Below are 41,117 nucleotides of genomic sequence, written 5' to 3'. Positions count from 1 at the left end.
GTGCTCCCCCGCCCTAGCCCTTGATGTGCAGCACGCAGATCAGCGTGAACAGCCGCCGGGCGGTGGCGAAATCGGTCTCGACCTTGCCCTCCAGCCTTTCGAGCAGCAGTTCGGCGGCATCATTGTGAATGCCGCGCCGGGCCATATCGATCGTCTCGATCTCGGCCGGGGTCGCCTTGCGGATCGCCTGATAATAGCTGTCGCAGATCGCGAAATATTCGCGGATCGGGCGGCGGAAGCGGGCCATGCCGATCAGCAGGGTTTCCAGCAACTGACCACCGGTATCGCTGATATCCATACCGAGCCGTCCGTCGGTGACCGACAGGTGCAGGTGATACGGCCCGCTGCTCCCGCGTTCGGCGCTACGAACCGGCTTGAAGGTGTTTTCCTCGATCAGGTCATAGATCGCCACCCGGCGTTCCTGCTCGACATCGGCATTGCGCCACAGGATCGTCGCTTCATCGAGCGTGACCTGCGCAATGCGCTGCGCCCCCGCAGCGCCGGGCGCGGGAGACAGGGGCAGGGAATCGGGCGGCGGTGCAGCCATATCCCTGCCTTCGCAGATGGAAGGGGCGCACTTCAAGCACTTCGATAGGCTTGGGGACACACTCTCCCCACTATCCACAGCGTGCGAAATAAATATTGGCGCGGTTCGCCCTTGCGCGAGGGGGCCGCTGCGGCGCATCAGGCACCGATGGCCGAACCCGAAAAAGTCACCCCGATCAAGCTGCAAGCCCCAGAAGGCGACACGGTCGCGCGCAAGCTGCCGTACAATCTTGAGGCTGAAGCGGCGTTTCTCGGCGCGGTGCTGATCGACAACAGGGTGCTGGAAGAATTGCAGGTGCCGATTCGCGCCGACCACTTCTTCGAAGGCCTGCACCAGCGGATCTACAACCGCGTGCTGGCGCTGCTGGAACGCAATGCCACGGCCTCGCCCGTCACGCTGCGCCCCTATTTCGAGGCGGACGAGGCGCTGAAGGAGCTGGGAGGCACCAGCTATCTGGCGCAGCTGACCGCCAGCGGCGCAGGCCTCCTCGCGCCGCGTGAGCTTGCCCAGCAGATCTATGACCTCGCCCTGCTGCGCGAGCTTGTCAGCGTCGGGCGCGGGCTGGTGGAAGGCGCGCTCGATACCTCGCAGGACACCTCACCGCTTGACCGGATCGCGCAGGCCGAAGCGGCGCTGTTCGACGTGGCCGAAGGGGCGGCAACGGGACGTGAGGCCTCGACCTTCCGTGAAGCGGCGATGCACGCGATCAAGCTCGCCGAAGCAGCGATGAATTCGGGCGGCGGACTGTCGGGCAAGACCACGGGTCTTGCGACAATCGACCAGAAGACCTCGGGGCTGCACAATTCCGACCTTATCATCCTCGCCGGGCGTCCCGGCATGGGCAAGACCTCGCTCGCCACCAACATCGCCTTCAACTGCGCGGAAAAGCACTTGGAATGGCAGCGCGACGGGGGCGAATTCAACTACGGCGCGCCGGTCGCGTTCTTCAGCCTCGAGATGAGCGCCGACCAGCTGGCAACGCGTATCTTGGCCGAACAGGCCGAGATTTCCTCGGAAGCGCTGCGCAGCGGTAAATTGAGCCGCGAGGATTTCCAGAAGCTGTCCTATGCCAGCCAGCGCCTTGCCGAACTGCCGCTCTATATCGACGATACGCCAGCGCTGACGATCTCGGCCCTGCGCACCCGCGCACGGCGGATGAAGCGGCGGCACGACATCGGCCTGATCATCGTCGACTACCTGCAACTGCTGCAAGGTTCGGGCCGCGCGAACGACAACCGGGTCAATGAAATCTCGGAAATCAGCCGGGGCCTGAAAACCCTCGCCAAGGAATTGCAGGTTCCGGTGATCGCCCTGTCGCAGTTGTCCCGTGCGGTCGAACAGCGCGAGGACAAGCGCCCGATGCTGTCCGACCTGCGCGAATCCGGCTCGATCGAGCAGGACGCCGACATGGTGTGGTTCATCTTCCGCGGCGATTATTACCACCTGCTGGTCAAGCCCGACACGCCGGACGCAAGCTCCACCCCCGATGTGCAGGAGAAATACCGCGCGTGGGAGGAGAAGTTCGAAGGACTGGTGGGCCGCGCGACGCTGATCGTGGCGAAGCAACGCCACGGCTCAACCGGCAATGTCCCGCTCCACTTCCAGAGCGACATCACCAAGTTCACCTCACCGAATTACAAGGACTATTCGGACTGGGGGCAGGAATAGGTCAGGCGGTCAGCGCAGGCTCCGCCTCTCGGCAGCCCGCTACTCGCCGCGCCATTTGAGCAGCAGCCACGGCACGCGGTCGGGCGCGAATTGGGTGCGGCTCTTGCGGTCGAAATAGGGCGGCATATGATCGCCGACGAGCAGGATGTCGGTCGGCGGGAAATCGGCCGCAGTGATCTCCTTGACCATCGCCGCGTCGATCGCATCCCAGATCGCGATCTGGCGGCAGATCATCGGATAGTCGCGCTCTAGAGCGGGTGACAGCCGAGCGCAGTTGTCGGTGCCCAGATTGTTCTTTTCGGGCACAGGAAGATGCGAATTGACCGTGAGCCAGTAGATGAACTGCGGCTTGTCAGCGGCTTTCAGATGCGCCGCCAGCTGGCGCGGCACATGGCGGTCGCAAGCCCCTGCGAAGACACCGCCGCAACGCTCGGACCCGTTCTTGATAAGGTGGTTCCGGAAGAACGTCTGCTCGAAGCCGATGTTGGGATACCAGGCGCTTCGGTCGAAGAAGTGTCCTCCAAAGCTGTGATAGGCCGTTGTCTCGTAGCCCTGCTGCGCCAGCCGAGCGGGTAGACAGCCCTCATCACGGCGCGAGACCAGCTCGTCATATTCGCCCCACCGCCCGCACAATTCTCGGATTTCGCCCATGGTGGTCGAGCCGAAATAGGTTGTGGTCCCAGTGCTCATCTCAAACCGCGCACGGACCGCAGGGTCTCTGTAGCGGCCGAAGATCAGCCGCTGCATCTCGGGATTGTCGACCGTGGCCCCCAGCGATTCGACCATGACAATCATCAGATGACGCTTCGGTGCGCCCGCCGCCGGCACGAAGTCGGCGTTCGAGACGGCCGAAGAGAAAGGGGCATCGTCGCTGTTGACCCGCTTATAGTGCCCCCGCGCGCCGTAGCACATGAAGGCGTCGAAGGCGGCGACGAGCGAAATGGCAATGGCCGCAATCAGAATCGCGCGGCGGTCAGAGAAGGCCGCCGGCCGTCGCATGGCGAAACCCGCGATCGCGACGAGTGCAATCAGGCCGAGACCCAGCAGGACATATTCGTAGGAATTGAACGCATTCAATTCGCCCATGAACACGATCGATCGGCTGAGCGTGAAGATCGAGAGGTTGAACATGGAACCGGTCACGACCAGGACCGAGTAGGACAGGCCGACGATGAAGGTTATGCAGCGGACCAGCAGCGAGTGGTTGCGCACCAGCAGACCAAGCCCGCCAAACACGAAGATTGCGACAACCCGCGGCGGCGCACCGACGTAATAGAGGAGGCTGAAGCCGATATTGGCCAGCACCACCCACACCAGCAGCCAGTTGGCCAGCGCTGTCTTTTCCTGCGCGTCGAGCGCGAGCCAGCGAGAACTAATCGACAGGGCTTGATTCACGATGATTGCGCTCCTCTTGACCGGTCGGTGGCGCCGCCTTTGCGCACGCTCGCTCCCGGCACGCAGCGACAGGCCAACCGGTGAAGTAGGCAACCGCTGCATGAAAGATGGATAGACGATTAAGGTTAGCAGACAGTTACCCGCCCGCTTCATCCGCCTAGTCTGCATTGACGCAGGCGTTACGGCCCTGCCTGCTTGGCGCTACCCCGCGCTCACCTTGCTGATGCGGTAATCGGCAAGGCTCATCCAGTACGCGAACCGCCAGCGCATTCGGTTGATGAAGGTGCTTTCCCGTTCATAGCGTTCGCGCGTCATCGGTGCGCTGGAGGCTTCCATGTGGTCGATCAGTTCGCGCAGCTTGGCGGCCAGCCCGGCATCCTCGATCCGCACCATCAGCTCGACATTGATGCGGAACGACCGCTTGTCGAGATTGGCGCTGCCGACATAGCTCGCATCATCCACCACCATCAGCTTCATATGCAGCTTGCAGGGCTGGAACTCGGCAATCCTGGCTCCAGCGCGCAGCAGCTTGCCATAGAGCAGCCGCGCCATATCGACCGCGGCCGAGATGTCGGACTTGCCCGCCATGATCATCCGCACCTCACCGCGCCGCGCGACCTGTGCCATCTGGCGGCGGTAACTGCGCGGCGGGGAAAAATAGGCCGAGACCGTGTCGAGCCGCTTGGCCTTGACCAGATCCTGCCGCAAACACCATGCCCAATGACCGCGCCGCACCAGCGGCCCGCCGACCAGCAGCCGCACAGTCCCGTCCGTCCCCTCGGCACCGCCGTCCCAGTCCTTGACGATATCACGCAGGCGGCGGAGCTGGCTGGTGCGCCCCTTGGCCTCGTTCGCGACCCATTCCTGGAGCAGGTCGAACCAGCGCATGAACTGCTCCACCACCGCGCCCTCGATCAGCACCGACAGATCACACCAGCCATTATCGGCAGGGATCGCGAAGTAGTGATCGGAGACATTGGCCCCGCCCGTCATCACCCGCGCGCTATCGGCAATCACGAACTTCTGGTGGTTGCGCACCAGATAGCGCTTGCCCCACTTGGGCGAGAAGATCGCGAAGGTGCCGCCGGCCTCTTCCAGCGGGGCGAAGAATTCGGCGCCCGCGTCATTGCCGAAATCATCCACGATCAGGTCGACGGTCACCCCGCGCTGCGCGGCGGCGACCAGCGCATCACGCACCATCGTGCCGGAGGTATCGCTGTCGAACAGGTAGTAGAACAGCTTGAGACTGTCCTGTGCGCCATCGATCAACGCCACCAGCGCCTTCAGCCGGTCTTGCCCATGGGGATAGAAGGTGAATTCGTGCCCGGCGGCGGTGATGTTGAAGGGATCCAGATCGCAATAATCGGGCGCCTGCTGGCCGGATTGGGAGGAATCGGCGGCGGGAGCGGGAGCGGTGGCCATACCGCCTTGTAGCGCGCGGCGAACACAAAGCCACTGCCCGTTGCGACAAAGCGCACCAGCGCAGGGCGTTCGGCGCAATCGCCGCGCGGGATCACAGGGTCCTTGGGGGAAAGTGACTCGCGCCTTGTTCAGACGCAGCTCATAATTGCGTCACGATATCAGCAGAATATGCGGGCCGCTTCGTATCTTGGCTGGTTCCTGACTGCGGCCCTCGCGGCACCTCAGGTGATGGCGCAGGAGGCCGTGCAATCTGCCGAACCGACGCCGGTGGACGAAATCGTGGTCGAGCGCGAGCGGATCATTGATGTTCGCGCGGCAAGCGCACTTGTGCGTGCGGTTTCGGGACGCGCGCAGTCGCGCGAGCCGCTCCCCCGTTTCAACGTCCCGCTGTGCCTCTCGCTCGCGATCGACGATCCCGAGCGCGGCGTGCTGATCGGACGGCGTATCATTGCCAATGCCCGCGCCGCCGGGCTGACCATCGCCAAGCGCGGCTGCCGCCCCAATGCTCTGGTGGTCATCCGGGAGGACGCGCGCCAGTGGATCATCGACTATCGCCGCAGCGGTCGCCAGTTCATCGGGCGGATGAAGCGCCATCAGGTCGACCGGGTGCTGCGTTCGCGCGATCCGGCCTATGCCTTTCAGGATGTCGAGGTGATCGTCGCCAGCCCGCGCGGGCGGGTGGACCGGAACACACGCAAGAACATCCGCAGTGCGGCGGTAATGATGGACCTGGCGGCGAGCGCGCAGTTCTCGCCGGTGCAGGTCGCCGATTACATCACCCTGCGGCTGCTCGCCCCGACGCGCGAGATCGATGAGGTCGCCGGGCGCGCGCCGCGTTCGATCCTGACGCTGTTTCGTGCCAGCGCAGATCCCCAGCCAGAAATGTCGCGCTTTGACCGCACCTATCTGACAACGCTCTACCGCCTGCGCTTCAATGCGACCGCCATGGAAGTGGCGATGACCACCGCGCGCCTGCTGGCAGAAGATGGGGAGCGCTGAGGGATACCCCCCTTTTCCTTGACTTCGTGCCCCCGCGTGCCTAGCTGCGCGCTTCTCTTTCCGTCCCGATTCTGACAAAAGGCTGCCCATGGCACGCGTTACCGTTGAAGATTGCGTCGACAAGGTTCCCAACCGGTTCGACCTCGTCCTGCTTGCTGCACAGCGTGCGCGCGAGATTTCGGGCGGTAGCGAACTGACCATTGATCGTGACCGCGACAAGAACCCGGTCGTGGCCTTGCGCGAAATCGCCGAGGAAACCGTTGGCCCGCGCGCGCTGCATGAATCGCTCGTCACCAGCCTCCAGAAGATCCTGCCCGATGACGAGGACGAGGCCGATGAGATCGGTTCGCTCAGCCAGTCGGCCGAAGCGCTGCGGATCACCGCATCGGCACCGGCGCGCACCTCCTCGCTCGGTGGCGATTACGACGGGTAAGCGGTTCGTTTCAGAATAAGCGCCCAATTCGAGGGGCGGTCCAGACCGGGGTTCACCGGGCAGGGCCGCCCCTCGGTCGTTTTGGCCTCTGCTTGACCACTTCTTGACCCGGCCTTGCCCGCGCTTGCCTTCGGGTCTCGCGGCGCTATCCCATGTGACTGTAACGGAACGGTCATATCACGGGGCGGCAAGGCGCATGGCATCGATTGCGGTCTACAGCGTCAAGGGCGGGGTCGGGAAGACGACGCTGGCGGTCAACCTTGCGTGGTGCTCGGCAAGCATCTCGCGCCGCAAAACATTGCTGTGGGATTTGGACGCCGCCAATGGCTCGGGCTTTCTGCTCGGCGTCGACCCGAAGAAAAAACGCAGCGCAGACAGTATGTTTGCCGACAGCGGCGATCCGGGCAAGCTGATCCAGCCGACGGCTTTTCCCGGTCTTGACCTGCTCCCCGCAGACGAGAGCATCCGCGCGATTGACCGCACGCTTGACCGGATGGGCAAGAAGAAGCGGCTGGCCAAGCTGACCGCGGCGCTGAGCAAGGACTATGACCGGATCATCTTCGATTGTCCGCCCGTGCTCAACGAGTTGAGCGCCCAGATCATCCGGGCGGCCGACCTCATCATCGTTCCGCTTCCGCCCTCGCCCCTGTCGGCGCGCGCATTCGAAGTCGTGGTCGAGGAAGTGCGCGGCGCGGGCAAGGGGCACCCGCCGATCCTGCCGGTGCTTGCCATGCTCGACCTGCGCCGGGGCCTGCACAAGGAGGCGCGTGACGCCAACCCGAACTGGCCCGCCATCCCGCTCGCCAGCGCGGTCGAACAATGCGCGGTGGAGCGCAAGCCGGTCGGTGCCTTCGCCCCGCGCTCTCCGGCGGCGCGCGCCATTGCCCAGCTCTGGACCGCGATCGAACGCAAGCTGGCCGAGAAATAGCCGCTTTCGCAGGTGCGGAAAAAGAGCCTATACTAGGTGTGTTTGCAGACACAGGGGCGCGCGGCATGAGCGGATTGGGCGAGGGAATCGGCGCGGCGATCGAAGGCGGCCTGCTGGCGCGTGCGGTCGAACCTCGCGCCGGTGAGGTCGGCAGCCATTCGTCGGCCGGTTCGGTCACCTGCGCCAATTGCGGCACTTCCTATCACGGCCATTTCTGCCCCGAATGCGGGCAGAAGGCGCACATCCATCGCAGCCTTGCCGCCATCGGGCATGACATCATGCACGGCGTCCTGCACCTCGATGGCAAGCTGTGGGAGACGCTGCCACTTCTGACCTTCAAGCCGGGGGAGCTCACCCGCCGCTACATCGCGGGCGAGCGCGCCAAGTTCGTCAGCCCGATGGCGATGTTCCTGTTCACAGTCTTCGCCATGTTCGCCGTATTCCAGATGGTCGGAATCGGAGCGCCGACCGATATTGCGAACGACCTGTTCGGATCGGACGGCGACAACCCGGTTCAGACCGAGGTGCGCAGCCAGATGGAAGCGCTGGAAAAGGAGCGCTCGACGCTACCCGCCAAAAGCCCCCGCCGCGCGGAGATCGACAATGAACTCAAGGGGCTCAATCTGGTCTTTGCCAAGGCAGGAAGCCCGAGCGACGCGGCGGAAAAGGTGGTCAGCGTCAACACCGGCATTCCATGGTTTGACAAGGTTCTGCTTGAAAAATGGAAGAAGAACCCCGGCCTTATGCTCTACAAGCTCCAGGCCAATGGGTACAAATTCAGCTGGCTGCTGATCCCGCTCTCGGTGCCGTTCCTGTGGATCATGTTCGCCTGGCGGCGGCAGTTCAAGGCCTATGACCACGCGGTGTTCGTCACCTATTCGCTGAGCTTCATGTCGCTGCTGTTCATCGTCATGTCGATCCTCAGCACCATTCCCAACGGCGGCGGCTGGGCGGCGCTGCTGTTCCTGATCGCCGTGCCGCTGCATCTCTACAAGCAGCTGCGCCAAGCCTATGGCCTCAGCCGGTTTTCGACCCTGTGGCGGCTCAGCGTGCTGCTGCTGTTCTCGATGCAGATCGTGCTGACTCTGTTCGTGATCATTCTGGGCCTGCTGGGCGCGTTCTGATCCCGCCACAGGGACGCGCGATCAAGGGCAAGGAAAGCGCTGCTGCACAAGCTGCGAGAACGCTTCTCTGACGGTGGTGCGCGCAGCAACTTCCGGGGCGTAGCCCGCCAGATGCGCAAACAGGACATCGCTTTCGATCTCGGCTTCAGGCGGCAAGCAGGCTTCAACCGACTGCCCAGCCGCGCGCTGATCCGCAAGGGTCTGGCGATAGGCTTTGCCAACGGCCGAGATCGCGCCGAACAATTCGCCAGCCTCGGGGGACAGCGTCCATTCGGGGCCGCCGGTGCGCAGTTGATCGACCCGGGCGAGAAAGGCCGCCACGGTCATGTCGGGCGAGGGCGTGATTGTGGGAGCGGACATGGGCTGCGCTGCGCCTGCCCCTGACATCGCCCACGCGCTGCCAACCAACGCCACAGCCATCACGCGCCGCATCCGATTGCCCCTTTGATCTTGAGTCTGAGCCGTGGCGCGAAGGTGCCGCTGGCCGGCTTAACCCACGCTGACAGCAACAAAAAAGGCGCCGGAATTGCTCCCGGCGCCTTTGTTGTTCGTTGCGGAGGATCAGGCGCCCTGCGGTGCCTCGTCCGGCTTGCCGCCGAAGCGCTTGCCCGCCTTGGGGATCGCCGAGCCGCGCACCTGCGCCGGAACGCTGAGTCCGCGCGGGGTGTCGGGACGGTCGATCTTGCCGTTTTCGAGCAGCGAGTTGATCTCCTCGCCATTCAGCGTCTCGTATTCGAGCAGCGCCTGAGCGAGGAGGTGCAGCTGATCCTCATGCGTCTTGAGGATGTCGGTGGCGCGGGCATGAGCCCCTTCGACCAGGCTCTTGATCTCGTTATCGATCAACTCGTTGGTCTGGCCCGAACGGAATGTCCGCTGCGAGGCCCCGTAACCCAGATAGCCCTCGGACTGTTCCTCGTACTGGAGCGGACCGAGCTTGTCCGACATGCCCCACTGGGTCACCATGCTGCGCGCCAGTTTGGTCGCATACTGGATGTCCGACGAAGCGCCGGAGCTGACCTTGTCATGGCCGAAGATGATCTCTTCTGCCACGCGGCCACCCATCGAAACCGAGAGGTTCGCGTGCATCTTGTCCCGGTGGTAGGAATAGCTGTCCCGCTCCGGCAGGCGCATCACCATGCCCAGCGCGCGGCCGCGCGGAATGATGGTGGCCTTGTGGATCGGATCAGACGCGGGCTCATGCACCGAGACGATCGCGTGACCGGCTTCGTGATAGGCGGTCATCCGCTTTTCATCATCGGTCATGACCATGCTGCGACGCTCGGCGCCCATCATGACCTTGTCCTTGGCGTCCTCGAACTCCTGCATCGCCACCAGCCGCTTGTTACGGCGTGCGGCCAGCAGGGCGGCTTCGTTGACGAGGTTGGCCAGATCGGCGCCCGAGAAGCCCGGCGTGCCGCGCGCAATCACACGCGAATTGACGTCGGGAGCCAGCGGCACCTTCTTCATGTGCACCGCGAGGATCTTCTCGCGGCCATCGATATCGGGGATCGGCACGACAACCTGACGATCGAAGCGGCCCGGACGCAGCAGCGCCGGATCGAGCACGTCGGGACGGTTGGTCGCGGCGATGATGATGATGCCTTCGTTGGCTTCAAACCCGTCCATTTCGACCAGCAGCTGGTTCAGCGTCTGCTCGCGCTCGTCATTCGAGTTGCCGAGGCCATTGCCGCGCGAACGGCCCACGGCGTCGATTTCGTCGATGAAGACGATGCAGGGCGCATTCTTCTTGGCCTGTTCGAACATGTCACGCACGCGGCTAGCGCCGACGCCGACGAACATCTCAACAAAGTCCGAACCCGAGATGGTGAAGAACGGCACGCCTGCCTCACCCGCAATGGCACGGGCGAGCAAGGTCTTGCCGGTACCGGGCGAGCCGACCAGCAGCGCGCCCTTGGGGATCTGGCCGCCGAGCTTGGAGAAACGCTGCGGATCGCGCAGGAACTCGACGATTTCCTGCAATTCCTCACGCGCTTCATCAATGCCGGCGACATCATCGAAGGTCACTTTGCCCGAACGTTCGGTCAGCAGCTTGGCCTTGGACTTGCCGAAGCCCATCGCGCCGCCGCCGCCGCCTTTCTGCACCTGACGCAGTGCGAAGAACGCGATGCCGAGGATCAGCAGGAACGGGAGGGAATTGAGCAGGATGAACAGAAGGACGTTCTGCCCTTCACGCTGCGTGCCGGTGAAGCGCACGCCGTTGTCTTCCATCAGCTTGGTGATTTCGACATCATTGGGCACCGGAACGGTGCTGAACGGCTCGCCATTCTTGAGCGTTCCGGTGATGAGCTCGGCGCCCATCTGCACGTCCTGCACTTCGCCTTCGGCGACAGCGGCGCGGAAGTCGGAATAGCGGATCGCGGCGCCCGTGGTCTGGCCCGCGTTGCTGAACATGGTCACCACCAGCAGCAGGGCCAGAAAGATTCCGCCCCAAATCATCAGCTGCTTGACCCAAGGGTTGGGGCCGTCGCCTTGCGGCTGGGGATCGTTTTGCTGACTCATTGCAAGGGATTCCTTTCGTCAGCCTGCAATGTAGGATGCGCACGGTGAATGGCAAGATAATGCGCAAGCTGGCGCATGATGCTAATTTTCGAACAGCGTGATGCGAATTATCGATCCGTCGCGCGCGGGCCATAGGCGGCGAGGAACACCTCAACTGCGCCAGCGATACGATGATCACGCGCTTCCGGGGAGACAAAGGCACCGAAGCGACGTTCGAGATCGCCCATGCCCTTGCACATCGACACGAATTGCTCGGCCGCCAGCAAGGGGTCGGGGATCACCAACTCGCCTGCGGTCACTGCCCGGCTGAGATAGGCCGCAAAGCCATGCTTCATCCGCCACGGCCCGGCTTCGAGAAACGCCGCGCCGATGGCGGGCTCCACTTCGGTTTCGGCGGCGATGCGGCGTTCGAACTGGATCATTTCCGGGCGGGACAGGAAGGCGTAAATTGCCTGGCCGATCGCTGTGAGCCGCTCCCGGATCGTGCCTTGGACGGTGCCCTCAAGCGAGAAATGCCCGCGCATCTTTTCGCATTCGCATTCGACCGCTGCGGTGAACAGCGCGCGCTTGTCGCCGAACTGATTGTAGATCGTCACCTTGGACACGCCTGCATCAGCGGCGACCTGCTCGATCGCGGTCGCAGCGTAGCCGTGCTCAAAGAAATGCTGCGCCGCAGTTTCGACAATCGCCATGCGCTTGGCGGCATCAAGAGGACGACCGGGCTTGCGCGCCGGCTTGCAACCGGATAAGTTTTTTTTAGAAACTGATGAACCGCAGCTTGACAAAATGAACGGCCCCGTTCAGTTAAACGTTACCGTTCAGTATCTGGGCCTTACCGCCCGGGATTGCAACCCTCCCTTGTCGCAGAGGTTCCCCGCACGTGCTCTGGATCGCCATCAGGATGCTCACCGGGGACGCCCAGAAGTTCTATGGGCTGTTGTTCGGTATCGGTTTTTCCACTCTCCTCATCACCCAGCAGATGACGATCTTCGTCAATCTGGTCGAGCGTGGGGCCAGCGGTGTTTACAACGCGCCGGAGGCCGAAGTGTGGGTGATGGACCCGGTCAGCCGCACCACCGATGTCAGCTACGCCATGCCCGGCACCGCGCTGGACCGGGTGCGCTCGGTCGAGGGGGTGGAATGGGCCGTGCCGCATCTGCGCGCGGTCGCCAATGTGCGCACGGCGGACGGCGATCTCGAAGGCGTGGCAGTGATCGGGGTCGACGATTCGACGCTGATCGGCCTGCCCGAACGCATGGCCAAAGGCGACAAGTCGGTGATGTTCGCGCCGGACAGCGTGGTGATCGATGACACCGGAACCACCCGCTTCTTCCCGCCCGAACAGAACCCGATTGGTGAGCGACTCGAACTCAATGACCAGCGCGCCGTCATTCGCGGCATCGCGGATTCGATCCCGAGCTTCACCAGCACCGTGGTGCTCTACACCCGCTATTCCAACGCGCTGAACTTCGTCCCCGGCACCCGCAACCGGCTGAGCTTCGTGCTCGTCGGCGTGAGCGAAGGGCAGACACCCGAACAGGTCGCCGCGCGGATCGAGGCCGAGACCGGGTTGAAGGCCGAGACTCGCGAGGAATTCTCGCAGGCCGGCGTCAACTTCATCATCGAGAACACCGGCATCCCGACCAATTTCGGCATCACCGTGTTCCTCGGCTTCGTTGTCGGCGTGGCGATTGTCGGCCTGACGTTCAGCCTGTTCCTGCGCGACAACATCAAACAGTTCGGCGCACTGAAAGCGATCGGCGTCACCAACTCCAAGATCGTCCAGATGGTCGCAGCGCAGGCCGGGATGGTCGGCATCATCGGTTATGCGCTGGGCGTGGTCGGCACGGTCGCTTTCATCAAGGGGTTCAGCGCCAATCCGTTCTTCAAGGGCTTCTACATCCCCTGGCAGATCCCGCTGATCAGCTTTGCCGCGGTGGTGGTGATCCTCGCCATCACCGGTCTGATCGCGATCCGCAGCGTTCTCAATACCGAACCGGCGTCGGTGTTCAGGTGAGCGGGGAAACGATCATGGACACGACAACAATCGGCGGCTGCGCGCCCGAAGCGGCAATCTGCGCGCGCGGCATCTCCCGCGATTTCGAGGCCGGGCAGACCACCATCCGCGTACTGCACGACATCAACACCGACATCCGCCCGGGCGAGATGACCTATGTCGTGGGCGAAAGCGGCTCGGGCAAGACGACGCTGATCTCGATCATGTGTGGCATCCTGTGGCCGACCGAGGGCGAGGTGAAAGTGTTCGGCACCGACATCTACAAGCTGTCGGACACCGATCTGGTCAAGTTCCGGCTCAACAACATCGGCTTCATTTTCCAGCAGTACAACCTGATCCCGTCGATCGACGTTGCCAGCAACGCCGCCGTCCCGCTGATCGCGCAAGGGATGCCGCGCGAGGAAGCGCGTGAACGGGCCAAGGTGCTGCTCGACAAGCTCAATATCGGCAATCAGGCGGACAAGCTGCCGCGCCAACTTTCGGGCGGGCAGCAGCAGCGCGTCGCCATCGCCCGCGCGCTGGTGCACGAACCGCGACTGGTGGTCTGTGACGAGCCGACCGCCGCGCTTGATGCCTCGTCAGGCCGGCGGGTGATGGACCTGCTGCGCGAAGTCGCGGTTGCGCCGGACCGGGCCTGCATCATCGTGACCCACGACAACCGCATCTTCGATCTCGCTGACCGCATCATCGTGCTGGAAGACGGGCGCATCACCCATGACGGCAAGGAAATGCCTGATGGCCATTGATGTCGCCCACAACACCCTCTCCCTCTCCCTCCTGAATCCGCCGAGGACGCCATGTTCCGCAATCTAAGCTTTGCCCGCCAGATCCTGCCGATTGCCGCGCTGATCGGTGTCGCCATCGGCGCCTGGCTGATCTTCGTCGGCCTGCCTGACCGCTCCACGTCCGAGCCGGTCGAACAGCCCCCCAAGGCGGTCGGCAAGCTGGCTGACCAGCCGCGCGTGGCGGGCGCCGGGATTGTCGAGCCGTCGAGCGAAGTGATCGACATCGGCTCGGCCTTGTCGGGCCTTGTCACCGATGTCCGCGTGCGTCCGGGTGACCGGGTGGCCAAGGGCGAGGTGCTGTTCACGGTCGATGCCCGCGCCGCGCGAGCAAGTCTCGATCAGGCCGCTGCCGCGATCAACGAAGCGCGCGCTTCGATCGCCGAAGCCAGCGCCGCGCAGAAAACCGCCCGCGAACAGCTGGCGCTTTATCGCAACCTCTCCGATCCGGCTGCGGTCAGCCGCGCCGAAGTGATCCGCGCCGAGGGTGAGGAAGCCGCCGCGACCAGCCGCCTCGGCCTTGCCCGTGCGCGCCTTGCCGCCTCGCAATCCGCTGCTGCCGCTGCCCGCACCGAGATCGAGCGGCTCGTGGTCCGCGCACCGATTGCGGGCGAGATCCTCGCGGTCAACATCCGCCCCGGCGAATTCGTCGCCACGCAGGGCGGCGGCAACAGCCAGCCCTTCATCCAGATGGGCGAGACCAATCCGCTCCACGTCCGCGTCGACATCGACGAGAACGAAGTGGCGCGTGTCGCTCTGGGCGAACCGGCGGTCGTCTCCCCGCGCGGTGCAGCGGAGCTGCATGTCAACGCCACCTTCGTGCGGGCCGAACCGCAAGTGGTGCCCAAGCGCTCGCTCACCAACTCGGCGGCGGAACGGGTCGATGTCCGGGTGCTTCAGCTGATCTATGCGCTGCCGCCGTCGGATGCTTTCCGGGTCGGTCAGCAGATCGACGCCTTCATCCCCGCCAAGTCTGGGTCTGCTTCGGGCCAGCCTGCCAAGCAGGGGAACTGAGGCGATGCGCCGCCTGCCCTCCGCCCTCACCGCAGCCCTGCTGCCGTTGACGCTGGCCGCCTGCATCGCCAACCCCGCGCCGGAAATCGCCACCCCGGCGCCCGATCTTCCGCCTGCCTTCTTCTACCAGCCCGACAGCGCGGCCGGAGCGGAGCTTGCCGCGCTGATGCCCCAGGGCGATCCAGCGTGGCGGACGCTCTCCGAGGCGGCCATTGCCGAAGGGCCGAGCCTCGCCGAAGCGCTCGCCCGGATCGACAGCGCCCGCGCCGGCGCACGCCGCGCCGGGGCCGACCGGCTGCCCAACATCACCGCCGATGGCGATGTCACCCGCAACCGCATCAACCCGGCGCAGTTCGGGCAGGCGGGCCAGCAGGGCTTCATCCCGCGCGAACAATCCTCCTATGGCGCGAATATCGTCGCCAGCTGGGACCCTGACCTGTTCGGCCAATTGAAAGCGCAGGAACGCGCCGCCATTGCCCGGATCGACGCGGCCAGCGCGCAGGCGCAAGGCGTGCGACTGGCGCTGCTGGCAGAGATCGCGGCCAGCGTCACCGATTGGCGCGTGCTCGATGCCCGCGCCGCCGCGATTGAAGCTGACGGCACGGCCGCACGCCAGCTCGCCAGCCTTGCCAAGGTGCGAGAAGATGCCGGGATTGCCCCGGGGTTCGACCGCGTCCGGGCCGAAGCGACCGCAAGTTCCTCCGCCGTGCGCCTCGCCGCACTGGATAGCGAACGCGCGCGCCTGATCGGGCGGCTGGTGACCTTGACCGGGCAGGACGGCGCCAGTGTCCGCGCCGCGCTCGCCGCCCCCGCACCCGTGCTGGCCCCCGCACCCGCACCTGCCGGATTACCGTCCGACCTGCTCGCCAACCGGCCCGACGTTGCCGCTGCCGCCGCCAACCTTGCCGCAAGCGACGCTGATCTCGCCGCCGCCGCCCGCGCGCGCTTCCCGCGCATCACACTGTCCGGCGTGATCGGGCTGCTCGCCTTCGATCCTGAGGATTTCTTCGACAGCGATTCGATCATCGGGACGCTGACCGCCGGGATCGCCGGCCCGCTGCTCGATTTCGGACGTGTTGGTGCCGGGATCGATGCCGCCGCTGCGGACAAGCGCGCCGCGTTCGCCGCCTATCGCGGGGCGGTGTTCACCGCGCTGGGCGATGCCGAGGCCGCTTACGGCGTGGTCACTGCTGCCGATAACGAAGCGCGGCTTTCGGTCGCCGAACGCGATCAGCTGACCCGCGCGGCGAGCCTCGCTGAAACCCGCTACCGCGCGGGCCTCGCCAGCTTCCTCGAAGTGCTCGAAGCCCGCCGCGCCGCCGATGCCAGCGGCGAACGCGCCGCTGCTGCGCTGGGCCGGGCGCAGCGCGCGCGGATCGCGCTGTGGCAGGCGTTGGGCGGCGAACCGGCCAGCGCCAGCTAGGCCGCGAACCAGTACACTCCGTAACCGAGCGCTACCACGGCGACCGCACCGCCGATCAGCAACACAAGTCCGTCGCGCACCATCATTGCCAGCGACAGGATCGCAATGGCGAGGAAGGGCGCGGCGGCGGCAAAGGGCACCAGCTCCAACACTGGCAGGGCAAGGCACAGCACCACGATAAGTCCTGCCACCACGCGGCGTGCGGGGCCGCTGGCAAGTGACTTCAAGCGACCTTTGGCAATCCGGTCGAGTACTTGGGCAATGGTGTCGAGCGTGTCGGCACCCTTGGTCAGCCGGTCCGAACCGACCCCCCGCCGGGTAATGAATCCCGGCAACCAGACATGCTTGCGTCCCCACGCCATCTGCGCTGCAATCAGGGCGATGCACAAGGCGATGATGGTCGGCACGCTCGGGATTGCGCCCACCGGGGACACTCCGATGAGCGCGAGGATCAGCATCAGCGGTGCAAACGAGCGGTCGCCGAACTCTTCCAGCAGATCGTCGATCGAAACCTCGTCCTCAGCCTCGGCAATGCGCTCGATCCCGTCGACCACATCGCCGACACTGTCGGCCTGCTTGCTCTTGCCCATGCGTCACTCCTTGGCGGGGTAACGCATCCGCACCTGCGATTGTTCAGCCCTTGCGTTTGATGAGTGCCGACCTGTCGCAGCGGCACACCACTTCATCGCGCTGGTTCCACATTTCGTGGGTCCAGGTGACGATCCCCGCATCGGGGCGGGATTTGCTTTCGCGCAGCTCCTTCACCTCGCTAACCGCGCGCAGGGTATCGCCGATGAACACCGGCTTGGGGGTGACGACCTTGTCGAAGCCGAGATTGGCAACCAGCGTGCCGAGCGTCGTATCACCCACCGACAGCCCGACCAGCAGGCTGAAGGTGAAGGTCGAATTGACCAAAATCTGCCCATAGCCGCTCGCCTTGGCCGCCTCGACGTCCAGATGCAGCGGCTGGGGGTTGTGGGTCATGGTCGAGAACAGCAGGTTGTCGGTCTCGGTCACGGTACGGCGGATTTCATGCTCGATCCGCTCACCCACCACCCATTCGTCGAAGAACTTGCCGGCCATCAGCCCTGCTCCGTCCAGCGCGCGACCACATCGGCTCCATCATCCGCGCTCGACCGCACAGCGCCCGGCGTGCGGCTGAAGCGCGGGGCGGGCGCGGTGTGCCACATCCCGTCATGCTCCACATAGGCGCCGCGCGCCTGCATGTGCGGGTGTTCACGCGCCTCATCAATGCCGAGCACCGGGGCAAAGCAGGCATCGGTGCCTTCGAGCAAGGCGCACCATTCGGCCTGCGTCTTGGTCAGGAACAGCGCCGCCAGCTTCCCGGCGTAATCGTCCCAATTGGTCGGGATCATCTGGCCCTGCGCCAGTTCTGCGGGCGCGCCGGTGCGCTGGAGCATCTCGGCATAGAACTGCGGCTCGATCGACCCCAGCGAGATTTCCTTCCCGTCCGCGCAGCGGAAGCAGCGGTAGAAATGCGCCGCGCCGCCGAGCATTCCCTGGCCGCGCTGCGTGCTGAGGTGCGGCAGGTGGCGCACGCCGAAGAAGAAGCTCATCAGGCTCGTCGCTCCGTCGACAATCGCGGCGTCGACCACCTGCCCCTTGCCCGATTTTTCGCGTTCATAGAGCGCGGCCATGATCCCGAAGGCGCAATACATCGACCCGCCGCCGAAATCGCCGACCAGGTTCTGCGGCGGCGTGGCAGGCTCACCCGCCTTGCCGACAGCCGACAAGGCGCCGGTGATGGCGATGTAATTGATGTCATGCCCCGCGGCCTGCGCGAGCGGGCCTTCCTGTCCCCAGCCGGTCATCCGCGCATAGACAAGGCGCGGGTTGGCTTCGAGCAGCACGTCCGGCCCCAGCCCCAGCCGCTCCATCACGCCGGGGCGGAAGCCTTCGATCAGCACGTCGGCGCTGGCCGCAGCGGCGCGCACGGCTGCTTTGCCCTCATCGCTTTTCAGATCAACCGCCAGCCGATGCCGCGCGCGCTCCACCAACGGATTGCTGACGCCCGCCCCCGGCCGGTCGATCCGCACCACTTCGGCGCCGAGATCCGCCAGCAGCATCGCCACATGCGGGCCGGGGCCGATTCCGCTGAATTCAAGAACGCGAAGGCCCGCAAGCGGCCCGGACGGATGGCTCATATGTCTCTCCCTTTCGGCCAGCCTTAAGCGCGCCGCAAAGCCAAGAGCAAGTCTCCACATTGCCAGCCGCAGCCCAAGGCGCTCCATCGCGGCGCAAAGGCAAAATTGCTTGTGGCAGGCCGCGCAGTCTTTACCTGCACCTCCATGCGCAGTCTGACCCATCTCGAACGGCTTGAGGCCGAGAGCATCCATATCTTCCGCGAAGTCGTGGCCGAGGCGGAGAACCCGGTTATGCTCTATTCGGTGGGCAAGGATTCGTCCGTGATGCTGCATCTGGCGCGCAAGGCCTTCTACCCCGCGCCGCCGCCCTTCCCGATGCTGCACGTGGCGAGCGGGTGGGATTTCGGCGATCTGCTCGCCCACCGCGACAAGACGGTGCGCGAATATGGGCTGAAGCTGATCATCGCCAAGAACGACGACGCCGAAGCGCAGGGCATCAACCCCTTCGACACCGGCAGCGCGCTTTATTCGCAGGCCCAGCTGACCGATCCCCTCAAGCGCGCGCTGACCGAACACGGCTTCGACGCGGCCTTCGGCGGTGGGCGGCGCGACGAGGAAAAGGCCCGCGCCAAGGAGCGCATCTTCAGCTTCCGCAGCGCCGCGCACCGCTGGGACCCGAAGAACCAGCGCCCGGAGCTGTGGAACCTCTACAACGCCAAGAAGACCAAGGGCGAAAGCATCCGCGTCTTCCCGATCTCGAACTGGACCGAGCTCGACATCTGGCAATATATCGCGCTGGAAAACATCGACATCGTGCCGCTCTATTTCAGCAAGCCGCGCCCCACAGTGCAGCGTGACGGGATGATCCTTGTCGTCGATGATGACCGCTTCCGGCTGGAGCCGGGCGAGGAGCCCGTCACCCGTTCGGTGCGCTTCCGCACGCTGGGCTGCTACCCGCTGACCGGCGCGACGGAGAGCGACGCGACGGAAATGAACGACATCATCCAGGAAATGCTGCTCGCCACCGGATCGGAACGGCAGGGTCGCGCGATCGACAAGGGGCAGTCGGCTTCGATGGAAGACAAGAAGCAGGAGGGGTATTTTTGATGAACGACCAGTCCTCCTTCCAGACCGACGCCCTCATCGCCGAGGATATCGACGCCTATCTCGAACAGCACCAGCACAAGAGCCTGCTGCGGTTCATCACCTGCGGCAGCGTGGATGATGGCAAGTCGACCCTGATCGGGCGGCTGCTGTACGATTCCAAGATGATCTTCGAAGACCAGCTCGCCGCGCTGGAAAGCGACAGCATCAAGCACGGCACGCAAGGGCAGGAGATCGACTTTGCGCTGCTGGTCGATGGCCTTGCTGCCGAGCGCGAGCAGGGCATCACGATCGACGTTGCCTACCGCTTCTTCACGACCGAAAAGCGCAAGTTCATTGTCGCCGACACGCCGGGGCACGAACAATATACCCGCAACATGGTGACCGGCGCCTCGACCGCCGATCTGGCCGTGATCCTGATCGATGCGCGGAAGGGCGTGCTGCAACAGACGCGGCGGCACTCCTATCTCGTCCACCTGCTCGGCATCCGCCATGTGGTGCTGGCTGTGAACAAGATGGATCTGGTCGGCTATGATCAGGCGACGTTCGACGCGATCCTTGCCGACTACCGCGTTTTTGCCACCAGCATCGGCATCACCGCCTTCACGGCGATCCCGATCTCGGGCTTCAAGGGCGACAATATCACCGCGCTGTCCGCCAACACCCCGTGGTATTCCGGCCCCGCTCTGATCGAGCACCTGGAAACGGTGGAGGTCGATGCCGCCGCCGCGCAAACCCAGCCGTTCCGCATGCCGGTGCAGTGGGTCAATCGCCCCAATCTCGACTTCCGTGGCTTCGCGGGTCAGATCGCCAGCGGCGTTGTGCGCCCCGGTGATGCGGTGCGGATCGTGCCTTCGGGCAAGACCAGCACGGTCAAGACGATCAGGACCTTCGACGGTGATCTGGACGAAGCCGTCGCGGGCCAGTCCGTCACCCTCACCCTCGCCGACGAGGTTGATTGCTCGCGCGGCGACCTCATCGCCGCAGCGGGCGATCCGCCGCAGGCCTCCGACCAGTTCTGCGCCACCTTCGTGTGGATGGACGAGGAAGCGCTGAAGCCGGGACGCGGCTATTGGCTCAAGCTCGGAACGCAGATGGTCACCGCCACGGTCCAGCCGCCCAAATACGAGATCGACGTCAACAGCCTCGAACATCTGGCTGCCAAGACGCTCTCCCTCAATGCCATCGGGGTCGCCGAATTCGCCACCGACCGTCCGATCGCCTTCGAGCCCTATACGCAGAACCGTCAGCTTGGCGGGTTCATCCTGATCGACAAGTTCACCAATGCGACCGTCGCCGCCGGGATGATCGAATTCAACCTGCGCCGGGCCGATAATGTCCATTGGCAGCCGGTCGCGATCACCCGCGACGATCACGCGGGCATGAAGAACCAGAAGCCCAAGGTGCTGTGGTTCACCGGCCTTTCGGGCAGCGGCAAATCGACCATCGCCAACGAGGTCGAAAAACAGCTGTTCGTGATGAACCGCCACACCTTCCTGCTCGATGGCGACAATGTCCGCCACGGCCTCAACCGCGACCTCGGCTTTACCGAGGCCGACCGGATCGAGAATATCCGCCGGGTGGGCGAGGTCGCCAAACTGATGGCGGATGCGGGACTGATCGTGCTCACCGCCTTCATCTCGCCCTTCCGCGCCGAGCGGCAGTTGGTGCGCGAGATGCTGCCGGATGGCGAGTTCATCGAGATCTTCGTCGATACCCCGCTCAGCGTGGCCGAGGCGCGCGATGTGAAGGGCCTCTATAAGAAGGCGCGCTCCGGCCAGCTCAAGAACTTCACCGGGATCGACAGCCCCTATGAACCGCCCGAGGCGCCGGAAATCCGGGTCAACACGGTCGACATGACGCCCGAGGAAGCCGCGCGCTACATCATCCAGCAGATCCTCCCGCTCAAATGACGTTGGCCGATCTTGATGATGCCGCGCTGGCGGCACGGCTCGCCTACGCAGCGGGGCAACTGGCAATCGACGTGCGCGCGGGATCGGGTCTGACCGGCAAGGCGCTGGGCGATGCGGGTGATGCTGCTGCCAACCGCCTGCTGTGCGACGCGATCCGCACCGCGCGGCCCGACGATGGCCTGCTCTCCGAGGAGGAAAAGGACGATACCCGGCGCTGTTCGCAAAGCCGGGTGTGGATTGTCGATCCGGTCGATGGCACCCGCGAATATGGCGAGGCGCGGGCCGATTGGGCGGTGCATGTCGCGCTGGCGGTGGACGGGGTGGCCCGCATCGGCGCTGTCGCACTGCCTGACCTTGATGGCGGCGTGGTGCTGCGCTCCGACCAGCCGCAAACCCTCCCGCCGATGGCCGACCGCCCGCGCTTCCTCGTCAGCCGCAGCCGCCCCGCGCCCGAGGCCGAGGCCGTGGCTGAAGCGCTCGGCGGCACGTTGGTGCCAATGGGCAGCGCCGGGGCCAAGGCGATGGCGGTGGTAAGGGGCGAGGCGGAGGTCTATCTCCACTCCGGCGGCCAGCACGAATGGGACAGCTGCGCACCCGTTGCCGTGGCGCTGGCGCACGGACTCCACTGCTCGCGCATCGACGGCAGCCCGCTCGTCTACAACCAGCCGCTAACCTATATGCCCGACCTTCTGATCTGCCGCGCCGAATGGGCCGAACGGGTGCTCGCCGAAGTGGCGCGCATCGCTGGGAACCAGTGACAGAGCCCCAAGCAGGACGTCGCATGGTGAAAATCGCAGCAAGCCTAACGCGATTTTAAGGGCTTTGCGGGCAATGTTCCGGCTGAAAACCGGGACACGACCTCGCATGAATGCTCCTTTCGATGCCACCGCCGCGCTCGGGCGCAAGGCCCTCGCCCATCCCGCACCGGATCATCAGGTTGCGGTGATCGGCCTTGGCTATATCGGCCTGCCCACCGCAGCAGTGCTCGCCAGCTACGGCTGGAGCGTGTGCGGCGTCGATGTTTCGCAGAAGGTGGTCGACACCGTGAATGCGGGCGGCGTGCACATTGAGGAGCGCGATCTCGACAAGCTGGTGCATGACGCGATCACCGCGCAGACGCTGGTCGCTTCCACCGAAGTTCCGACGGCCAGTTTCTACATGATCGCCGTGCCGACCCCGCTGGGGCCGGACAATGCGCCCGACATCTCCTATGTCGAAGCCGCCGCCCGCGCGATTGCGCCCCGGATTTTGCCGGGAGCCTGTGTGATCGTCGAAAGCACCTCGCCGGTCGGTACGACCGAGCGCGTCGCCGCGATTATCAGCGAGCTGCGCCCCGACCTCGTGGTGCCGCGCGATGGCGGCGAAGACGAGGCGGACATTGCGCTGGCCTATTGCCCCGAGCGCGTGCTGCCCGGTCGCATCGTCAATGAGCTGGTGCATAATGACCGCGTGATCGGCGGCGTCACCCCGGCCTGCGCTGAACGCGCGGCGGTGCTCTACACCAGCTTCGTGAAGGGCGATTGCCTCACCACCACCGCGCGCGTGGCCGAGACGGTCAAGCTGGTCGAAAACAGCTTCCGCGACGTGAATATCGCCTTTGCCAACGAACTCTCGATGATCGCCGATGTGATCGGGGTCGATGTGTGGGAGGTGATCCGCCTCGCCAACCGCCACCCGCGCGTCAACATCCTGCAACCGGGCCCCGGCGTGGGCGGGCATTGCATCGCGGTCGACCCGTGGTTCCTGGTCGCCGGCGCGCCTGAGGCTGCACGGCTGGTGCGCACCGCGCGCGAGGTCAATGACCACAAGGCGGTCCACACTGAAAGCAAGATCCGCGCGCTGCTCGACGCCGCGCCAGAAGGCAAGGTCGCGCTGCTCGGGCTCGCCTTCAAGCCCGACATCGACGACTTCCGCGAAAGCCCCGCCCTCGAAATCGCGGAAAGCCTTTCCCACACGCATGGGAACCGCATATTGGTGGTCGAGCCCTTCACCGACGAATTGCCACCCGCGTTCGGCGGATCGGGCGCAAGCCTTGTGACACTTGACGCAGCACTGCGGCAGGCGGAGATAGTGGTGGTGCTGGTCGATCACACCGCGTTCAAACACCTCTCACCGACCGATCTGGCGGGCAAGCTGGTGTTCGATACCCGCGGCATGCTGCGGCGGTGAGCGGCTTGGCGAGTGAGGCGCGCGGGAAACCCCGCATTCTCGTCACCTTCGGCACCCGGCCTGAAGCGATCAAGATGTTCCCGGTGGTCGCCGCCATGCGTGAAACCGGGCGGTTCGATGTGCGGGTTGTCGTGACCGCGCAGCACCGCGAGCTGCTCGATTCTGTGCTGGCGCTGGCCGATCTGGTGCCTGACGTCGATCTCGATCTGATGGAGCCGAACCAGTCGCTTGATGCGCTCAGTGCGCGGCTCATTGCCCGGTTTGGTGCAGTCTTGGACGCGTGGTTGCCTGATCGTGTGCTGGTGCATGGCGACACGTTGACGACAATGATGGCCTCGCTGGCGTGCTATTTCCGGCGCATTCCGGTCGGCCATGTCGAGGCCGGATTGCGCAGCGGCGACATCTATTCGCCCTGGCCCGAAGAGGTGAATCGCAAGGTGACAGGCGTGATCGCCGACCTCCATTTCGCCCCGACCGCAACGGCAGCCGAGGCGTTACGCCTTGAAAACGTCAGTGAAAACAGCATCCATGTGACCGGCAACACCGTGATCGACGCGCTGCTCTACGCGCAAGCAAAGATCGCTGCCGACCCCGCTCTGGCGCCCGCGATCGCCCCGCTCAAGGCGCGGTTTGCGGGCAAGCGGATCATCGCCGTCACCGCCCACCGGCGCGAGAATTTCGGGGCCGGGATGGCACAGATTGCGCAAGCTTTACAGATGCTTGCAGCACGAAAAGATGTGGCGATCATCTATCCGCTGCACCCCAATCCCAACGTCGGCGGCGTGATGCAACCGGCGCTGGCGGGGCTCGACAATATCGCGCTCATCAACCCGCTGGATTACCTTGATTTTGTGGCGATGATGGCAGCAAGCGACATCGTGCTGACCGACTCCGGCGGCATCCAGGAAGAGGCCCCCAGCCTCGGCAAGCCGGTGCTGGTCATGCGCGACACGACCGAGCGGCCTGAGGGCGTCGCCGCCGGGACAGCCAAGCTGGTTGGCGCGGATGCTACCGTCATCGTGGCGGAAACATCGCGCCTGCTGGATGATCCTGCAGCCTATGAAGCCATGTCCCGCGCGCACAATCCCTACGGCGACGGCACCGCCAGCCGCCAGATCGCCAACATCATTGCGGGCGCGTTCGGCTAGGCTTTCGCTTCAGCGGCAATCACGCAAGGCGGCGAGCTTCGGGACGAAAACGCAGCGATTGGCAAAGCTCAAAGCGTGCGGATAATGCCCGAGAAGTCGGTGCCCGCATTGTCCTTGGCAAAGGCTTCGTAGATCGCGCGGGCGTGCTCACCCAGCGCCACCGTTGCGCCCGCCCCTTGCGCCGCTTCCATGGCGAGGCGCAGGTCTTTCAGCATCAACCCTGCCGCGAACCCGCCCTGATAGTCGTTGTCCGCCGGGGTCACCGGGCCAACGCCGGGAACGGGGCAATAGGACGTCATCGACCAGTTCTGCCCGCTCGATACGCTGGAAATGTCGTAGAATGTCTGCGGGTCCAGCCCCAGTTTCTGCGCCATGGCAAAGGCTTCGCAGGTGCCGATCATGTGGATCGCGAGCAGCATATTGTTGCAGATCTTGGCGGCTTGCCCCGTACCTGCTGCGCCGGCATGGATCACCGCCTTGCCCATCGCGGCAAGGATCGGCTGGGCGCGGGCGAAGGCCGCGTCAGAGCCGCCGACCATGAAGGTCAGCGTCCCGCCATTGGCCGCCGCAATCCCGCCCGAGACAGGCGCGTCGACCATCTGGTAGCCATGCGCCTCCGTCACTTCGATCACCTCGCGCGCGGTGGCGACGTCGATGGTCGAGCAGTCGAGCAGGATCGCGCCTGTGGGGGCGTGGCCGATCACATCGTCCCAATAGACCTGTTTGACGATTGCCCCGTTGGGCAACATCGAGACGACGGCCTCGGCCCCCTCGCAGGCTTCTTTGGCGGTCGGGAAGGTGGAACACCCGGCCCCGCGCGCGGCGGCAAGCGCGGGCTCGCTGAGGTCGAAGGCGCGGACGTCGTGCCCGGCCTTGACCAGATTGGCAGCCATCCCGCCACCCATGTTGCCGAGGCCGATAAAGGCGATTTTCATGGCTCTCCTCTCCTCCTGTGGGGGGCTCAACGCCCCTTCCACTGCCCTTCGCGCTTCTCGATAAACGCCGCCATGCCTTCGGCCTTATCCTCGGAGGCGGTGAGAATCTGGAAGATGCGGCGCTCCACGATCAGGCCCTGATCGAGCGTCATTTCGAAGGCCGAGTTCACCATTTCCTTGTTGGCGATCACGGCCATCGGCGGCATCCCGGCGATGGTTGCCGCGGTTTTGAGCGTCTCGGCGATCAGTTCCTCATGCGGCACCACGCGGGCGACGAGGTTGCTGCGCTCGGCCTCGGTCGCATCCATCATCCGGCCGGTGAGGCACATTTCCATCGACTTCGACTTGCCGATCGCGCGGGTCAGGCGCTGCGATCCGCCCATGCCGGGAGCCACGCCAAGCTTGATTTCAGGCTGGCCGAAACGCGCCTTGTCCGACGCGATGATGAAGTCCGCCATCATGGCGAGTTCGCACCCGCCGCCCAGCGCGAAGCCGTTGACGGCCGCGATCCACGGCTTGCGGGTTTTCTTGACGATCTCGGCCGTCCACGGGCTGAAGAAATCTTCGAGGAAGAAATCGGCCGCGGCCTTGTCGCTCATTTCCTTGATGTCGGCCCCGGCGGCGAACGCCTTGTCTCCGCTGCCGGTCAGAATTGCGCACAGCTGCGTGCTATCGGCCTGATAGGCGGAAAAGGCGTGGATCAGCTCTTCGAGAACCTTGGAGTTGAGCGCATTCAGCGCCTGCGGGCGGTTGATCGTCAGCAGCGTGACGCCCTTGGTCCCGCGGGCATCGGTTTCGGCGAGAATCGTTTCGTAGGTGGCCATGTCTGACTTCCTCGTCACCCCCGCGAAGTCGGGGGCCTATCTGGGTGGGCGGCTTGCAGCGAAGCCTAGCTGGATTCCCGCAGCTGCGGGAATGACGGATTAGTTAGGGGAGCGGCACCCACTCCTCGCCCTCGGGGAGGGGCGCGAAGATTGCGTCGAGCAAGTCCTCCGTCACGCCTTCCGGGGTGGCCGGGTCCCATTTGGGATCATTGGTCTTGTCGACGATCACCGCGCGCACGCCCTCGGCGAAATCCGGGCGGGTCAGCACGCGGCTGGCGATGCGGTATTCCATCCGCATATTGTCGGCAAAGTCGGTCAGGGTCGCGCTTGTCGCCAGCTGGCGCAGTGCGACCTTGCAGGTCTGCGGGCTCTTGGTGCCGAGCGTGTCGCGCTCCTTCATCGCCCAGTCGTCACCAGCGTCGGCAGCGACTTCGAGGCTGGCGAGGATATCCTCATAGGAATCGGACGCAAAATGCTTCGCGATCTTGTCGGCGTTAGACTCAATCCGCGCTTTGGGAGGGGTGCCGACCGGCTCGCTGAGGATGCCCGAAATCCGATCGGGATGATCGTGAATGCGCGCCTTCAAGTCTTCAACCATGTTGTGCGGGACATAATGCGTGGCAAGTCCGGTCCACAGGCATTCGGCCCCATCGAGCCGCGCGCCCGTCAAGGCCAGGAACTGACCGAGCCTGCGGCCCAGCCGCGACAGATACCAGCCGCCGCCCACGTCAGGGAACAGCCCGATGCCGGTTTCGGGCATGGCGAAGCGGGTGTTCTCGGTCGCCACGCGATACTTCGCGGGCTGCGAAATGCCCACGCCGCCACCCATCGTGATGCCGTCCATGAAGGCGACGATGGGCTTACCATAGGTGAACATCTGGTGGTTGAGCTGGTACTCGTCGTGGAAGAACCGCCGTCCCGACGTGCCGCCATCATGCAGCGCCGAATTGCGCAGGAAGGCGATATCGCCCCCCGCACAAAAACCGCGCCCCTCGGCATGATCGAGGATCACCGCCTTGATGCTGTCGTCGCCGGCCCACGCCGTCAGCGCCGCGCTCATTGCGTGGCACATCTCCAGCGTCAGTGCATGGAGCGCCTTGGGGCGATTAAGGCTGATATGGCCGATCGGGCCATTGGTGCGGATGAGAACGTCTTCGGTCATTGCCCCGGTTCTTTCGGTTCGATCAGGTCCCAGCGATTGCCAAACGGATCGCTGAAGACGGCAACTGTGCCATAAGCCTCGTGGCGCGGTTGCTCGCGAAACTGCACCCCTGCATCGATAAGCCGTGCATGGGTACCTGCAAAATCATCGGTGTGCGCAAAGAAGCCGACTCGCCCGCCGGTCTGATTGCCGACCGCAGCGGCTTGCGTGCCGTTGGCGGCTTTCGCAATCAGCAACCGCCCGCCCTCGGCTCCGCCGACCACGACCCAGCGCTTGCCAGCGCCCATATCGGTGTCCTCGATCAGGTCGAAGCCCAGCGCGCCGACACAGAATGCGATCCCTGCGTCGTAATCGGGCACCACCAATGTCGTCAGGGCAAGACGCACGGCGCTCACTGGCGCAGCAAGTCCCGGCCCACCACCATCCGCATGATCTGGTTTGTGCCTTCAAGGATCGAATGGACGCGCAGGTCGCGCCAGAAGCGCTCGATCGGATAATCCTGCAAGTAGCCATAGCCGCCGAACAATTGCAGCGCGCGGTCGACCACGGACGAGCCATTATCGGTCGCCAGCCGCTTGGCCATCGCGGAGAAGCGCGTCTTGTCTGGCGCGTTGTCGGTCACCTTGGCGGCAGCAAGATACAGCAGCGCGCGCGCGGCCTCCAGATCGGTGGCCATGTCGGCAAGCATGAACTGGGTGTTCTGGAATTCGGCCACGGCCTGCCCGAACTGCTTGCGATCCTTGGTGTACTGGATCGCTTCGTCCAGACACCGCTGCGCCCCGCCGAGCGAGCAGGCGCCGATGTTGAGCCGACCGCCGTCCAGCCCCATCATCGCGATGCGGAAGCCTTCACCCTCGCCGCCGACGAGGTTTTCAACGGGAACGCGCACATCTTCAAGGATGAGCTGCGCAGTCGGCTGCGAGTGCCAGCCAAGCTTCTTCTCCTGCGCGCCGAAGCTGACGCCGGGCATGTCCTTTTCGATGACCACGCAGGAAATGCCCTTGGGCCCATCCTCACCGGTGCGCACCATCACCACGTAAATCTCATTCGCGCCCGCGCCGGAGATGAACTGCTTGGTGCCGTTGAGGACGAAGTGATCGCCGTCCCGCCGCGCGGTGGTGCGCAGCGCCGAAGCGTCCGACCCGCTGGAAGGTTCGGTCAGGCAGTAGCTGGCGATTGTGTCCATGGTGACGAGATTCGGGAGATACTTCGCCTTCACCGCCTCCCCGCCGAAACGGTCGATCATCCACGCGGCCATATTGTGGATCGAGATGAAGGCGCTGGTCGACGGGCAGCCATAGGCCATCGCCTCCATGATCAGCGCCGCTTCCAGCCGACCGAGCCCGATGCCGCCCGATTGTTCGGAGACATAGATCGCGCCGAAGCCGAGTTCGGCGCTGCGCTGGATCGTCTCCCGCGGGAAGATATGTTTCTCGTCCCACCCGGCCGCGTGGGGCGTGATCTGATCGGCGGTGAACCGCTGCGCAACCTCGCGGATGGCAAGCTGGTCTTCGGTGAGTTGAAACTGTCCGTGCATGGCAGGTGCTCTAGCCGCCTTGTTCGCCCTCGAAAAGAGCGGCGCGGGATCATCGCTTGCGGAAATTTGCTAGTGTGGCGGGTCCGTGCCAAATCCGCATCAGTGAACGGGGCGTATCTATCAGAATGATAACCACAACGACGACCCTGATCTTCGTTTACAACGCCAAGAGTGGACTGATTTCGGCGTTCGGCGACATGGTGCACAAAATCGTTTCGCCAGCGACCTACCCCTGCTCCCTGTGCGCGCTGACCTATGGCGCGGTCTCGATGCGGGGCGAGTGGCGGCGGTTCCTTGACGGAACCGGGTTGCCGACACGGTTCCTCTACCGCGACGAGTTTCGCCGCCAGCCTGTCGTGGGTGATCTGGCCTTGCCGGTGATCCTGCTGGGCGGGCGAGCGCCGGTGCCGGAGGTGCTGGTCAGCGCCGCGGAGCTTGATGCACTGCCCGATCTGCCGGCCCTCATCGCCTTGGTAGAAGCACGGCTGGCGGCGGCTATGGGCTAGCGCGCCGGGAGGACAGGCGCGTGATCAACCGCGGACGACCGCCTCAGCCTCGATCTCGATTTTCCATTCCGGGCGGCACAGCCATGCCACTCCGGCCATGGTCGCCGCCGGACGGGCCGCGCCGAAGAACCGTGCATGGACCGCGCCCACTGCATCCTGATCGGCGGGATCGGTGAGCAGCATCCGGGTGCGCACCACGTCTGCCGCGCTGCCGCCCAATTCCTCAATCGCAGCAACGATGATCGCGCAGACCCGAGTCGCCTGCGCGGCCGCATCGCCGGGCGTGGTGGAGCCATCCGGTTCGACCGGGCCGGTGCCCGCGACGATGATACGATTGCCCTCCCGCACCGCGCGAGCGAAACCGAAGATCGCCTCGTAGGGCGAGCCCGATGTCACCCTGCGCCGAGCCGCCATGTCACCCGTCATCCGCAGGTGATCTCGACGATCTTCATCTGCGCATCGTAACGCACATTCACCCGGTCCTCGCGGTAATCCATCGTCCAGGCCGCGTTCGGCGGGCCCCAGCGCAAGGACCGCGCGCCGCTGTCTTTGATGATCGCTTCCCCGGTGGACTGCGATGCGTTGCGGCCGACATGGGACTGGGCCGCGGCGGCATTGCACACCATCGGCGCAGGCGGCGGCGGCACGGGCTCGGCCCCGTCAGGTGCTGTGTCGCTGATGTTCACCACGCAGCCCGACAGCGCGAGCGTCGCGATCCCCAATATAGCCTGCTTCATTACGTCCTCCCTTGGATGCAGAGCGTGCATATCAGGCGGCGGACAGCGATTGAAGCACTCACAGGCACCAGCGCGAAGATCGCGCCATAAGCCAGCGTCAGTCCTTGTGCTTTTCCAGCTCGTCGCCGGTCACGCTCACCACGTGGAGCAGATTCGTCGCCCCCGGCATCCCGAACGGCACCCCGGCGAGCACGATCAGCTTGGCCCCGGCGCTGGCAAACTTGTGGCGCAGCGCCATGCGCTTGCCCTTGCCGATCATCTCTTCGAAGCTGCCGATATCCTTGGTCGCCACCGCGTGTGCGCCCCACAGCAGCGCCATGCGGCGGGCCGTGCGGATCGAGGGGGTGAGCACCAGCACCGGTGTTGCCGGACGCTCACGCGCCACCCGGCGCGCGGTCGAACCGGAGGTGGTGAACACCGTGATCGCGCTAATGGGCACGGTGTCGGCAATGGTCATGCAGGCATGGGCCAGCGCGTCGGACGTGGTCGCATCGGGCGGCGTATCAAGGAATCGCACCCGCGCCTTGTAGCCTTCGTCCCGTTCGACCTGCACCGCGATCCGGTCCATCATCGCGACCGATTCCTCCGGCCAGGCGCCCGCCGCGCTTTCGGCCGAGAGCATCACGGCGTCCGCCCCGTCATAGACCGCATTGGCGACGTCGGAGACTTCTGCGCGGGTCGGGGTCGGGGCCTCGATCATCGATTCGAGCATCTGGGTCGCCACGATCACCGGCTTGCCCGCGCGGCGTGCCGCATTGACGATGCGCTTCTGGAGCGGCGGCACTTCGTAGGGTTCAAGCTCGACGCCGAGGTCCCCGCGCGCGACCATGATGCCGTCAGCCAGTTCGATGATCGCATCGAGCCGGTGGACGGCTTGCGGCTTTTCGATCTTGGCGCAGATCGCGGTGCCGTGGGTGCCTATCAGCTTGCGCGCCTCGGCGATATCCTCGGGCCGCTGGACGAAGCTGAGACCGATCCAGTCCGCCCCGTGTTCGGTGGCGAAGGCGAGATCGCGGCGGTCTTTCTCGGTGAGGGCCGGGATCGGCACTTCGGCATCGGGGACGTTCACGCCCTTGCGGTCGGAGATCACCCCGCCCACCTCGGCGCTGCACAGGATGCGGCTGCGATCGGATTCGAGCACTTTCAGGCGGATCTTGCCGTCATTGATCAGCAAGCGCTGTCCGCGCTCCATGATCCCGAACAGTTCAGGGTGCGGCAGGCAGACGCGGTTTTCGTCGCCCGGCGTCTCGTCCCGGTCGAGCACGAAGTGGCCCGAATGGCGGATCACCGCCTGACCATCCTTGAAGGTGCCGACGCGCAGCTTGGGCCCTTGCAGGTCGGCGAGGATCGCAATCGGGCGGGCAAATTGCTTTTCGAGCGCCCGGATGGCGTGCACAGCCGCCTCGTGATCGGCGTGCGTGCCGTGGCTCATATTGAGGCGGAAGGCATCGGCCCCCGCCCGCACCAAGCGCTCAAGCATCTCGGGCGAGCGGCTGGCGGGTCCGATGGTGGCGAGAATTTTGACCTTGCGGCCGCGCGGGTCGATCCGTGACTGATCGCGTCGTGACATTTTTGGTGATCCCTAGTTAGGGTCGCCTATGGCACACCCGTTTTTCAACTCAAGGAAAAGCCGCGATGAATAGCAATGCCGATCCGCTCGACAGCCTTGATGATGCACAGTCCGCCGCCGCCTTTCGCCGGCTGGTGCGGCATCTTCGGCACCGGCACGATGCGCAGAACATCGAGTTGATGGGGCTGGCCGGGTTCTGCCGCAACTGCCTCGCCGACTGGATCAGGGATGCGGGGTTCGAAGGCGACAAGGAAGCCGCACGCGAAGTGATCCACGGGATGCCCAGCGCCGAGTGGAAGGCCACCCGCCAGACCCCGGCCACCGAGGAGCAACTGGCCCGCATGGAAGCCAGCATCGCGAAGAACGCCCACTGAGGGCTCAACTCTCCCTCCCCGTTCCAACGGAATGGGGAGGTGGCAGCCCGCAGGGCTGACGGAGGGGTGAAACCCTGCCGCTTTACCCCTGCGTCACGCACCTGCGGCGCGCGCCACCTCCCCATCTCTGCGAGACGGGGAGGGACTTAGTTTTACACAGCCGGTTCAATCGGGGCGGCGGGCTGGCTATCGCACCGCTCAACCGATTCTGTTTGATGGAGAACCCCCATGGCCGACGACGCCCAATCGACCGATGACCGCCTGCGCCTGCTGATCGAGCGCATCGAACGCCTCGAAGAAGAAAAGAAGGGCATCGCTGACGATATCCGCGACGTTTACATGGAAGCCAAGGCGGTCGGGTACGATCCCAAGATCATGCGCCAGATCGTGCGTCTCAGGAAGATGAAGCCCGACGATCGCAGCGAACAGGACATGCTGCTGGAGACGTACAAGACCGCGCTCGGGATGGCGTGAGGCGAGACGCCCGCGCGCGTCTGTCATTGAAATTGCATGAAGCTGTGTTATCTCGGTAAGACAGCATTGAGAGGAGAGACGGCAATGGCATCCCCCTGGAAAGATTCGCGCGGCGTCATCGTCAGCACCACCCCGACGCTCGAAGGCCGCCCGATCCAGGAATACATGGGCATCGTCACCGGCGAGGTGATCGTTGGCGCGAACCTGTTCCGCGATCTGTTCGCCAATATCCGCGATATCGTCGGTGGGCGTTCGGGCTCTTACGAGCGCATCCTCGCCGATGCGCGCAATCAGGCGATCGAGGAATTGCAAGCCGAAGCCGCATCGCGCGGCGCGAATGCCGTGGTCAGCATTGATCTCGATTACGAGGTGATCGGCCCCAATGGCTCGATGCTGATGGTCAGCGCCAGCGGCACGGCGGTGCGGGTCTGAACCCTCACGCCAGAGCATAATCCAAAATCAGCCACACCGCATTGAAAGCGGCGTGGTGCGCGATCGCCGCGCGCAGCCCCAGACGTGTGCGGGTGTAGGCAAGCAGCAACCCGCCGATGGTCTGGGGCAGCACCACCAGCAGGCCCAGTGGATGGGTCAGCCCTGTGAAATTGCCGAGGTGGATCAGCCCGAACAGCAGGGTTGATCCCCAAACGATCCAGCGGAAATGGCGCACGAACCATCCAGGCACCATCGTATCGCGATGGTTGCCCAGTCCCCAATGGACCAGTCCGGCAAACACCAGACCCACGGCACCCAGCCCCACCAAGTCGCTATCGTCCGCCCCCAGAATGATCCCGCCCAGCAGCAGTCCCATCGCGGCAAAGCCATAGGCGGCAAAGCGCAGGGCGGCCACTTGGCCTCTCAGCCAACTGCGGAACAACAGCTCTTCGAAGACGGGCGCAAAGATCAGGAAACTGATGATCCGGCGCCTGTCCGATTGTGGCGCGAAATCGGAGTCGGGAAGAAACCCGACCTGTGCGTCGAACGCCGCCGTCAGGCCCGCCACCAGCGGCGAGATCACGATACCGAGCGCTAACACCGTGACCAGTGCCAGCGCGGCATCACGGCCCCAGGCCATCGGCTGCGCGACATAACTGGGCCGCGCCGCAAACCGCGCCACGTCCATCAGCCGCTCGCGCCAGCCCATCGCGCCCGCCACACGCACCCTTGCATCGCCCTCACCTGCCGGAGTAAGGCGCGCGCTCATATCTCCAACATTCCGGTGAAGTTCGTCCAATGGCAGGCCATTCCAAGTTCAAGAACATCATGCACCGCAAGGGTGCGCAGGACAAGAAACGCGCGGCGATGTTCTCCAAGCTTTCGCGCGAGATCACCGTGGCCGCCAAGATGGGCATGCCCGATCCCGACATGAACCCGCGCCTCCGCCTTGCGGTCAACGCCGCGCGCGCGCAGTCGATGCCCAAGGACAATATCCAGCGCGCGATCGACAAGGCGAGCATGGCGGGCGGCGAGGACTACGCCGAAATCCGCTACGAAGGCTATGGCCCGGGCGGCGTCGCGCTGATCGTCGAAGCGCTGACCGACAACCGCAACCGCACCGCCACCAATGTCCGCACCGCCTTCAGCAAGAACGGCGGCAACCTTGGCAGCGAGGGTTCGGTTTCGCACGGCTTTGAACGGCGCGGGCTGATCGAGTATTCTGCCGCTGCGGGTGACGAGGAAAAGGTGCTCGAAGCCGCCATCGAAGCAGGCGCGGATGATGTCGAAAGCTCGGAAGACGGCCACACGATCTGGACCGCCGCCGATGCGCTGCACGGCGTGGCGGGCGAGCTCGAAAAGGTGCTCGGCCCGGCGGACAATGTGAAGCTGGCGTGGAAGCCGGTGCTCAGCGTCGACGTCGACGAGGCGACCGCCGGGACGCTGATGAAGCTGATCGACGCGCTCGATGATGATGACGATGTGCAGACCGTGTGGGGGAATTACGAAATCTCCGACGCGGTGATGGAGAAACTGGGCTGAAACGCTGGGAATGGCTGCTGGCACTGATGCTGGGGGCCGCGTTCCTCGTCGCCATGCTGTGGCGGTTCGGCTTCAGGATCGGGCTGTGATCGCGTGATCATCCTCGGCCTCGACCCCTCGCTCTCCTCGACCGGCTGGGGTGTGATCCGCAGCGAAGGCGCGCGGATCAGCCATGTCGCCAATGGACAAATTAAAACCGACCCGTCCACGCCGATGGCTCAGCGCCTTGCCGCGTTACAGGCGGGGCTGGCCGAGGTGATCGCCGCCCACCAGCCTGCCCGCGCGGCCGCGGAGGAAATCTACGTCAACAAGAACCCGCAATCGACCTTGAAGCTGGCGCAGGCACGCGGCGCGGTGTTGGCGGCGTGCGGGGCGGCGGGGCTTACCGTCAACGAACACGCCGCGCGGCTGGTCAAGAAAGCGGTCACCGGCACCGGAGCCGCGGAAAAGGTGCAAGTCGCCGCGATGGTGAAGGTGCTGCTGCCGGGCGTTGCCATCAGCGGAAGCGACGCGGCCGACGCGCTCGCCGTGGCGATTGCCGACGCGCACTTGGCCCCAAAAGCCTGAACCGCTCGCCCTGAGCTTGTCGAAGGGCCGCACTTTCTTCTAGCACAACTTACGAAGCGAATTACGGCCCTTCGACAAGCTCAGGGCGAACGGAGATTGTTGCGTGATCCACCTCTACGGCATTCCCAACTGCGACACGGTGAAGAAGGCGCGCGTGTGGCTCGACGCGCAGGGGCGGGAATACACCTTCCACGATTACAAGAAGGAAGGGGCCGATCCGGCCAAGGTCGCCGCATGGATCGCGGCTGCCGGCCTAGATGTGGTGGTCAACCGCAAGGGCACGACCTACCGCGCATTGTCGGACGCGGACAAGGCTCTGGCCGCCAGCGCCGAGAGCGCGCCCGCGCTGCTCGCCGCCAACCCCTCGGTGATCAAGCGCCCGATTGCAGAGCACGCAGGCGGTCTTTTGGTCGGCTTCAAGGCGGACGAATGGGCCGCGGCGCTCGGCTGAAGCGCACCTTCCGATGAACCCGCTGGAGATGATTGCCGTCGCGCTCGGGCTGGCCAATGTCGGCCTGCTCGTGCGGCGTTCGATCTGGAATTACCCCTTCGGCATGGCGATGGTGGCGCTCTATTTCGTGATCTTCCGCGACGCGCGGCTGTATGGCGAGGCGGCATTGCAGGTCTTCTTCTTCGTCGTGCAGGGCTGGGGCTGGTGGCTGTGGGCACGCGCTGGCGGGATGGCGCAGCTGGTCGAGGTCCGCTGGATGGACAGGCGGTCGCGGGCTGCCGCGCTGGTGCTGGTCGCGGGATCAAGCGTCGCGATCGGCTGGGCGATGGCGCGCTTCACCGATGCCGCCCTGCCCTATGCCGATGCGACCATCGCTGGGGCGAGCGTGGTCGCGCAGGTGCTGCTCGCGATGCGCCGGGTCGAGAATTGGGCGCTGTGGATCGCCATCAATGTGCTGTCGATCGGGGTCTATCTCAACCGCGAGCTCTATCTCACCGCCGGGCTTTATGTGGCGTTTCTGGTGCTGGCGATGGCAGGCCTGATGGCATGGGCCAAAGCGGCGCGCAGCGGCGAGGCGATTGCGGCGTGACGCGGCGCGGGTTCCTGCTCGGCAAGTTCATGCCGCCTCATGCCGGGCACCTGGCGCTGATCCGCGCGGCGCGGGCGCTGGTGGACGAGCTGACGGTGCTGGTGTGCTGGCTGCCCGACGATCCCATCGCGGGCGAGGTCCGCTTAGCGTGGATACAGGATCTGCTGCCCGATTGCCGGGTTCTCGGCCACGGCGAAGTGGTGCCGCAAGCGCCCGAAGACGGCGCCGATTTCTGGCCGATCTGGCGCGGCATCGTCGCAAGCGTCCATCCTGAACCCATCGACTATCTTTTCGCAGGCGAAGCTTACGGTGCGGACTTTGCAGCCCAAGTCGGCGGGCTGTTCGTGCCGCTGGGGGGCCGGGTGCTTGGGTTGGTGGATGACCCGCTCTCGGGCCTTTCGGGCTCTGCCGTGCGCGCCAATCCGGCGGCGCATTGGGCCTACCTGCCAAAGCCGGTGCAGGCCCATTACCGCCGCACCATCTGCCTCCACGGCGCGGAGAGCACTGGCAAGACCACGCTGGCCGCCGCGCTCGCCGCTGAGACCGGCGCGATGACCGTGGGCGAATATGGCCGCAGCCATTGTGAGGTGCACAAGGCGCCGCTCACCCGCGATGACTTGCTCCTGATCGGCCGCGCGCAGCAGGCGATGATCGCCGCTGCTGCCGAGTGGGCCGGACCACTGCTGATCGCCGACACCGATGCGCTGATGACCGCCGCGTGGTGCGAAATGCTGCTGGGCGAGCGGCCGGCCGAACTGATGCAGGCGCCCAAGGCCGATCTCTACCTGCTGCTCGAACCCGATCTGCCGTGGATCGACGATGGCACGCGCTTTTTCAGCGATCCCGCCGACCGTCACAGGTTTGCAAGGATCGTCGCCCAAGTGCTGGACGATGCCGCCGTGCCATTCGTGCGGATTGCCGGGCAAGGGCCCGAACGGCTCGCCGCCGCGCAGGCCGCGATAGGAGCGTTGCATGATTGATTCCCACCTGATCCTTGCCGCGCTGCTGGCTGCGGCCTCGCCCGTGGCGGCGCAGGATATGCTGATCATCGCCCATCGCGGCGCGAGTGCCGAGCGGCCCGAGCACACCCTCGCCGCCTATGAGCTCGCGATTGATCAGGGCGCAGATTATATCGAGCCCGATCTGGTCGCGACCAAGGATCTGGTGCTGGTCTCGCGCCACGAGAACGAGCTGTCGGGCACCACCGATGTGGCGAGCCGCGAGGAATTCGAGGATCGCCGCCGCGACAAGACCATTGATGGCCAGAAGGTCGCAGGCTGGTTCGCCGAGGACTTCACCCTCGCTGAACTGCGCACCCTGCGCGCCAAGGAGCGCATCCCCTCGCTCCGGCCCGCCAATGCGCGGTTTGACGGGCTGTATCAGGTGCCGACCTTGGCCGAGATCGCGAAGCTGGTGCGCGCCAAGGAAGCGGCCACCGGGCGGCGGATTGGGCTTTACCCGGAATTGAAGCACCCCGAATTCCTTTTGCAGAATGACGGGATCGACATGGTCGATCTGCTACTGCGCGAATTCCGCACGCTGGGCATCACGCCGGCCGATCCGGTGTTCATCCAGAGCTTCGAGGTTGGCCCGCTCCAACGGTTGAAGCAGCGCGGCGGCGGGTTCAAACTGGTGCAATTGGTCGCCCCCATCGGCGGTCCGGCGGACGAACCGGCGATGCGCTATGCCGAGATGGTGACGCCGACGGGGCTGGCCGAGGTCGCGAAATATGCCGACGCGGTGGGGGCGCATATCGCTTTGGTGCTGACGCCCGAGGGCGCGCCGACTGCGTTGGTGGCGGATGCCAAGGCGGCGGGGCTGGCGGTGCATGCATGGACGGTGCGGCCGGAGAACGACTTTCTGCCGGTGATGCTGCGGACAGGGGATGAGCCGAAGGGCCGGGGCTGCGGCGATGTAAAGCTCGCCGCACTGCTCAAGGCAGCAGGGGTTGCGGGGGTGTTCAGTGATGGGGCGCTGAATGGGCGGAGCTGTCCGTAACCCGCTCCGCCCGTCATCCCGGCGCAGGCCGGGACCCACAACAGCAAGCGCGGCCCTTCGTGTCACTGGGCCCCGGCCTGCGCCGCGGTGACGAACAGGATCAGGCGTGCTTGGCCGACAGAATATAATTCAGCGACATATCATCGGACAGGTGCAGCCCCTTGCCGGGCCGCCACGCGATCCCGCGCTTGGCCGTCACGGTCAGCCCCGCATCCGCAAGCAACGTTTCCAACTCTTCCGGGGTGACGAAGTCCTCCCAGTGGTGCGTGCCCCTGGGGACGTAGCCCACGGCCTCCGCCGCGCCGACCAGCAGCACGCGCGAGGCGGCGGTGCGGTTGGGGGTGGACATGACGAGCAACCCGTCCGGCGCCAGCCGCGCTGCGACATCGCGCAGGAAGGCGGGCTTGTCGGCCACGTGCTCGATCACTTCGACACTGGTGACAAGGTCGAAGGTGCCGATATCGAGCCCCGCGACCTCGCCCGCCATGTAGCGGATGTCCAGACCCACGCCCTCGGCATGAGCGCTGGCCGCCGCGACATTTTCCGCCGCTGCGTCCACGCCCGTCACCGCCGCGCCCAGCCGGGCGAGCGGCTCGCACACCAGCCCCGCCCCGCAGCCGATATCGAGCGCACCCTTGCCCGCCAGCGGCTTGGCCGAAGCGCGCGCGCCCGGCCAATGCGCGTCAATCGCGTCGCGGATAAACGCCATGCGCACGGGGTTCACCTGATGCAGCGAGGCCATCGGGCCCTTGGGGTTCCACCAGTCCCGCGCAAGATTTGCGAAGAAATCGGCTTCCTCGGGGCGGATAGTTACATTCGATACGTTTGCGTTTCCCATAAACCGCCCTTAACAGCCGCCGCGAACACTCACCAGCAGGAGCTTTGGCGCCTTGGCTCGTATCGTGATGAAATTCGGCGGCACCTCGATGGCCGGGACGGAGCGTATCCGCCGGGTGGCCAATATTGTGCGCGCGCAGGCGGCCCGCGGCGATCAGGTCGCCGTGGTGGTCAGCGCCATGGCGGGCGAGACCGACCGGCTCGTGAACTTCTGCCGCGAGGCCAATCCGCTCTACGATCCGGCGGAATATGATGTCGTGGTGGCCAGCGGCGAGCAGGTTACCAGCGGCTTGCTGGCGCTCACGCTGCAAGCGCTCGGATGCAAGGCGCGCAGCTGGCTTGGCTGGCAGCTCCCGATCAAGACCATCGAAGCCCACGCCAAGGCCCGCATCGACGAAATTGACGCGCCCGCGCTGATCGCCGCGATGGAAGCGGGCGAGATCGCGGTGATCCCGGGCTTTCAGGGCGTTTCGGAGGATGGCCGCATTACCACGCTGGGGCGCGGCGGATCGGACACCTCGGCGGTGGCCGTGGCGGCGGCGATCAAGGCGGATCGCTGCGACATCTACACCGACGTTGACGGCGTCTACACCACCGATCCGCGCATCGTCGCCAAGGCGAAGAAGCAGAAGGCGGTGACCTACGAAGAAATGCTCGAACTCGCGTCGGTCGGGGCGAAGGTGCTCCAGACCCGCTCGGTCGGCCTTGCCATGAAGGAAAAGGTGCGGGTGCAGGTGCTATCGAGCTTTATCGGCGACGGCGCCCCGCCTGCCGATGATCTGCCCGGGACAATGATCGTCTCGGACGAAGAAATGGACGAATTGGTGGAGAAGGGCCTGATGGAACGCCAGCTTGTGACCGGCATCGCGCATGACAAGAACGAGGCGAAGGTGATCCTCACCCGCGTGCCCGACCGTCCGGGCGCGGTGGCCAACATCTTTGAACCGCTCGCTGCGGCCTCGATCAATGTCGACATGATTATCCAGAACGTCGGCCGCGACAAGGGTGAGACCGACGTGACCTTTACTGTCCCTCAGTCCGACCTCGCCCGTGCGCAGGCATTGCTCGAAGATCGCCGCGATTCCATCGGCTTCAACCGCATCATCACCGACAGCAAGATCGCCAAGATTTCTGTCGTCGGCGTCGGCATGAAGAGCCACGCGGGCGTCGCGTCCTCGATGTTCCGGGCCCTGTCCGATCGCGGGATCAACATCCAGGCGATCTCGACCTCCGAGATCAAGATCAGCGTCATGATCGACGAAGACGAGACCGAACTCGCCGTGCGCGTGCTGCACACGGCTTACGGGCTGGATGCGGTTAGCTGAAAAGCAGTCCGCTTCGTCGGAATTAACCATTGTTGGTGACTGCGCTTTAACCTTTCCAACCGGATTGTGCGGGCTCTCACGCAGAGAGCGAAAGGGCGCACATCATGGCCATCAAGGCCCATCTCGATTCTGCGGCAGCGGGCGATAGCCAGCGTGCCGCCCCTCGCCGTGATTTACGGCTGTCGGCCAGCGGGCTGGCCCCTGATGGCGAGGAAGCCAACGTCACCATTCACAATATCTCGGCTGCCGGGCTGCTGATCGAAACCGCGCTCGATCTGGCAACGGGCGAGCAGCTGGCGCTCGATCTGCCCGAGGCGGGGATCGTCACGGCGTCCGTGGTGTGGCGCAGTGAGCGGTTGTACGGCTGCGCCTTCGAACAGGCGATTAGTCCTGCCGCATTGGCCGCTGCGCAATTGCAGGGCTTTGCGCCCGGCGTGCCGAGCCAGCCGCGCCCATCGTCCCCGGCGAAGCCATCGAGCGAGGCGCTCGGGACGCGGCTCAACCGGCTGCGGCGCGAGGCGGGGCTGACGCTGGCCGAAGTCGCAA

General features: G+C 65.0%; 45 protein-coding genes (1 of these 45 cut by a window edge). 26 read left to right on the top strand and 19 right to left on the bottom strand.

From position 1 onward, the window contains the following. Window positions 1–13 precede the first annotated feature (13 nt). Complete coding sequence (locus tag GVM20_RS04230) at window positions 14–547, bottom strand: UPF0262 family protein (protein ID WP_234031833.1); 534 nt, start codon at window positions 545–547, stop codon at window positions 14–16. Between the two features lie 147 nt (window positions 548–694). Here GVM20_RS04230 and GVM20_RS04225 point away from each other — a divergent pair, with 147 nt between their 5' ends. Beyond that, entirely contained in the window at window positions 695–2,215 is a 1,521-nt protein-coding gene (locus GVM20_RS04225) for a replicative DNA helicase (protein WP_166546053.1), read from the top strand. A 39-nt stretch (window positions 2,216–2,254) separates the two neighbouring features. Here the strand turns inward: GVM20_RS04225 and GVM20_RS04220 are convergent, their stop codons facing one another. Next, window positions 2,255–3,763: a sulfatase-like hydrolase/transferase gene (locus GVM20_RS04220; RefSeq protein WP_166546052.1), complete on the bottom strand. Its 1,509-nt coding sequence runs from the start codon at window positions 3,761–3,763 to the stop codon at window positions 2,255–2,257. 48 nt (window positions 3,764–3,811) lie between these two features. Then, on the bottom strand, window positions 3,812–5,032 hold the full coding sequence (locus tag GVM20_RS04215; protein ID WP_166546051.1) for a phospholipase D-like domain-containing protein: 1,221 nt from the start codon (window positions 5,030–5,032) through the stop codon (window positions 3,812–3,814). Window positions 5,033–5,200: 168 nt separating this feature from the next. On the opposite strand from GVM20_RS04215, the gene GVM20_RS04210 reads away from it, so the two are divergent. The 4 genes from GVM20_RS04210 (at window position 5,201) to GVM20_RS04195 (ending at window position 8,516) form a co-directional block, all read left to right on the top strand. Further along, a complete protein-coding gene (locus GVM20_RS04210; protein ID WP_166546050.1) occupies window positions 5,201–6,031 on the top strand; it encodes a hypothetical protein in 831 nt (276 codons plus the stop codon). A gap of 88 nt (window positions 6,032–6,119) precedes the next feature. After that, complete coding sequence (gene rpoZ, locus GVM20_RS04205; protein ID WP_160759412.1) at window positions 6,120–6,464, top strand: DNA-directed RNA polymerase subunit omega; 345 nt, start codon at window positions 6,120–6,122, stop codon at window positions 6,462–6,464. A gap of 196 nt (window positions 6,465–6,660) precedes the next feature. Next, entirely contained in the window at window positions 6,661–7,392 is a 732-nt protein-coding gene (locus tag GVM20_RS04200; protein WP_166546049.1) for a ParA family protein, read from the top strand. Window positions 7,393–7,457: 65 nt separating this feature from the next. After that, the gene (locus tag GVM20_RS04195; RefSeq protein ID WP_166546048.1) at window positions 7,458–8,516 is read left to right on the top strand and encodes a DUF3667 domain-containing protein; all 1,059 of its coding nucleotides are present in this window, start codon (window positions 7,458–7,460) and stop codon (window positions 8,514–8,516) included. 21 nt (window positions 8,517–8,537) lie between these two features. On the opposite strand, the gene GVM20_RS04190 is transcribed toward GVM20_RS04195, so the two are convergent. The 3 genes from GVM20_RS04190 to GVM20_RS04180 all read right to left on the bottom strand — a co-directional run bounded on the left by GVM20_RS04190 (window position 8,538) and on the right by GVM20_RS04180 (window position 11,728). After that, entirely contained in the window at window positions 8,538–8,876 is a 339-nt protein-coding gene (locus tag GVM20_RS04190) for a hypothetical protein (protein WP_166546047.1), read from the bottom strand. 201 nt (window positions 8,877–9,077) lie between these two features. After that, window positions 9,078–11,036: an ATP-dependent zinc metalloprotease FtsH gene (ftsH, locus tag GVM20_RS04185; RefSeq protein ID WP_166546046.1), complete on the bottom strand. Its 1,959-nt coding sequence runs from the start codon at window positions 11,034–11,036 to the stop codon at window positions 9,078–9,080. Window positions 11,037–11,143: 107 nt separating this feature from the next. Continuing rightward, the gene (locus GVM20_RS04180) at window positions 11,144–11,728 is read right to left on the bottom strand and encodes a TetR/AcrR family transcriptional regulator (protein ID WP_166546045.1); all 585 of its coding nucleotides are present in this window, start codon (window positions 11,726–11,728) and stop codon (window positions 11,144–11,146) included. Between the two features lie 188 nt (window positions 11,729–11,916). On the opposite strand from GVM20_RS04180, the gene GVM20_RS04175 reads away from it, so the two are divergent. The 4 genes from GVM20_RS04175 to GVM20_RS04160 are packed head-to-tail and all read left to right on the top strand — an operon-like array spanning window position 11,917 to window position 16,272. Further along, window positions 11,917–13,053, top strand: a complete 1,137-nt coding sequence (locus GVM20_RS04175) for an ABC transporter permease (protein WP_166546044.1) — start codon at window positions 11,917–11,919, stop codon at window positions 13,051–13,053. Window positions 13,054–13,067: 14 nt separating this feature from the next. Continuing rightward, the gene (locus tag GVM20_RS04170; protein ID WP_166546043.1) at window positions 13,068–13,799 is read left to right on the top strand and encodes an ABC transporter ATP-binding protein; all 732 of its coding nucleotides are present in this window, start codon (window positions 13,068–13,070) and stop codon (window positions 13,797–13,799) included. Between the two features lie 51 nt (window positions 13,800–13,850). Further along, on the top strand, window positions 13,851–14,849 hold the full coding sequence (locus tag GVM20_RS04165) for an efflux RND transporter periplasmic adaptor subunit (RefSeq protein WP_166546042.1): 999 nt from the start codon (window positions 13,851–13,853) through the stop codon (window positions 14,847–14,849). 4 nt (window positions 14,850–14,853) lie between these two features. Further along, complete coding sequence (locus GVM20_RS04160; protein WP_166546041.1) at window positions 14,854–16,272, top strand: efflux transporter outer membrane subunit; 1,419 nt, start codon at window positions 14,854–14,856, stop codon at window positions 16,270–16,272. Here the strand turns inward: GVM20_RS04160 and GVM20_RS04155 are convergent. From GVM20_RS04155 to GVM20_RS04145, 3 genes are read right to left on the bottom strand one after another with little or no spacing between them, the layout of a single operon-like run. Beyond that, window positions 16,269–16,862, bottom strand: a complete 594-nt coding sequence (locus GVM20_RS04155; RefSeq protein ID WP_166546040.1) for an exopolysaccharide biosynthesis protein — start codon at window positions 16,860–16,862, stop codon at window positions 16,269–16,271. The genes GVM20_RS04160 and GVM20_RS04155 overlap by 4 nt on opposite strands. Before the next feature lie 43 nt (window positions 16,863–16,905). Then, the gene (locus tag GVM20_RS04150; protein ID WP_166546039.1) at window positions 16,906–17,355 is read right to left on the bottom strand and encodes a MaoC family dehydratase; all 450 of its coding nucleotides are present in this window, start codon (window positions 17,353–17,355) and stop codon (window positions 16,906–16,908) included. Beyond that, a complete protein-coding gene (locus tag GVM20_RS04145) occupies window positions 17,355–18,437 on the bottom strand; it encodes a CaiB/BaiF CoA transferase family protein (protein WP_166546038.1) in 1,083 nt (360 codons plus the stop codon). The genes GVM20_RS04150 and GVM20_RS04145 overlap by 1 nt, the downstream gene beginning before the upstream one ends. Before the next feature lie 144 nt (window positions 18,438–18,581). On the opposite strand from GVM20_RS04145, the gene cysD reads away from it, so the two are divergent. The 5 genes from cysD to wecB all read left to right on the top strand — a co-directional run bounded on the left by cysD (window position 18,582) and on the right by wecB (window position 24,711). Beyond that, window positions 18,582–19,484, top strand: a complete 903-nt coding sequence (cysD, locus tag GVM20_RS04140; RefSeq protein ID WP_166546037.1) for a sulfate adenylyltransferase subunit CysD — start codon at window positions 18,582–18,584, stop codon at window positions 19,482–19,484. Continuing rightward, window positions 19,484–21,394: a sulfate adenylyltransferase subunit CysN gene (cysN, locus tag GVM20_RS04135; protein WP_166546036.1), complete on the top strand. Its 1,911-nt coding sequence runs from the start codon at window positions 19,484–19,486 to the stop codon at window positions 21,392–21,394. Before cysD ends, cysN begins: the two co-directional genes overlap by 1 nt. After that, window positions 21,391–22,152: a 3'(2'),5'-bisphosphate nucleotidase CysQ gene (locus tag GVM20_RS04130; RefSeq protein WP_166546035.1), complete on the top strand. Its 762-nt coding sequence runs from the start codon at window positions 21,391–21,393 to the stop codon at window positions 22,150–22,152. Before cysN ends, GVM20_RS04130 begins: the two co-directional genes overlap by 4 nt. A 106-nt stretch (window positions 22,153–22,258) precedes the next feature. Continuing rightward, window positions 22,259–23,563, top strand: coding sequence for a UDP-N-acetyl-D-mannosamine dehydrogenase (gene wecC, locus GVM20_RS04125; protein WP_199799443.1), 1,305 nt, complete (start codon window positions 22,259–22,261; stop codon window positions 23,561–23,563). Further along, entirely contained in the window at window positions 23,560–24,711 is a 1,152-nt protein-coding gene (gene wecB, locus GVM20_RS04120; protein ID WP_353653099.1) for a non-hydrolyzing UDP-N-acetylglucosamine 2-epimerase, read from the top strand. The genes wecC and wecB overlap by 4 nt, the downstream gene beginning before the upstream one ends. Before the next feature lie 68 nt (window positions 24,712–24,779). On the opposite strand, the gene mmsB is transcribed toward wecB, so the two are convergent. The 5 genes from mmsB to GVM20_RS04095 form a co-directional block, all read right to left on the bottom strand. Continuing rightward, window positions 24,780–25,646, bottom strand: coding sequence for a 3-hydroxyisobutyrate dehydrogenase (mmsB, locus tag GVM20_RS04115; RefSeq protein WP_166546034.1), 867 nt, complete (start codon window positions 25,644–25,646; stop codon window positions 24,780–24,782). A 26-nt stretch (window positions 25,647–25,672) separates the two neighbouring features. After that, window positions 25,673–26,470, bottom strand: a complete 798-nt coding sequence (locus GVM20_RS04110; RefSeq protein WP_166546033.1) for an enoyl-CoA hydratase-related protein — start codon at window positions 26,468–26,470, stop codon at window positions 25,673–25,675. A 103-nt stretch (window positions 26,471–26,573) separates the two neighbouring features. Next, window positions 26,574–27,632, bottom strand: a complete 1,059-nt coding sequence (locus GVM20_RS04105; protein ID WP_166546032.1) for an enoyl-CoA hydratase/isomerase family protein — start codon at window positions 27,630–27,632, stop codon at window positions 26,574–26,576. After that, window positions 27,629–28,027: a VOC family protein gene (locus tag GVM20_RS04100; protein ID WP_166546031.1), complete on the bottom strand. Its 399-nt coding sequence runs from the start codon at window positions 28,025–28,027 to the stop codon at window positions 27,629–27,631. Before GVM20_RS04100 ends, GVM20_RS04105 begins: the two co-directional genes overlap by 4 nt. Beyond that, complete coding sequence (locus tag GVM20_RS04095; protein ID WP_166546030.1) at window positions 28,024–29,169, bottom strand: acyl-CoA dehydrogenase family protein; 1,146 nt, start codon at window positions 29,167–29,169, stop codon at window positions 28,024–28,026. The genes GVM20_RS04100 and GVM20_RS04095 overlap by 4 nt, the downstream gene beginning before the upstream one ends. A 125-nt stretch (window positions 29,170–29,294) precedes the next feature. Here GVM20_RS04095 and GVM20_RS04090 point away from each other — a divergent pair, with 125 nt between their 5' ends. Continuing rightward, a complete protein-coding gene (locus GVM20_RS04090; protein ID WP_166546029.1) occupies window positions 29,295–29,675 on the top strand; it encodes a hypothetical protein in 381 nt (126 codons plus the stop codon). 24 nt (window positions 29,676–29,699) lie between these two features. On the opposite strand, the gene GVM20_RS04085 is transcribed toward GVM20_RS04090, so the two are convergent. The 3 genes from GVM20_RS04085 to pyk all read right to left on the bottom strand — a co-directional run bounded on the left by GVM20_RS04085 (window position 29,700) and on the right by pyk (window position 31,982). Further along, window positions 29,700–30,089, bottom strand: a complete 390-nt coding sequence (locus GVM20_RS04085; protein ID WP_166546028.1) for a RidA family protein — start codon at window positions 30,087–30,089, stop codon at window positions 29,700–29,702. Between the two features lie 8 nt (window positions 30,090–30,097). Then, window positions 30,098–30,412 carry an I78 family peptidase inhibitor gene (locus tag GVM20_RS04080; RefSeq protein ID WP_166546027.1) on the bottom strand — a complete coding sequence of 105 codons (315 nt, stop codon included), beginning with the start codon at window positions 30,410–30,412 and terminating at the stop codon, window positions 30,098–30,100. 97 nt (window positions 30,413–30,509) lie between these two features. Then, on the bottom strand, window positions 30,510–31,982 hold the full coding sequence (gene pyk / locus GVM20_RS04075) for a pyruvate kinase (RefSeq protein ID WP_166546026.1): 1,473 nt from the start codon (window positions 31,980–31,982) through the stop codon (window positions 30,510–30,512). A 65-nt stretch (window positions 31,983–32,047) separates the two neighbouring features. Between pyk and GVM20_RS04070 the strand changes: the two genes are divergently transcribed. The 3 genes from GVM20_RS04070 (at window position 32,048) to GVM20_RS04060 (ending at window position 33,262) form a co-directional block, all read left to right on the top strand. Beyond that, entirely contained in the window at window positions 32,048–32,356 is a 309-nt protein-coding gene (locus GVM20_RS04070) for a DUF1244 domain-containing protein (RefSeq protein ID WP_166546025.1), read from the top strand. 228 nt (window positions 32,357–32,584) lie between these two features. Then, window positions 32,585–32,830: a DUF2312 domain-containing protein gene (locus tag GVM20_RS04065; RefSeq protein ID WP_166546024.1), complete on the top strand. Its 246-nt coding sequence runs from the start codon at window positions 32,585–32,587 to the stop codon at window positions 32,828–32,830. Window positions 32,831–32,914: 84 nt separating this feature from the next. After that, a complete protein-coding gene (locus tag GVM20_RS04060; RefSeq protein ID WP_166546023.1) occupies window positions 32,915–33,262 on the top strand; it encodes a heavy metal-binding domain-containing protein in 348 nt (115 codons plus the stop codon). 4 nt (window positions 33,263–33,266) lie between these two features. On the opposite strand, the gene GVM20_RS04055 is transcribed toward GVM20_RS04060, so the two are convergent. Continuing rightward, complete coding sequence (locus tag GVM20_RS04055; protein WP_166546022.1) at window positions 33,267–34,031, bottom strand: CPBP family glutamic-type intramembrane protease; 765 nt, start codon at window positions 34,029–34,031, stop codon at window positions 33,267–33,269. Window positions 34,032–34,060: 29 nt separating this feature from the next. Between GVM20_RS04055 and GVM20_RS04050 the strand changes: the two genes are divergently transcribed. The 6 genes from GVM20_RS04050 (at window position 34,061) to GVM20_RS04025 (ending at window position 38,409) form a co-directional block, all read left to right on the top strand. Next, on the top strand, window positions 34,061–34,804 hold the full coding sequence (locus GVM20_RS04050; RefSeq protein WP_166546021.1) for a YebC/PmpR family DNA-binding transcriptional regulator: 744 nt from the start codon (window positions 34,061–34,063) through the stop codon (window positions 34,802–34,804). Between the two features lie 93 nt (window positions 34,805–34,897). Then, window positions 34,898–35,371 (top strand): crossover junction endodeoxyribonuclease RuvC, encoded by a 474-nt coding sequence (ruvC, locus tag GVM20_RS04045; protein ID WP_166546020.1) that lies wholly within the window; start codon window positions 34,898–34,900, stop codon window positions 35,369–35,371. Window positions 35,372–35,474: 103 nt separating this feature from the next. Further along, window positions 35,475–35,822, top strand: coding sequence for an arsenate reductase (locus GVM20_RS04040; protein WP_166546019.1), 348 nt, complete (start codon window positions 35,475–35,477; stop codon window positions 35,820–35,822). 13 nt (window positions 35,823–35,835) lie between these two features. Further along, window positions 35,836–36,411: a nicotinamide riboside transporter PnuC gene (gene pnuC, locus GVM20_RS04035; RefSeq protein WP_166546018.1), complete on the top strand. Its 576-nt coding sequence runs from the start codon at window positions 35,836–35,838 to the stop codon at window positions 36,409–36,411. Further along, entirely contained in the window at window positions 36,369–37,391 is a 1,023-nt protein-coding gene (locus tag GVM20_RS04030) for an AAA family ATPase (RefSeq protein WP_166546017.1), read from the top strand. Before pnuC ends, GVM20_RS04030 begins: the two co-directional genes overlap by 43 nt. Next, entirely contained in the window at window positions 37,384–38,409 is a 1,026-nt protein-coding gene (locus tag GVM20_RS04025; RefSeq protein WP_166546016.1) for a glycerophosphodiester phosphodiesterase family protein, read from the top strand. The genes GVM20_RS04030 and GVM20_RS04025 overlap by 8 nt, the downstream gene beginning before the upstream one ends. A gap of 100 nt (window positions 38,410–38,509) precedes the next feature. On the opposite strand, the gene ubiG is transcribed toward GVM20_RS04025, so the two are convergent. Then, the gene (gene ubiG / locus GVM20_RS04020; RefSeq protein WP_166546015.1) at window positions 38,510–39,247 is read right to left on the bottom strand and encodes a bifunctional 2-polyprenyl-6-hydroxyphenol methylase/3-demethylubiquinol 3-O-methyltransferase UbiG; all 738 of its coding nucleotides are present in this window, start codon (window positions 39,245–39,247) and stop codon (window positions 38,510–38,512) included. Between the two features lie 52 nt (window positions 39,248–39,299). Here ubiG and GVM20_RS04015 point away from each other — a divergent pair, with 52 nt between their 5' ends. Both GVM20_RS04015 and GVM20_RS04010 read left to right on the top strand, forming a co-directional pair. Further along, window positions 39,300–40,571 (top strand): aspartate kinase, encoded by a 1,272-nt coding sequence (locus GVM20_RS04015; RefSeq protein WP_166546014.1) that lies wholly within the window; start codon window positions 39,300–39,302, stop codon window positions 40,569–40,571. 104 nt (window positions 40,572–40,675) lie between these two features. Further along, a protein-coding gene (locus tag GVM20_RS04010) for a helix-turn-helix domain-containing protein (RefSeq protein WP_166546013.1) crosses the window boundary here: on the top strand, window positions 40,676–41,117 show its 5' portion. It continues 233 nt past the right edge of the window; 442 of the gene's 675 nt are visible here — the first part of the coding sequence; it begins with the start codon at window positions 40,676–40,678; the stop codon falls past the right edge of the window.

This window comes from Porphyrobacter sp. SLTP (genome assembly GCF_009905735.1).
Classification (GTDB): Bacteria; Pseudomonadota; Alphaproteobacteria; order Sphingomonadales; family Sphingomonadaceae; genus Erythrobacter.
This window is presented reverse-complemented; position numbering and strand designations above follow the sequence as displayed.

Coding starts and splice junctions, on each gene's coding strand:
- GVM20_RS04190 (WP_166546047.1), bottom strand. CDS start 8,876: ATGTCCGCTCCCACAATCACGCCCTCGCCCGACATGACCGTGGCGGCC.
- GVM20_RS04030 (WP_166546017.1), top strand. CDS start 36,369: ATGGGCCAAAGCGGCGCGCAGCGGCGAGGCGATTGCGGCGTGACGCGG.
- pnuC (WP_166546018.1), top strand. CDS start 35,836: ATGAACCCGCTGGAGATGATTGCCGTCGCGCTCGGGCTGGCCAATGTC.
- GVM20_RS04050 (WP_166546021.1), top strand. CDS start 34,061: ATGGCAGGCCATTCCAAGTTCAAGAACATCATGCACCGCAAGGGTGCG.
- GVM20_RS04055 (WP_166546022.1), bottom strand. CDS start 34,031: ATGAGCGCGCGCCTTACTCCGGCAGGTGAGGGCGATGCAAGGGTGCGT.
- mmsB (WP_166546034.1), bottom strand. CDS start 25,646: ATGAAAATCGCCTTTATCGGCCTCGGCAACATGGGTGGCGGGATGGCT.
- GVM20_RS04150 (WP_166546039.1), bottom strand. CDS start 17,355: ATGGCCGGCAAGTTCTTCGACGAATGGGTGGTGGGTGAGCGGATCGAG.
- cysN (WP_166546036.1), top strand. CDS start 19,484: ATGAACGACCAGTCCTCCTTCCAGACCGACGCCCTCATCGCCGAGGAT.
- GVM20_RS04065 (WP_166546024.1), top strand. CDS start 32,585: ATGGCCGACGACGCCCAATCGACCGATGACCGCCTGCGCCTGCTGATC.
- GVM20_RS04225 (WP_166546053.1), top strand. CDS start 695: ATGGCCGAACCCGAAAAAGTCACCCCGATCAAGCTGCAAGCCCCAGAA.
- GVM20_RS04215 (WP_166546051.1), bottom strand. CDS start 5,032: ATGGCCACCGCTCCCGCTCCCGCCGCCGATTCCTCCCAATCCGGCCAG.
- GVM20_RS04095 (WP_166546030.1), bottom strand. CDS start 29,169: ATGCACGGACAGTTTCAACTCACCGAAGACCAGCTTGCCATCCGCGAG.
- GVM20_RS04070 (WP_166546025.1), top strand. CDS start 32,048: ATGAATAGCAATGCCGATCCGCTCGACAGCCTTGATGATGCACAGTCC.
- GVM20_RS04090 (WP_166546029.1), top strand. CDS start 29,295: ATGATAACCACAACGACGACCCTGATCTTCGTTTACAACGCCAAGAGT.
- GVM20_RS04200 (WP_166546049.1), top strand. CDS start 6,661: ATGGCATCGATTGCGGTCTACAGCGTCAAGGGCGGGGTCGGGAAGACG.
- GVM20_RS04210 (WP_166546050.1), top strand. CDS start 5,201: ATGCGGGCCGCTTCGTATCTTGGCTGGTTCCTGACTGCGGCCCTCGCG.
- GVM20_RS04220 (WP_166546052.1), bottom strand. CDS start 3,763: ATGAAGCGGGCGGGTAACTGTCTGCTAACCTTAATCGTCTATCCATCT.
- GVM20_RS04230 (WP_234031833.1), bottom strand. CDS start 547: ATGGCTGCACCGCCGCCCGATTCCCTGCCCCTGTCTCCCGCGCCCGGC.
- GVM20_RS04080 (WP_166546027.1), bottom strand. CDS start 30,412: ATGAAGCAGGCTATATTGGGGATCGCGACGCTCGCGCTGTCGGGCTGC.
- GVM20_RS04110 (WP_166546033.1), bottom strand. CDS start 26,470: ATGGCCACCTACGAAACGATTCTCGCCGAAACCGATGCCCGCGGGACC.
- pyk (WP_166546026.1), bottom strand. CDS start 31,982: ATGTCACGACGCGATCAGTCACGGATCGACCCGCGCGGCCGCAAGGTC.
- GVM20_RS04180 (WP_166546045.1), bottom strand. CDS start 11,728: ATGGCGATTGTCGAAACTGCGGCGCAGCATTTCTTTGAGCACGGCTAC.
- GVM20_RS04130 (WP_166546035.1), top strand. CDS start 21,391: ATGACGTTGGCCGATCTTGATGATGCCGCGCTGGCGGCACGGCTCGCC.
- rpoZ (WP_160759412.1), top strand. CDS start 6,120: ATGGCACGCGTTACCGTTGAAGATTGCGTCGACAAGGTTCCCAACCGG.
- cysD (WP_166546037.1), top strand. CDS start 18,582: ATGCGCAGTCTGACCCATCTCGAACGGCTTGAGGCCGAGAGCATCCAT.
- GVM20_RS04170 (WP_166546043.1), top strand. CDS start 13,068: ATGGACACGACAACAATCGGCGGCTGCGCGCCCGAAGCGGCAATCTGC.
- GVM20_RS04105 (WP_166546032.1), bottom strand. CDS start 27,632: ATGACCGAAGACGTTCTCATCCGCACCAATGGCCCGATCGGCCATATC.
- ubiG (WP_166546015.1), bottom strand. CDS start 39,247: ATGGGAAACGCAAACGTATCGAATGTAACTATCCGCCCCGAGGAAGCC.
- GVM20_RS04145 (WP_166546038.1), bottom strand. CDS start 18,437: ATGAGCCATCCGTCCGGGCCGCTTGCGGGCCTTCGCGTTCTTGAATTC.
- ftsH (WP_166546046.1), bottom strand. CDS start 11,036: ATGAGTCAGCAAAACGATCCCCAGCCGCAAGGCGACGGCCCCAACCCT.
- GVM20_RS04195 (WP_166546048.1), top strand. CDS start 7,458: ATGAGCGGATTGGGCGAGGGAATCGGCGCGGCGATCGAAGGCGGCCTG.
- GVM20_RS04060 (WP_166546023.1), top strand. CDS start 32,915: ATGGCATCCCCCTGGAAAGATTCGCGCGGCGTCATCGTCAGCACCACC.
- GVM20_RS04155 (WP_166546040.1), bottom strand. CDS start 16,862: ATGGGCAAGAGCAAGCAGGCCGACAGTGTCGGCGATGTGGTCGACGGG.
- GVM20_RS04165 (WP_166546042.1), top strand. CDS start 13,851: ATGTTCCGCAATCTAAGCTTTGCCCGCCAGATCCTGCCGATTGCCGCG.
- GVM20_RS04085 (WP_166546028.1), bottom strand. CDS start 30,089: ATGGCGGCTCGGCGCAGGGTGACATCGGGCTCGCCCTACGAGGCGATC.
- GVM20_RS04025 (WP_166546016.1), top strand. CDS start 37,384: ATGATTGATTCCCACCTGATCCTTGCCGCGCTGCTGGCTGCGGCCTCG.
- GVM20_RS04160 (WP_166546041.1), top strand. CDS start 14,854: ATGCGCCGCCTGCCCTCCGCCCTCACCGCAGCCCTGCTGCCGTTGACG.
- wecC (WP_199799443.1), top strand. CDS start 22,259: ATGAATGCTCCTTTCGATGCCACCGCCGCGCTCGGGCGCAAGGCCCTC.